The sequence below is a fragment of the Streptomyces sp. NPDC045968 genome (genome assembly GCF_056430475.1).
The window spans coordinates 7,559-63,967 of sequence record NZ_JBWKLF010000018.1 but is presented as its reverse complement, the minus strand read 5'-3'; the positions used below and the strand labels follow the sequence as shown (position 1 = coordinate 63,967).

General features: G+C 71.7%; 52 protein-coding genes (1 of these 52 running past the window's edge). 24 read left to right on the top strand and 28 right to left on the bottom strand.

The genetic code is table 11. The features are described 5' to 3' along the window. The 5 genes from AC07FA_RS33310 to pssA form a co-directional block, all read left to right on the top strand. Positions 1–484, top strand: partial view of an HpcH/HpaI aldolase/citrate lyase family protein gene (locus tag AC07FA_RS33310; protein WP_479080081.1) — the final stretch only. The gene continues 491 nt to the left of window position 1, outside the view; 484 of the gene's 975 nt are visible here — the last part of the coding sequence; its start codon lies beyond the left edge, outside the window; it ends in the stop codon at positions 482–484. A 2-nt stretch (positions 485–486) separates the two neighbouring features. Continuing rightward, a complete protein-coding gene (locus AC07FA_RS33305; protein ID WP_328906772.1) occupies positions 487–990 on the top strand; it encodes a MaoC family dehydratase in 504 nt (167 codons plus the stop codon). Positions 991–1,017: 27 nt separating this feature from the next. Beyond that, a complete protein-coding gene (locus tag AC07FA_RS33300) occupies positions 1,018–2,223 on the top strand; it encodes an acyl-CoA dehydrogenase family protein (RefSeq protein ID WP_479080080.1) in 1,206 nt (401 codons plus the stop codon). Positions 2,224–2,402: 179 nt separating this feature from the next. Beyond that, a complete protein-coding gene (locus tag AC07FA_RS33295; RefSeq protein ID WP_479080079.1) occupies positions 2,403–3,050 on the top strand; it encodes a phosphatidylserine decarboxylase in 648 nt (215 codons plus the stop codon). Continuing rightward, a complete protein-coding gene (gene pssA / locus AC07FA_RS33290; protein ID WP_479080078.1) occupies positions 3,037–3,900 on the top strand; it encodes a CDP-diacylglycerol--serine O-phosphatidyltransferase in 864 nt (287 codons plus the stop codon). The genes AC07FA_RS33295 and pssA overlap by 14 nt, the downstream gene beginning before the upstream one ends. 83 nt (positions 3,901–3,983) lie before the next feature. On the opposite strand, the gene AC07FA_RS33285 is transcribed toward pssA, so the two are convergent. Further along, positions 3,984–4,451 carry a MarR family winged helix-turn-helix transcriptional regulator gene (locus AC07FA_RS33285; RefSeq protein ID WP_479080085.1) on the bottom strand — a complete coding sequence of 156 codons (468 nt, stop codon included), beginning with the start codon at positions 4,449–4,451 and terminating at the stop codon, positions 3,984–3,986. Between the two features lie 10 nt (positions 4,452–4,461). Between AC07FA_RS33285 and AC07FA_RS33280 the strand changes: the two genes are divergently transcribed. Continuing rightward, a complete protein-coding gene (locus AC07FA_RS33280) occupies positions 4,462–6,054 on the top strand; it encodes an MFS transporter (RefSeq protein ID WP_479080077.1) in 1,593 nt (530 codons plus the stop codon). A 51-nt stretch (positions 6,055–6,105) separates the two neighbouring features. Here the strand turns inward: AC07FA_RS33280 and AC07FA_RS33275 are convergent, their stop codons facing one another. Genes AC07FA_RS33275 through AC07FA_RS33255 form a run of 5 tightly spaced genes read right to left on the bottom strand, consistent with a single transcriptional unit; the run spans position 6,106 to position 10,960 of the window. Beyond that, a complete protein-coding gene (locus tag AC07FA_RS33275) occupies positions 6,106–7,359 on the bottom strand; it encodes an ABC transporter substrate-binding protein (protein ID WP_479080076.1) in 1,254 nt (417 codons plus the stop codon). Continuing rightward, on the bottom strand, positions 7,356–8,483 hold the full coding sequence (locus AC07FA_RS33270) for a branched-chain amino acid ABC transporter permease (protein WP_479080075.1): 1,128 nt from the start codon (positions 8,481–8,483) through the stop codon (positions 7,356–7,358). Before AC07FA_RS33270 ends, AC07FA_RS33275 begins: the two co-directional genes overlap by 4 nt. Continuing rightward, positions 8,476–9,366, bottom strand: a complete 891-nt coding sequence (locus AC07FA_RS33265) for a branched-chain amino acid ABC transporter permease (protein ID WP_479080074.1) — start codon at positions 9,364–9,366, stop codon at positions 8,476–8,478. The genes AC07FA_RS33270 and AC07FA_RS33265 overlap by 8 nt, the downstream gene beginning before the upstream one ends. Next, positions 9,363–10,175, bottom strand: coding sequence for an ABC transporter ATP-binding protein (locus AC07FA_RS33260; RefSeq protein WP_479080073.1), 813 nt, complete (start codon positions 10,173–10,175; stop codon positions 9,363–9,365). Before AC07FA_RS33260 ends, AC07FA_RS33265 begins: the two co-directional genes overlap by 4 nt. Continuing rightward, positions 10,163–10,960: an ABC transporter ATP-binding protein gene (locus tag AC07FA_RS33255; RefSeq protein ID WP_479080072.1), complete on the bottom strand. Its 798-nt coding sequence runs from the start codon at positions 10,958–10,960 to the stop codon at positions 10,163–10,165. Before AC07FA_RS33255 ends, AC07FA_RS33260 begins: the two co-directional genes overlap by 13 nt. Positions 10,961–11,208: 248 nt before the next feature. Here AC07FA_RS33255 and AC07FA_RS33250 point away from each other — a divergent pair, with 248 nt between their 5' ends. Further along, entirely contained in the window at positions 11,209–11,928 is a 720-nt protein-coding gene (locus AC07FA_RS33250) for a PucR family transcriptional regulator (RefSeq protein WP_479080071.1), read from the top strand. A 131-nt stretch (positions 11,929–12,059) separates the two neighbouring features. Here the strand turns inward: AC07FA_RS33250 and AC07FA_RS33245 are convergent, their stop codons facing one another. The 3 genes from AC07FA_RS33245 to AC07FA_RS33235 all read right to left on the bottom strand — a co-directional run bounded on the left by AC07FA_RS33245 (position 12,060) and on the right by AC07FA_RS33235 (position 15,205). Further along, positions 12,060–13,175 carry a glycerate kinase gene (locus AC07FA_RS33245; RefSeq protein WP_479080084.1) on the bottom strand — a complete coding sequence of 372 codons (1,116 nt, stop codon included), beginning with the start codon at positions 13,173–13,175 and terminating at the stop codon, positions 12,060–12,062. A gap of 150 nt (positions 13,176–13,325) precedes the next feature. Then, the gene (locus AC07FA_RS33240; RefSeq protein WP_479080070.1) at positions 13,326–14,549 is read right to left on the bottom strand and encodes an outer membrane protein assembly factor BamB family protein; all 1,224 of its coding nucleotides are present in this window, start codon (positions 14,547–14,549) and stop codon (positions 13,326–13,328) included. Positions 14,550–14,791: 242 nt separating this feature from the next. Then, positions 14,792–15,205, bottom strand: a complete 414-nt coding sequence (locus AC07FA_RS33235) for a (2Fe-2S) ferredoxin domain-containing protein (RefSeq protein WP_479080069.1) — start codon at positions 15,203–15,205, stop codon at positions 14,792–14,794. Between the two features lie 335 nt (positions 15,206–15,540). Between AC07FA_RS33235 and AC07FA_RS33230 the strand changes: the two genes are divergently transcribed. Then, a complete protein-coding gene (locus AC07FA_RS33230) occupies positions 15,541–16,125 on the top strand; it encodes a TMEM165/GDT1 family protein (protein WP_479080068.1) in 585 nt (194 codons plus the stop codon). Positions 16,126–16,202: 77 nt separating this feature from the next. On the opposite strand, the gene AC07FA_RS33225 is transcribed toward AC07FA_RS33230, so the two are convergent. The 10 genes from AC07FA_RS33225 to AC07FA_RS33180 all read right to left on the bottom strand — a co-directional run bounded on the left by AC07FA_RS33225 (position 16,203) and on the right by AC07FA_RS33180 (position 28,205). Beyond that, a complete protein-coding gene (locus AC07FA_RS33225) occupies positions 16,203–16,724 on the bottom strand; it encodes a methylated-DNA--[protein]-cysteine S-methyltransferase (RefSeq protein ID WP_479080067.1) in 522 nt (173 codons plus the stop codon). An 11-nt stretch (positions 16,725–16,735) separates the two neighbouring features. Next, on the bottom strand, positions 16,736–18,208 hold the full coding sequence (locus AC07FA_RS33220; RefSeq protein WP_479080066.1) for an AlkA N-terminal domain-containing protein: 1,473 nt from the start codon (positions 18,206–18,208) through the stop codon (positions 16,736–16,738). A 123-nt stretch (positions 18,209–18,331) separates the two neighbouring features. Beyond that, the gene (locus tag AC07FA_RS33215) at positions 18,332–19,747 is read right to left on the bottom strand and encodes a phytoene desaturase family protein (RefSeq protein WP_479080065.1); all 1,416 of its coding nucleotides are present in this window, start codon (positions 19,745–19,747) and stop codon (positions 18,332–18,334) included. Between the two features lie 108 nt (positions 19,748–19,855). Then, on the bottom strand, positions 19,856–20,701 hold the full coding sequence (locus AC07FA_RS33210; RefSeq protein ID WP_479080064.1) for an inositol monophosphatase family protein: 846 nt from the start codon (positions 20,699–20,701) through the stop codon (positions 19,856–19,858). Between the two features lie 45 nt (positions 20,702–20,746). Then, the gene (locus AC07FA_RS33205) at positions 20,747–22,552 is read right to left on the bottom strand and encodes a gamma-glutamyltransferase family protein (RefSeq protein WP_479080063.1); all 1,806 of its coding nucleotides are present in this window, start codon (positions 22,550–22,552) and stop codon (positions 20,747–20,749) included. 63 nt (positions 22,553–22,615) lie between these two features. Next, complete coding sequence (locus AC07FA_RS33200) at positions 22,616–23,572, bottom strand: ABC transporter ATP-binding protein (protein ID WP_479080083.1); 957 nt, start codon at positions 23,570–23,572, stop codon at positions 22,616–22,618. 83 nt (positions 23,573–23,655) lie between these two features. Further along, on the bottom strand, positions 23,656–24,726 hold the full coding sequence (locus AC07FA_RS33195; RefSeq protein WP_479080062.1) for an ABC transporter ATP-binding protein: 1,071 nt from the start codon (positions 24,724–24,726) through the stop codon (positions 23,656–23,658). Between the two features lie 34 nt (positions 24,727–24,760). Beyond that, positions 24,761–25,651 (bottom strand): ABC transporter permease, encoded by an 891-nt coding sequence (locus AC07FA_RS33190; RefSeq protein WP_479080061.1) that lies wholly within the window; start codon positions 25,649–25,651, stop codon positions 24,761–24,763. Then, positions 25,648–26,601 carry an ABC transporter permease gene (locus AC07FA_RS33185; protein WP_479080060.1) on the bottom strand — a complete coding sequence of 318 codons (954 nt, stop codon included), beginning with the start codon at positions 26,599–26,601 and terminating at the stop codon, positions 25,648–25,650. Before AC07FA_RS33185 ends, AC07FA_RS33190 begins: the two co-directional genes overlap by 4 nt. Then, positions 26,598–28,205, bottom strand: a complete 1,608-nt coding sequence (locus AC07FA_RS33180; protein WP_479080059.1) for an ABC transporter substrate-binding protein — start codon at positions 28,203–28,205, stop codon at positions 26,598–26,600. The genes AC07FA_RS33185 and AC07FA_RS33180 overlap by 4 nt, the downstream gene beginning before the upstream one ends. A gap of 220 nt (positions 28,206–28,425) precedes the next feature. On the opposite strand from AC07FA_RS33180, the gene AC07FA_RS33175 reads away from it, so the two are divergent. Continuing rightward, positions 28,426–28,974, top strand: a complete 549-nt coding sequence (locus AC07FA_RS33175) for a GNAT family N-acetyltransferase (protein ID WP_479080058.1) — start codon at positions 28,426–28,428, stop codon at positions 28,972–28,974. Here AC07FA_RS33175 and AC07FA_RS33170 read toward each other — a convergent pair. After that, positions 28,971–30,971, bottom strand: coding sequence for a heavy metal translocating P-type ATPase (locus tag AC07FA_RS33170; RefSeq protein WP_479080057.1), 2,001 nt, complete (start codon positions 30,969–30,971; stop codon positions 28,971–28,973). The two genes, AC07FA_RS33175 and AC07FA_RS33170, sit on opposite strands and share 4 nt — an antisense overlap. Before the next feature lie 96 nt (positions 30,972–31,067). Between AC07FA_RS33170 and AC07FA_RS33165 the strand changes: the two genes are divergently transcribed. Both AC07FA_RS33165 and AC07FA_RS33160 read left to right on the top strand, forming a co-directional pair. After that, positions 31,068–31,442, top strand: a complete 375-nt coding sequence (locus AC07FA_RS33165) for an ArsR/SmtB family transcription factor (protein ID WP_479080056.1) — start codon at positions 31,068–31,070, stop codon at positions 31,440–31,442. 129 nt (positions 31,443–31,571) lie between these two features. After that, positions 31,572–32,066, top strand: coding sequence for a lamin tail domain-containing protein (locus AC07FA_RS33160; protein ID WP_479080055.1), 495 nt, complete (start codon positions 31,572–31,574; stop codon positions 32,064–32,066). 87 nt (positions 32,067–32,153) lie between these two features. Here the strand turns inward: AC07FA_RS33160 and AC07FA_RS33155 are convergent, their stop codons facing one another. Next, complete coding sequence (locus tag AC07FA_RS33155; RefSeq protein ID WP_479080054.1) at positions 32,154–33,071, bottom strand: LysR family transcriptional regulator; 918 nt, start codon at positions 33,069–33,071, stop codon at positions 32,154–32,156. Positions 33,072–33,199: 128 nt separating this feature from the next. Here AC07FA_RS33155 and AC07FA_RS33150 point away from each other — a divergent pair, with 128 nt between their 5' ends. The 9 genes from AC07FA_RS33150 to AC07FA_RS33110 all read left to right on the top strand — a co-directional run bounded on the left by AC07FA_RS33150 (position 33,200) and on the right by AC07FA_RS33110 (position 42,703). After that, a complete protein-coding gene (locus tag AC07FA_RS33150) occupies positions 33,200–34,198 on the top strand; it encodes a fumarylacetoacetate hydrolase family protein (protein ID WP_479080053.1) in 999 nt (332 codons plus the stop codon). Beyond that, positions 34,195–35,157 (top strand): cyclase family protein, encoded by a 963-nt coding sequence (locus AC07FA_RS33145; protein WP_479080052.1) that lies wholly within the window; start codon positions 34,195–34,197, stop codon positions 35,155–35,157. The genes AC07FA_RS33150 and AC07FA_RS33145 overlap by 4 nt, the downstream gene beginning before the upstream one ends. 23 nt (positions 35,158–35,180) lie before the next feature. Next, the gene (locus tag AC07FA_RS33140; RefSeq protein WP_479080051.1) at positions 35,181–36,311 is read left to right on the top strand and encodes an FAD-dependent oxidoreductase; all 1,131 of its coding nucleotides are present in this window, start codon (positions 35,181–35,183) and stop codon (positions 36,309–36,311) included. Continuing rightward, complete coding sequence (locus AC07FA_RS33135) at positions 36,308–37,309, top strand: amidohydrolase family protein (protein WP_479080050.1); 1,002 nt, start codon at positions 36,308–36,310, stop codon at positions 37,307–37,309. Before AC07FA_RS33140 ends, AC07FA_RS33135 begins: the two co-directional genes overlap by 4 nt. A 4-nt stretch (positions 37,310–37,313) precedes the next feature. Further along, on the top strand, positions 37,314–38,246 hold the full coding sequence (locus tag AC07FA_RS33130) for a VOC family protein (protein ID WP_479080049.1): 933 nt from the start codon (positions 37,314–37,316) through the stop codon (positions 38,244–38,246). 9 nt (positions 38,247–38,255) lie between these two features. After that, positions 38,256–39,233, top strand: coding sequence for a fumarylacetoacetate hydrolase family protein (locus AC07FA_RS33125; protein WP_479080048.1), 978 nt, complete (start codon positions 38,256–38,258; stop codon positions 39,231–39,233). Positions 39,234–39,399: 166 nt separating this feature from the next. Next, positions 39,400–40,464, top strand: a complete 1,065-nt coding sequence (locus AC07FA_RS33120) for a lipoate--protein ligase family protein (RefSeq protein WP_479080047.1) — start codon at positions 39,400–39,402, stop codon at positions 40,462–40,464. A 61-nt stretch (positions 40,465–40,525) separates the two neighbouring features. Beyond that, positions 40,526–41,224, top strand: a complete 699-nt coding sequence (locus tag AC07FA_RS33115; RefSeq protein ID WP_479080046.1) for a GntR family transcriptional regulator — start codon at positions 40,526–40,528, stop codon at positions 41,222–41,224. A 141-nt stretch (positions 41,225–41,365) separates the two neighbouring features. Further along, complete coding sequence (locus AC07FA_RS33110; protein ID WP_479080045.1) at positions 41,366–42,703, top strand: amidohydrolase family protein; 1,338 nt, start codon at positions 41,366–41,368, stop codon at positions 42,701–42,703. 107 nt (positions 42,704–42,810) lie between these two features. On the opposite strand, the gene AC07FA_RS33105 is transcribed toward AC07FA_RS33110, so the two are convergent. The 3 genes from AC07FA_RS33105 to AC07FA_RS33095 form a co-directional block, all read right to left on the bottom strand. Next, positions 42,811–45,033, bottom strand: a complete 2,223-nt coding sequence (locus tag AC07FA_RS33105) for an NADP-dependent isocitrate dehydrogenase (protein WP_479080044.1) — start codon at positions 45,031–45,033, stop codon at positions 42,811–42,813. Positions 45,034–45,133: 100 nt separating this feature from the next. Beyond that, the gene (locus AC07FA_RS33100) at positions 45,134–45,808 is read right to left on the bottom strand and encodes a response regulator (RefSeq protein WP_479080043.1); all 675 of its coding nucleotides are present in this window, start codon (positions 45,806–45,808) and stop codon (positions 45,134–45,136) included. Continuing rightward, positions 45,805–46,959 (bottom strand): sensor histidine kinase, encoded by a 1,155-nt coding sequence (locus AC07FA_RS33095; protein ID WP_479080042.1) that lies wholly within the window; start codon positions 46,957–46,959, stop codon positions 45,805–45,807. The genes AC07FA_RS33100 and AC07FA_RS33095 overlap by 4 nt, the downstream gene beginning before the upstream one ends. Before the next feature lie 168 nt (positions 46,960–47,127). Between AC07FA_RS33095 and AC07FA_RS33090 the strand changes: the two genes are divergently transcribed. After that, positions 47,128–48,108, top strand: a complete 981-nt coding sequence (locus AC07FA_RS33090) for a carboxymuconolactone decarboxylase family protein (RefSeq protein ID WP_479080041.1) — start codon at positions 47,128–47,130, stop codon at positions 48,106–48,108. Between the two features lie 50 nt (positions 48,109–48,158). Here AC07FA_RS33090 and AC07FA_RS33085 read toward each other — a convergent pair whose 3' ends face one another. Next, positions 48,159–49,598: an amidase gene (locus tag AC07FA_RS33085; RefSeq protein ID WP_479080040.1), complete on the bottom strand. Its 1,440-nt coding sequence runs from the start codon at positions 49,596–49,598 to the stop codon at positions 48,159–48,161. Positions 49,599–49,706: 108 nt separating this feature from the next. Here AC07FA_RS33085 and AC07FA_RS33080 point away from each other — a divergent pair, with 108 nt between their 5' ends. From AC07FA_RS33080 to AC07FA_RS33070, 3 genes are all read left to right on the top strand, one after another. Further along, positions 49,707–50,402, top strand: a complete 696-nt coding sequence (locus tag AC07FA_RS33080; RefSeq protein ID WP_479080039.1) for a hypothetical protein — start codon at positions 49,707–49,709, stop codon at positions 50,400–50,402. Beyond that, a complete protein-coding gene (locus tag AC07FA_RS33075) occupies positions 50,399–51,274 on the top strand; it encodes a nucleotidyl transferase AbiEii/AbiGii toxin family protein (RefSeq protein ID WP_479080038.1) in 876 nt (291 codons plus the stop codon). The genes AC07FA_RS33080 and AC07FA_RS33075 overlap by 4 nt, the downstream gene beginning before the upstream one ends. A gap of 97 nt (positions 51,275–51,371) precedes the next feature. After that, positions 51,372–52,136, top strand: a complete 765-nt coding sequence (locus tag AC07FA_RS33070) for a hypothetical protein (RefSeq protein ID WP_479080037.1) — start codon at positions 51,372–51,374, stop codon at positions 52,134–52,136. Here the strand turns inward: AC07FA_RS33070 and AC07FA_RS33065 are convergent. The 3 genes from AC07FA_RS33065 to hydA form a co-directional block, all read right to left on the bottom strand. After that, on the bottom strand, positions 52,099–53,655 hold the full coding sequence (locus AC07FA_RS33065) for an NCS1 family nucleobase:cation symporter-1 (protein WP_479080036.1): 1,557 nt from the start codon (positions 53,653–53,655) through the stop codon (positions 52,099–52,101). The two genes, AC07FA_RS33070 and AC07FA_RS33065, sit on opposite strands and share 38 nt — an antisense overlap. 81 nt (positions 53,656–53,736) lie before the next feature. Further along, positions 53,737–54,738, bottom strand: a complete 1,002-nt coding sequence (locus tag AC07FA_RS33060) for a TIGR03842 family LLM class F420-dependent oxidoreductase (RefSeq protein ID WP_479080035.1) — start codon at positions 54,736–54,738, stop codon at positions 53,737–53,739. Positions 54,739–54,749: 11 nt separating this feature from the next. After that, positions 54,750–56,150, bottom strand: coding sequence for a dihydropyrimidinase (gene hydA / locus AC07FA_RS33055; RefSeq protein WP_479080034.1), 1,401 nt, complete (start codon positions 56,148–56,150; stop codon positions 54,750–54,752). Between the last annotated feature and the right edge of the window lie 259 nt (positions 56,151–56,409).

Sequence of the window (56,409 nt, the reverse complement as noted above, 5' to 3'; positions counted from 1 at the left end):
CTTCGGCCCGGCCGACTTCATGGCCTCGATCAACATGAAGACCCTGGTCGTCGGTCAGCAGCCGCCCGGCTACGGCGCGGACGCGTACCACTACATCCTGATGCGCATTCTGATGGCGGCCCGCACGCACGACCTCCAGGCGATCGACGGTCCCTTCCTCCAGATCCGTGACGTCGACGCGTACCGCGAGGTCGCGGGCCGTGCGGCGGCGCTGGGCTTCGACGGCAAGTGGGTGCTGCACCCCGGTCAGGTCGACGCGGCCAACGAGGTGTTCTCGCCCGCGCAGGAGGACTACGATCACGCCGAGCTGATCCTCGACGCCTACGACTGGTGCACCTCCGAGGAGGGCGGCAAGAAGGGCTCGGCGATGCTCGGCGACGAGATGATCGACGAGGCCAGCCGCAAGATGGCGCTCGTCATCGCGGGCAAGGGCCGCGCGGCCGGTATGCAGCGCACCTCCAAGTTCGAAGCCCCGGAGGCCTGATCATGCAGTTCGGACGCACCTATGAGGAGTTCGAAGTCGGTGCTGTCTACAAGCACTGGCCCGGAAAGACGGTCACGGAGTACGACGACCACCTCTTCTGTCTGCTGACCATGAATCACCACCCGCTCCACATGGACAGCAACTACGCCGAGAAGACGACCGACTTCGGCAAGAACGTCGTCGTCGGCAACTACATCTACTCGCTGCTGCTCGGCATGTCGGTGCCGGACGTGTCCGGCAAGGCGATCGCGAACCTGGAGGTCGAGTCGCTCAAGCACATCGCGCCGACCTTCCACGGGGACACGATCTACGGCGAGACGACGGTCCTCGACAAGACGCCGTCCAAGTCCAAGAGCGACCGCGGGATCGTGTACGTCGAGACCAAGGGCTACAAGCAGGACGGCACCGTCGTCTGCGTGTTCCGCCGCAAGGTGATGGTCCCCACCGAGACGTACATCAAGGAGCGCGGCGGAGAGCAGCCCGGCCGCCCCGTCCCCTCCAACTAACCGCGTGAAGTCACAGGAGAAGCAGTCATGACGCGACTCGCCCAGACCGCCGGTCTGACCGACATCCAGCAGGAAATCCTCGCCACGGTCCGGGATTTCGTCGACAAGGAGATCATTCCGGTCGCGACCCAGCTGGAGCACCGCGACGAGTACCCGACCGAGATCGTCGAGGGACTCAAGGAACTCGGCCTGTTCGGGCTGATGATCCCCGAGGAGTACGGGGGTCTGGGTGAGTCGCTTCTCACATACGCCCTCTGCGTGGAGGAGATCGCCCGCGGCTGGATGAGCGTGTCGGGAATCATCAACACGCATTTCATCGTGGCGTACATGCTCAAGCAGCACGGAACGCAGGAGCAGAAGAACACGTTCCTGCCGCGCATGGCGCTGGGCGAGGTGCGGGGCGCGTTCTCGATGTCCGAGCCGGCGCTCGGCTCGGACGTCTCCGCGATCACGTCCAAGGGTGTGCGGGACGGCGATGAGTACGTGCTCAACGGCCAGAAGATGTGGCTGACGAACGGCGGCACGTCCAACCTGGTCGCGGTCCTGTGCCGCAGTGACGAAGGCCACCCCGAGGGCACGGCCCCGCACAAGTCGATGACGACCTTCCTGGTGGAGAAGGAGCCGGGCTTCGGCGAGGTCCGCCCCGGTCTCACCATCCCCGGGAAGATCGACAAGATGGGGTACAAGGGCGTCGACACGACCGAACTCATCATGGACGGACTACGCATTCCGGCCAATCGTGTACTCGGCGGCACGACCGGCCGAGGGTTTTACCAAATGATGGACGGCGTGGAGGTCGGCCGGGTCAATGTGGCCGCACGTGGCTGCGGTGTAGCTCAGCGTGCATTCGAGCTGGGTGTTTCGTACGCCCAGCAGCGCCACACCTTCGGAAAGCCGATCGCTCAGCACCAGGCCATCCAGTTCAAGCTGGCTGAAATGGCCACCAAGGTCGAAGCCGCTCATGCGATGATGGTGAATGCGGCACGCAAAAAGGACTCCGGGGAACGAAACGACCTGGAGGCAGGGATGGCGAAGTACCTCGCCTCCGAGTACTGCAAGGAAGTCGTCGAGGACGCCTTCCGCATCCACGGCGGTTACGGCTTCTCCAAGGAGTACGAGATCGAGCGCCTCTACCGGGAGGCACCGATGCTGCTGATCGGTGAAGGTACCGCCGAGATCCAGAAAATGATCATTGGGCGCCGACTCCTTGAGGAGTACCGGTTCCAGGGGTGATGTCCCTTTCGGGGTGATTTGACCGCGAAGAACATCACATCCTGTGATCCTCGGCCGGTGCCCGCCGACGCTTCGACTCGGCTGCTGGCTTGCCCAGTTGTGGCCCGCAACCGATAGCATCGCCCGAAAGCCGCCGTCCCCCGTTGCCTGCGCGGCATCATCCGCTACGAAGGTCATTCATGCCCGACAGCCATACCTCTGCACCCCGCGGCGGGGTCCGCCTCGCACGCGGAGCTTCGCCGTGGCTCCTGCCGACCGTCGCCACTGCGGCCCTCAGCCTCTCCCGGGCACGCAAGTCCGGGCGCTGGGCCGCAGTGGCCGTGCCCACCACCGCGCTCGCGGCGGGCATGCTCTGGTTCTTCCGCGACCCCGAGCGCGAGATCACCGAGGGCCGGGTCATCTCGCCGGCCGACGGCGTGGTGCAGAGCATCATGCCGTGGAAGGACGGACGCACCCGCGTCGCGATCTTCATGAGCCCGCTGAACGTGCACGTCAACCGTGCACCGCTGGCCGGCACGGTGACCTCGGTCGAACACATCCCCGGTGGGTTCGTTCCGGCGTTCAACAAGGAGAGCGAGAACAACGAGCGCGTTGTCTGGCACTTCGACACCGAGCTCGGCGACATCGAGATGGTGCAGATCGCGGGAGCGGTCGCGCGTCGCATCGTCCCGTACCTCCCGCAGGGTACGAAGGTCGAGCAGGGCGAACGCATCGGTCTGATCCGCTTCGGCTCGCGCGTGGACATCTACCTTCCGGAAGGTATCGATGTCGCGGTCGAGGTCGGCCAGGCCACCACCGCGGGGGTGACTCGAATTGACCGTGATTGATCCTGATACACAGGCCGGCTGGGTCCCCGAGGCCGACGCCGACGGGGACTCCGACGGCACGGAGGACATGCCGCTGTCGATGCGGCTGTCGATAGCGGACACCCTCACCCTCGGTAACGCCACGTGCGGATTCATGGCGGTGTACTTCACCACCACGGGGATCCTCATCCCGCACCTCACGGGCAGCGACGAGACGGGCATGGCCCGGCACTCCGCCGCCACCGCGGTGATCCTCATGCTCATGGCGGCGGTCTTCGACCTCTTCGACGGGCTCGTGGCCCGCAAGCTGCGCTCCTCGCCGATGGGCGCGGAGCTGGACAACCTCTCCGACCTGATCAGCTTCGGACTCGCCCCGGCGTACTTCGTGCTGGTGTACGGCATGGTCGCGGACGACGCACACCAGCGGGTGTCGGCGCTCGCGGCGATCGTGGTGCTGCTGGCGGTGGTCCTGCGGCTTGCGAGATTCTCCTGCGTGACGCTGAAGGACGGCATGTTCCAGGGCATGCCGAGCCCCTTCGGCGCGCTCACGGTCGTCTCGATCGTGCTCCTGGAGCTGCCCTTCCCGCCCACCCTGCTCGCGATCGTGGGCGTGGCGTGGCTGATGGTCAGCCGGGTCGAGTACCCCAAGCCGCGGGGCGTTCTCGCGGTGGCGATGCTCGGCTGGATCGTGGCCGCGATGGGCCTCCTCGCCGCGTGGGCGTTCGACGCCCCTGGCGGTCAGCTGCTCCTCCAGACGGGCTGCGCACTGCAGGTCGTGCTGGGAGCGGTGATCCCGCTCTTCGCGACGGCGCGACGGGTGAACACCTTCCGCGACAACCGGCGCGAGGCGCGAGCGGCTCAGCTGCCGTAGCGCGCGACGCACCACGTACGACGTACACGAGGGCCCGGATACTCCCCAGTATCCGGGCCCTCGTGCGTGTGACCGCGTGTCGGTCAGGTCTGTTCCAGCTCCGTCAGGTGCTCGCTCATGGCGCCCGCCATCCCCGCCAGAAACGTCTCGAACTCCTGGAGCTGTGCGGGCGTGTACTGCGCCATCACCCCGCCCAGTCGTTCCGCGAGGGGGGCGAAGAACTCCTCGGAGCGTTCCTGGACGTGCGGGAGGCTGTGCAGCGTGACGATCCGCCGGTCCGTGTGCTCGCGAGTGCGGACGATGTGCCCGGCCCCTTCGAGGCGGTTCAGGAGCGCCGTGGTGGCCCCGGAGGAGAGCAGGATGCGCTCACTGAGGCGGGCCGGCGACAGCGGGACACCGCGCTCCTCGGCGGTCACGATCTCCAGCAGGGCTTCCGCGTCGGTGGAGTGCAGACCGAGCCAGACGGCGAAGCGGCGGCTCACCTCGGTGTATCGCTCCCCGTAGGCCCTGAGCCCGTCCACCACCCGCCGCTGGCTCGGCCTGATCGCCATCGCCCTGGGCGTGGCACTGATCGTGGTCGACACCACGATCGTCAACGTGATCGTCCCCTCGGTCATCGAGGACCTGGACGTCGACTCGGCCCAGGCCCAGTGGATCCAGGAGTCGTACGCCATCGTCTTCGCGGCGCTGCTCCTGCTCGTCGGCCGCTTCGCGGACATCCTCGGTGCCCGGAAGATCTTCGTCACGGGCGTCGTGGTGTTCGGCGCGACCAGCGTGCTGGCCGGGCTCGCTCCCACGGGCGAGCTGCTCGTCCTGGCGCGGTTCCTTCAGGGAGCGGGCGCGGCGATGATCCTGCCGACCTCGCTGTCCCTGCTGAACGCGAGCTTCACCGGCAAGGCGCGCGGCCAGGCGTTCGCGGTATGGGGTTCGACGATCGGTGCCGCCTCCGCGCTGGGGCCGCTGCTCGGCGGCTGGCTGGCCGAGCACGCCACCTGGCGCTGGGCCTTCGGCATCAACGTGCCGCTGTCCGTCCTGATCGCGGTCGGCGCCATGATGTACCTGGCACCCTCGCCCCGCACCAGGGGACGCGTCGACGGGACCGGTGCCGCCCTGTCCGTCCTCGGTCTGGGACTCCTGGCCTTCGGCCTCGTCGAGGGGCGTACGTACGGGTGGCTCGTCACGGTCGAGCCGCTGAACGTCCTCGGCTTCCGCTGGGACAGCGGGCCCTCCCCGGTCCTGGTCGCACTGGTGATCGCCGCGGTGGCCCTGGCCGCGTTCGTCCGGCGCCAGTGGGCCCTCACCCGGAGCGGCGATCCGTCACGGGCCCTGATGGACGTCCGGCTGTTCTCCATCGCCTCCTTCCGCAACGGCAACATCGCCACGCTCATCATCGGCCTCGGTGAGTTCGGCATCATCGCGGTGCTCCCGCTGTGGCTGCAGTTCACACTCGGCTACAGCGCCCTGCAGGCGGGGCTCGCCCTGGTCCCGGTGGCCGTGGGCAGCTTCGTCGCGAGCGGTGCGAGTTTCGGCATGGCCACCAGGATCACGGCTCTCGGCCAGGTCCGGATCGGTCTGGCCCTGGAGGTCGCAGGACTGGCCGGACTCGGGCTCGTCGCGGCCACGGACAGCCCCTGGTGGACGGTGGCCCTGGTCCTCTTCCTGTACGGAATCGGCGTCGGGTTCGCCACCGCCCAGGTCACCAATGTCGTACTCGCCGAGGTCCCCGGCCGGAGCGCCGGGCAGGGCTCCGGTATCCAGAGCGCCTTCCGACAGCTCGGCTCGGCCCTCGGTATCGCGGTGATGACCACGGTGTTCTTCTCCGCCCTGAGCTCCAGGCTGCACGACCGTCTGGCCTCGGGCGGGCTGCCCGCGGCCGGGGCCGACAGGCTCACGCAGGCGGTCACGGACAGTGCGGGAGCGGCGATCGGCCCCCTGGCCGCGCATCCGCGGACGGCCTCCGTCGCCGACGCGGCGCGCTCCGCGATGACGGAGGGCCTCGCGCTGGGCAGCTACATCGCGGCGGGCTTCGTGGTGCTGGGCCTCGTTGCCACGGCCCTCGTTCCGAGGAGCCCGGCCGCGGCGAAGGCCGGCGGCGAGGCGGAACCCGGTCCGGGCCCGTACGCGGAGAGGGCGGGGGAACCCGCGCGGTCCTGATACGGGAACGGGCCCGGCCGTCAGGCCGGGCCCGTTCAGCGCTTCACCGGGTCAGGGCTTCATCGTGAAGGACTCGGCGGCCGGGGCGACCGATGCCGGACGGACCACCTTCAGGCCGCCGGGGGCCGTGGCGTCCGGCTTCATGATGGTGCTCTCGCGGGTGGAGGGCGCCGCCGGGTCCGAGAAGTCGTGCGTGATCCCGAATCCGTTGTCGTACGAGGTGAGGGTGAGCAGCGCCTTGTCGACGCCCTCGCGGGTGAGGTCCTTGGCCTCGCAGGCCTTCTTCAATGCCTCGCCGTAGACGGACGCCGCCGTGTATCCGGCGACGACGCCGTTGTCGAGGCCGTCCTTCGGGTACTGGGCCGCGTACTCCTTGGCCAGCTTCGCCGGGCCGGCGCCGGGGTCGCCGATCGGCAGCGTGGAGGAGGCGATGTAGTAGTCCTTGAGCAGGGCCGGGCCCGCCTGGGTCTTGAGGAGCTGCGGGGCGTACGCCGAGTTGTTGCCGACGACCGGGACGTTGAATCCGGTGGCCGCCGCGACACCGACCAGAGAGGCGGCCTGGCGGGGGCCGGCGCTGATGACGACGGCCTTGACGCCCGCCTGCTTGAGCGCGGAGACCTGCGCGGTCATGTCGTTGTCCGTCGGCTTGATCTTCTGCTCGACGACGGTGAGGCCCGCCTGCTCCGCCGCGTACTTCGAGCCGGCGAGGGCGTTCTCGCCGTAGTCGCCCTCGAAGTACACGTGACCGACCTTGTCGCCCTTGGCGATGCGCTTCTCCGTGAGCAGGTAGTCGAGCAGGTTGATCGTCTCGATGTCGTACGTGGCCCCGAGGACCCGGACGTACTTGGAGCCGAGCAGGTTCGCCGACCATGCCTGCGGCAGGACGAGGCCCTTGTCCTGCGTGTCGATGCGCTGCTCGACGGCCGCGACGAACGGGGAGCCGATGAACTGGGTGAAGCCCAGCACCTCCGGTTCCAGCTCGGTGTAGGCGGCGATGGCCTTCTGCGGGTCGTAACCGTGGTCGCGGACCGTCAGTTCGATCTTCCGGTCGCAGATGCCGCCCGCGGCGTTGGTCTGCTTCACCCACAGCTGCTGGGCCTGGGTGACGCTCTTGCCCAGCGAGGCGTACACGCCGGTCATATCGGTCAGGGAGCCGAGGGTGATCTTCGAGGAGGTGACTCCCTCGCCGGTCTTCACTCCGCTCTTGTCCTGCTTGTCGCCGCCGTTGTCGGTGGCCTTTCCGCTGCATCCCACGAGCGTGAGGGTGAGGGCCGCGCATACGGCCGGGATCACTCGCAGTTTCATTTCTTCTCCCCTGGTTTCTTCAGACGCGTCAGGCCGCCGGGCAGGAACAGGACCACCGCGACGACCGCGGCGCCGTACAGATAGCGCGACGCCTCACCCGGTGCGAGACCGCCCGTGCCCGGGGCGGATACCAGGGGGAGGGAGTCGCTGTAGTGGGTGAGCACCTGGGGCAGCAGCGAGACGAAGGCGGCGCCGACGACGGCTCCCGCGACGCTGCCGAGCCCGCCGATGACGATCATGGCGAGGTACTCGAGGGACAGGATCATGCCGAAGTACTCCGGCACGGTCCGCTGGAAGACCAGGGCGAGCAGGACGCCGGCCAGGCCCGCGTACATCGAGGACAGGACGAAGACCCCGGCCCGGTAGCGGGCCACCGGGACGCCCATCACGCCTGCGGCGATCCGGTGGTCACGGATGGCGTTGAGCGCCCGGCCCGGCCTGCCGCGCAGCACCCCGCGGGCGAAGAGCCCGCTGAGAAGGAGGGCGAGCAGCGCCACGTACCAGAGCTTCTCGGAGGACTGGAACGGGACGGCGGCGACGACCACTTCGGTGTCGTCGAAGGTGAACCCGAACACCGAGAGCGGGGGCACGGGGCGGCCGTTGAAGCCGCCGGTGAGCGAGCCCGCGTTGAACAGCACGTGCTGGCCGATGAAGATCAGGGCGAGCGTGGCGATACCGAGGTAGGCACCGCGCAGCCGGCCGGCGATGGGGCTGAAGACCCCGCCCGCCACGCCCGCCAGGAGCACGGCGAGGATCGCCGCGAGCCAGGTGGGCAGTCCGAGACCGGTGAGCGCATGCCCGTTCTCGGTGCTGCTCTCCCCCGCCAGGACGCAGTAGCTGTACGCGCCCACGGCGAGGAAGAAGGCATGGCCCATGGAGAGCTGGCCGGTGGCGCCGGTGAGGAGGTTGATGCCGATGGCCCCGATCGCGGCGGCCATCGCGAACAGTCCCGCCTGGAGCCAGAAGCGGTCCAGGTAGAAGGGGAACACCAGGAGCAGGACCGACCCGACGAGCCAGAGGTACGTACGGGGGCGGCGCAGCCGTCGCAGGGCACCGGCCGGCGCGGACGCCGTGTCCGGCCGGGCCCCGGGGGCCGCCGTGACGGTTTCGACGGTGTCAGACACGGGCGAGCTCCTTCGTGCCGAAGAGTCCCGCGGGCCGGACGAGCAGGACGATCACCATCACCAGGTAGGGCGCGAGGTCCCCGATACCGCGTCCGAGGAAGGACAGGTCGCTCTGGTAGCCGGTGGCCAGTGATTCGGTGACGCCGACGATGAGTCCTCCGGCGAGCGCGCCCGTCGTCGAGTCGAGGCCGCCGAGGATCGCGGCGGGGAACGCCTTGAGGGCGGCGAGCGAGGTGGCCCGTTCGAGTCCCGGGGTCGGGAACACCGTGAGGAACAGCGCGGCGACGGCGGCGAGGGCTCCGGCGACCGCCCAGGCGGCGAGCGAGACCCTGCCGAGCTTGATGCCCATCAGCGCCGCGGTCTGCGGGTTCTCGGCGGCGGCCCGCATGGAGACACCCCAGGAGGTGAACCGGAACGCGAGCAGGAACGCCGTGATGAGGAGTCCCGCCGCGAGGAACGCGGCGATGCGGGTGTGGGCGAGGGTGACGCCCCCGATGGTGACGACGTCATCGCCCCACGGATCGCCGAGCGCCATGACATCGGTGCCCATGCGGCGGGTGAGTTCGGTGACGAGGAGGATGTCCACGCCGATGGTGACGATGGCCAGGACGCTGTGGTCGCTGCCCCGGTAGCGGCGCATCACGAAGAACTCGACCCCGGCTCCGACGGCCGCGGCGCCCGCGATGCCGACGCCGAGCGCCGGCCAGAAGCCGATGTCGTCGTGGAGCACGGCGGTGACGTATCCGCCCGCCAGCAGCAGGGAGGCGTGGGCGAAGTTGACGACCTCGGTGGCCTTGAAGATGACGACGAAGCCGAGCGCGATCAGCGCGTAGACCGAGCCGATGGAGAGGCCGCCGAGGAGGAGTTCGATGAAGGTGGTCATTCCTGTGCCCCCAAGTAGGCCCGGACGACGGCCGGGTCGTTCTGGACCTCGGCGGGTGTGCCGCCCGCGATCCTGCGTCCGAAGTCGAGTACGGTCACCGCGTCCGCGAGCCGCATCACCACCCCCATGTCGTGCTCGACCAGCACGATGGAGATGCCGAGGCTGTCGCGTACACCGGCGACCACGGCCGCCACCCGGCGCCGTTCGTCGGCGGTCATTCCGGCGACGGGTTCGTCCAGGAGCAGGACCCGCGGTTCCATGCACAGGGCGCGGCCGAGCTCGACGAGCTTCTGCTTCCCGTACGGGAGAGCGCCCGCCGGGTGGTCCAGCTCCTTCTCCAGGCCGATGAACTCGGCGATCTCCCGGACCCGTTCGAGGTGGCGCCGGGCCTCGCGGGCCGCGGAGGGCAGCCACAGGCCGGTGGCCAGGAACCCCGAGCGGGTGAGGCGGTGCCGGCCCAGCAGCATGCTCTCGGCGACCGTGGCGTGCGGGGGCAGCGCGAGGTTCTGGAAGGTACGGGCGACTCCGAGCGCGGCGATCCGGTGCGGGGCGAGGCCGGTCAGTTCGGTGTCACCGAGGTGCACCGTCCCCGAGGTCGCCCGGTAGACGCCGGAGAGCACGTTGAAGCAGGTCGACTTGCCTGCCCCGTTGGGGCCGATGACGGCGTGGACACTGCCCGGTTCGACGGTGAACGAGATGGCGTCGAGGGCGGTGAGTCCGGCGAACCGGACGGTCACGTCACGGACGGCCAGTGCGGCCGGCGCCGTCGTGGCCGTGGTGGTGGCCGGTGCGGTCTTCACGCGGACCACCTGCTCAGCGTGCGGGGGGCCCGGCCGGCCCGTTCCGCGTCCTCGGCGGCCGTCTCGTCGACGACGCCCAGGTAGCGGCGGCGTACCTCGTCGGACGCGGCGAGTTCGTCGGCCGGTCCTTCGAGTGCGACCTCGCCGACGTCCAGGACGTACGCCGTGGTGGCGAGCCGCAGGGCGATGGACGCGTTCTGCTCGACGAGCATCACGGAGGTGCCGGACGCGTTGATCTCCTGCACGGTCTCGGCGATCTTCTGCGCCATCAGCGGGGCGAGCCCGAGCGACGGTTCGTCGAGCAGCAGCAGCCGGGGGCCGGCCATCAGCGCCCGTCCCATGGCCAGCATCTGCTGCTCGCCGCCGGACAGCAGCCCGGCCCGCTGGTGCGCGCGCTGGGCGAGCACCGGGAACAGTTCGTGCACGCGGGTCAGTGCGGCGGTCACGGACCTGCGCCCGCCGCGGGCCCCGAGGGCGCCCGCCCGCAGATTGTCGGCCACCGTCATCCGGGCGAACACCTGCCGCCCCTCCGGCACCTGGACCACTCCCGCGGCCACCACCTGGGCGGGCCGCAGCCCGTCCAGGGCCTGGCCGTCGAAGCAGATGGTGCCCGTGCCCGTCCCGCGGTGGAAGCCGAGGGTCCGCGATACGGCCCGCAGCAGCGTGGTCTTGCCGGCGCCGTTGCCACCGAGTACGGCGGTGATCGCGCCGGCCGGCACGTCGACGGAGACGTCGCGCAGGGCCCGTACCGGGCCGTAGCCCACGGACAGTGCGCGGATCTCTAGCGTTGCCATGCGTCCTCCTCCTTCCGCCTTGTCGTTGTGGTGCGTTGTGGTGCGTGTGGTGCCACAGACCAGCACCGGGCGGGCCGTGCGTCCACGGCGTACGGCCGAGACGATGCGGGTGACCAGCGAGCGAAGGGTGCGGTTGTGCACGCGCACAGAGGGGCGCGATGCGCTGGTGCCCCTCCCGCGCCGGTGGCATCCTCACCAGCCATGAGCGGCCGCAGAGCCCGACGCGTCCGCGGAACGGGGAGCAGACGATGCAGCGGCGCGGTGACGAGCGGGTCCGGGCACTGCTCGACGCGCTGCTGGAGGGCCGGCCCTCGCCGGACCTCGTGGAGCGGGCGGCCGCGGGGCTGGGGCTGCCGGAGCGGGGGCGGTACGCGGTGGCGGTGCTGCGCGTGGAGCGGCCCGGGCCGGTACGCGGGGTGGAGGACGTGGACGGCATGCGGTTCTGGTGGCGGGCGCGGGCGGGCCGGGAGATCGCCGTCGTCGGTCTCGGTGACCGGGGGCCGGCCGAACTGAGCGCGGTCCTGGTGGCCGGGTGTGCCGGCCCGGGCGGGATCAGCCCGGTGGTGGAGGGTCTGGCCGAGCTGGACCTGGCCCGGCGGCTGGCCGAGGCGGCGCTGCTGACGTGCGCCGCGGGCTCGACGAGGATCGTACGTCTGGAGGAGCGGCTGACGACGGCGCTGCTGGTGAGTCAGCCCGAGCTCTCGGCGAGGCTGGTCACGGACGTCTTCGGGCCGCTGCTGACGCTGGCACCGGCGGAGCGGGCGCTGCTGGTGGAGACGCTGGACGCGTGGCTGGAGTGCGGGGGGTCGGCGGGGCGGGCCGCGGGGCGGCTGTTCTGCCACCGGAACACGGTGTTCAACCGCTTGCGGCGGCTGGAGGCGCTGACGTCGCGGTCGTTGTCGCGGCCGCGGGAGCTGATCGAGATGACGTTGGCGCTGGACGCGTTCCGCCTGACGGCGGTGCGGTGAGGGTGCGCACGTCCCGCCCCTCCGGCGCTTGAGGAGCGGGGCGGGGCCCCTGCCCCGGGGCTCGGCCCCGGACCCGGTCCCCAAGCGCCGGACGGGCTTGAGGACCGGGCACCGGGGCCTTCAGGGAGGCGTCAGGCCAGGAAGTCCCGGCCGATCGACTCCGCCACCCGTTCCAGCAGGGGGCCCGCCTGCGCCATGCACACCGCCGGGTCCGGTTCCAGTTCCGTCAGGGCGTACGCGCGGCGGATGCCCGCCCGGCCCAGGACCTCCGGGGGGAGGGCCAGGCGGCCGCACACGGCGACCACCTCCACGCCCGCCGCGCGGGCGGCCGCGGCGACGCCCGCCGGGGCCTTGCCGTGCAGGGTCTGCTCGTCGAGCGAGCCCTCACCGGTGATGACCAGCGTCGCCCGGGCCAGCGCGGGTGCGAAGCCGAGGACGTCGAGCATGACCTCGATGCCGGGGCGGAACCGGGCCCCGAGCGCCACCAGCGCGCCGTAGCCGATGCCGCCGGCCGCCCCCGCACCGGGAAGCCCCGCGTGGTCGGGGCCGAGGACCGACGCGTAGTGGGTGAGGGCGGCGTCGAGGACCACGATGTCGTCCTCGGTCGCGCCCTTCTGCCGCCCGTACACCTCGGGCGCGCCCTTGGGCCCGGTCAGCGGGTTGTCCACGTCGCTGGCCAGGATCAGGTCGACGTCCGCGAGCCGGGGGTCGAGCCCGGAGAGGTCCGCCTCGGCCAGCTCCGCGAGGGCGCCGCCGCCGGGACCGACGGGCTTGCCGTCCGCGTCCAGGAAGCGCGCTCCGAGCGCGGCGAGCATGCCCGCGCCGCCGTCCGTGGTGGCGCTGCCGCCGACCCCGAACACGATGGTCCGGGCGCCCGCGTCGAGCGCGGCCCGCAGCAGTTCGCCGGAGCCGTACGTGGTCGCCGTGAGCGGCGCGAACACCCCCTCGGGCAGGTGCTGGAGGCCCGAGGCCTCCGCCATCTCCACCACCGCGGTGGACTCGCGCAGCGCGTACGCCGCGGTGACCGTCTCCCCGAGGGGCCCGGTCACCCGCGCCTCGCGGCGCTCGAATCCGGCGGCCACCGCCGCCGCCACCGTGCCGTCGCCGCCGTCCGCGACGGGCAGGGTCTCGACCCGCACACCGGGAACGGCGCGCCGCAGCCCGGCCGTCACCCGCTCCGCGACCTGTACGGCCGTGAGCGAGCCTTTGAACTTGTCCGCCGCGACGAGCACGCGGGCGGTCTCGATCACTGCTCCGTCCGTCACCTTGCATCCCTTGCTTTCGAACAGGCAGTCGCGCCGCCCCGACCCTATCCGGACCACCTGTGATCTGCCCATGGGTGTCCAGAACCGGGCGCGGGGCACCTGGCGCCGCCCCGCGCCACGACGACGGACGTGCTACGCGGCGGGCAGGGCGTGCAGCTTCTCGCCGTGCAGGGCGAAGACGTGCTTGCCGTCCGTGGCCACCAGCCATGCGTGGTAGTCGCCGGACTTGTCGTTGAACGTCCACCGCAGGGCGCCGGTCTTCGCGTCGAAGGCGTGAACCCCGCCCTGTTCGTCGAGGTCGGTGGCTCCGTAGAGGGTGCCGCCGGCCTTGACGAACTGCCGGGGCGCCATGGCGTTCTTCTCCGCGAGGTCCTTGGTCTGCCAGATCTTCTTGCCGGTCCGCGGCTCGACGGCCCAGAGGGTCCTGCCGCTGTCCGCGACGTAGAGCACGTCCTCCAGGACGGCCGGCTCGCGGAAGGTGGTGAACTCCTCGGCCTGCGCGGACCACTTCTCGGAGCCGTCGGACAGGTCGAAGGCCTGGAGCTTCTGCCCCTGCGGGACGATCACCAGATCCTGGTGGACGGCGAAGACGCCGTAGTTCACCTTGGCAGTCTTGTGGGTCCACACCTGCTTGCCGGTGGCGGTGTCGCGAACCGTGAGGTTGTTCTTGAAGTCGGTGTAGACGAGGTAGCGGCCCTGTACGGCGGCGTGGATGCCGTTCTCCTCGGTGCCGACGTCCCGCTGTTCCTTCCAGGCCAACGTGCCCGTGGCGCTGTTCAGCGCGGCGATCACGTTGGTGCGGGACGAGCCGTCGGCCTCCAGGATCTCGGCGACGACGTACACCTGCTTCTCGTCCACCGCGATCGGCCTCGGCTGCCGGTACTCCTTGCCGAGGTGGCTGCGCCAGGTCTCCTTGCCGGAAGCCGGGTCGTATCCGCCGACCGTGCCGTCGTACGCGCCGCTGGCCAGGTACAGGGTGCCGTTGCCGAGCAGCAGCGGCGCACCGGGCACCGCGCCGTCCGGCGGCGACCACCGCTTCGCGCCCGTCGCCCCGTCGAGGACGACGAGCGGATCACCGCTCGCGATGACCACTCCGTCCACGGTCACGAGCTCGTCGTTGTCCCCGTAGGTCTCCGCCGAGGTCGACTTCGTCCACACCGGCTCGGGCGCCTGTCCGTCCTTGGGAACGGCGCCCTCGGCCGGCTTGCCGCTGGCGGCGTCCGCGCCGTCGGTCACGCCCCCGCGGCAGCCGGTCATTGCGGCCCCCAGGACCGCCAGCGTGAGGCCGCCCCCGGCCAGCCGCAGTACCCGCCGCCGGGAAGATCCGCCGCTCGTTGTGCTGTGTCCCTCGGACATGTCGTCGTACCCCCGCGCAATCGCATGAAAATAAATGGAGCAGGTTGCCATCGCAAAGGCGTGCGCTCCTGCGGCCAACAAGTTAGCCGCAGCTCGGTGGCGTGGACGGCGCCGGGGTTCGACCGGGACGACACCGTGAACCAACCGGGACGCTTCTCGTACACGAACCCCGGACGGCACGCGCCGAGCTGCGCACCTGGACGGGGGCGACGCCTTCGCCGTTCGCGCCGGCGGGCCGAGGTTCAGCGGCCGGGGCGTTCCAGTTCCGCCTGTACGCGGCGGGAGGGCTGGAACACGTACAGGCCGAGGATGTCGGGGACGTCCGCGAGGCCGGGGCCGCCCTCGGCGACCCAGGCGGCGATGTCGGCCACCGCGTCCGGATCGTTGACCAGGCCGAGCCAGACGGGCCGGCCGCCCGCTCTGCGGCCGTCGGCGGAGGGCTGTACGACGATGACGTTGCCGTGCTCGCACGCGTCCAGGCACTCCACGGCCCGCACCGTGGCGGCTGGACCGGCCGTCTCCTTCAGCCGGCGCAGCTGAGCGGCGTGGTCGACGCCGGGAATCTTCTCGGTGCCGCAGCAGCAGCCCCGGCAGACGCTGACGGTGGGGCGCGGCGTGCCCGGTTCGGGGGCGGCTTTACGGGTGCGGCGGCTCATGCGGGGACGCTTCCGGTCGAGGCGCGGATGATCACTGTGGGACTGTACCGAGCCCGTCCCGTATCGAACAGCTGATCCCTGCTTCCCGTCGGATCGGGTATCGTTGACGGCTGCGAAGGGGAGTAGCCCCGCAAACCGGTCGTCGACACACTGGAGCCTTCGGGTTCCCGGTGGCCGGGCTCGTAGATCCTTACGGGTGGGCGAGACCTTCGGTCAGGTATGACGCGCCCGCGCCCTGCGGGCGCTGACGTCATGCCGGGCCGAGTGGTCCTCCGGAAGCCCCCGTGGCGCTTCGCGAAGATCCGGGGCCCGGCTCCTACAGAAAGCCACCCGGCATGCATCTCGACCCTCTGGCGATCCTCACCGCCTTCGGGCTGATCTTCCTCGCGGAACTCCCCGACAAGACGATGTTCGCTTCGCTGGCCATGGGCACCCGTATGCGCCCGCTCTATGTCTGGTTCGGCACGTCCTCCGCGTTCGTCGTGCACGTCGCCATCGCCGTCGGCGCGGGCGGGCTGATCGGTCTGCTGCCCGACTGGACGGTCAAGCTGGTCTCGGCCCTGCTCTTCGCGTTCGGCGCGTTCATGCTGCTGCGCGGCGGGGGCGACGACGGGGACGAGGACACCGAGGTCAGGACCGTCACCGGTTTCTGGCCGGTCTACTCGACGGCCTTCATGGCCGTCTTCATCAGTGAGTGGGGCGACCTCACCCAGATCACCACCGCCAACCTCGCCGCGAGCAACGGCGCCTGGTCCACCGCGATCGGCTCGGCCGCCGCGCTGATGTCCGTATCGGCGCTGGCGCTGCTGGCGGGGCGCTTCATCGCCAAGCGGGTGCCGCTGAAGACGGTGCAGCGCATCGGTGGGATCTGCATGCTGGGGCTCGCGGTCTGGTCGGCCGTGGAGATCTTCACCGGCTGACCGGCGGCTTCGTACGCCCGCCACTCCAGAGGCTTCGTACTCCCCAGCACTTCAGAGGCTTCGTACGCCCCGGCGCTTCAGAAGAGCGCCGGGACGTCGGCCTGCGTACCGCCCTCGAAGGCCAGCAGCCGCTGCTTGCGGTCGAGGCCGCCGCCGTAGCCGGTGAGGCTGCCCGACGCTCCGATGACCCGGTGGCACGGGATGATGATGCCGATGGGGTTCTTCCCGTTGGCCAGGCCCACGGCCCGGGATGCGGTGGGGTTGCCGAGGAGGTCGGCCAGCTCTCCGTAGGACCGGGTCTCGCCGTACGGGATGCGGGTCAGCTCCGCCCAGACGCTGCGCTGGAACGGGGTGCCGGCCAGGTGCATCGGCAGGTCGAACGCGCGCAGCTCGCCCGCGAAGTAGGCGTCCAGCTGCTGGATCACCGCCCCGAAGGGACGGGGGTCGGGCGCGCCGAAGGTCTCCTCGGGCGGGCGGTGGCGCTGGCCGGTCATGTAGAGGCCGGCCAGGACCCCGTCCGTGGCGACCAGGGTGAGCGGGCCGTAGGGGCTGTCGACGACCGTGTGGCGCCGTCCGGTCGAGGCGTGTGTCGCTGTCATGGTGAACATCCTTACGCGGGCAGGTGGTTGATCGGGTGGTCGTCGACGGTCCACAGGTATTGCACGGCGTACGCCCGCCAGGGGCGCCATTGGGTCGCGCGTGCGGTGAGCGCGGCGGGGGTCGCCGGGAGGCCGAGCTGCTGGGCCGCCCGTCGGATGCCCAGGTCGGTGGGGAGGAAGGCGTCCGGGTCGCCGAGCGCCCGCATGGCGATCACCTCGACCGTCCACGGCCCGAAGCCGGGCAGTGCGCCCAGCTCCACGCGGGCCCGCTCCCAGTCGGTGTCCGTGCCGAGCCGCAGGGAGTCGTCGGCGAGGGCCGCTACGAGGGTGGTGAGGGTTTTGCGCCGGGTGCGCGGCAGGGCGAGCGCCTCCGGGTCGAGTGCGGCCAGCGCCTGCGGCGTGGGAAAGAGGTGGGTCAGTCCGCCCTCGGGGTCCTCGACGGGTGTGCCGTGCGCGGTGACGAGCCGGGCCGCGTGGGTGCGGGCCGCGGCCGTCGACACCTGCTGGCCCAGCACCGCCCGTACGGCGAACTCCGCGCCGTCGACGGTGCGTGGCACCCGGCGTCCGGGGGCCCGGTCGACGAGCGGGGCCAGCAGTGGATCGGCGCGCAACTGTTCGTCGACGGCGACCGGGTCGGCGTCCAGGTCCAGCAGCCACCGGCAGCGGCTGATCGCCTGGGTGAGGTCGCGCGGGTCGGTGAGCAGCAGCCGGCAGGCGATGTGGCCGGGGCGCGGGGCGAGGGAGACGATGCCGTGCCCGTGCGGGAGGGTGAGCGTGCGGCGGTAGGCGCCGTCGCGCCACTCCTCGACGCCGGGCACCGCGGTGGCGGCGAGGTGGCCGAAGAGGTTGCTGGGGTTGAGCGGGGCGCGGTACGGGAGGCGCAGAGAGATGACGCCGGGCGTCGTGGCCGGTCCGGCACCCCGGGAGGCGCGGGCCCGTAGTTCGCCGGGCGCGAGCGCGAAGACCTCGCGGACCGTGTCGTTGAAGGTACGGATCGAGGAGAAGCCGGCGGCGAACGCCACCTCGGCCATGGGGAGTCCGGTGGTCTCGATGAGCAGCCGGGCCGTCTGGGCCCGTTGCGAGCGGGCCAGCGCGAGCGGGCCCGCCCCCAGCTCGGCGAGCAGTTGGCGCTCGATCTGGCGGGCGGAGTAGCCGAGCCGTGCGGCGAGCCCCGGCACGCCCTCCCGGTCGACGACCCCGTCCGCGATGAGGCGCATGGCGCGGGCGACCGAGTCGCCCCGCGCGTTCCATTCCGGGGAACCGGGGCTGGTGTCGGGACGGCACCGCTTGCAGGCCCGGAACCCGGCCTGCTGACAGGCGGCCGCGCTGGGCAGGAAGGTCATGTTCTCGACCTTCGGCGGCACGACGGGGCAGCTGGGACGGCAGTAGATCCGGGTGGTCAGGACCGCGGTGAAGAACCATCCGTCGAAGCGGGCGTCCTTGGACTGGACGGCCCGTACGCAGCGCTCGGTGTCGGTGTGCATGGTTCAAGGATGGTGCACGGCGAAGGGCACGGCTGGCGGAAATCCGACATCAGCCTTCGCCTGCCAGGGCCTTCCCGTGCGGCCCTCCCCGCTCAGGCCGCCGGGTCGGCACGCGGCGCCGGCTCAGGCTTCCCGGAGCCGTCGCCAGACCGCCTTCGCCGCGTGGTGGCCGGACATGCCGTGCACCCCGGGTCCGGGTGGTGTGGCCGATGAGCAGAGGAAGACCGCGGGATGCGCGGTGGCGTACGGTACGCGGGCCAGTTTGGGGCGGATCAGTGTCTGGAGGCCGGAGAAGGCGCCGCACGCGATGTCACCGCCCACGTAGTTCGCGTTGCGGGCGGCGAGTTCCGGTGGTCCCGCGACGGCCCTGGCCAGGACCAGGTCGCGGAAGCCGGGTGCGAAGCGTTCCAGCTGCCGCTCGATGACCTCGGTGGCGTCGCCCGTCCAGCCCGCCGGGACATGCCCGTACACCCAGAAGACATGGCGGCCCTCGGGGGCCCTGGACGGGTCGGCGAGGGTCGGCTGAGCGGTGATCAGGAACGGGACGCTCGGATCGCGGCCGTCGACGGCGGCGCGCAGGGCACGGTCGATCTCGCCCTCGGTGGGCCCGATATGGACGGTACCGGCCCGCCGGGCGTCCTTCGCGGTCCACGGGACGGGTCCCGAGAGCGCGTAATCGATCTTGAAGGTGGAGGCTCCGTACCGATAGCCGCGGTACGCGTTGCCGAGGCCCGCGATCCGGGCGAGGGCGGTCGGCGAGGTGTCGAAGACGTAGGCGCGGGCGGGCGGCAGCTCGTCCAGGCGCTTGACCTCGGTGCCGGTACGGATGGTGCCGCCCAGTTCCCGCAGGTACGAGGCGAGGGCGTCGGAGATGGCCTGCGAGCCGCCGCGCGGCACCGGCCAGCCGTTCTCGTGGGCGGCGAGCGCGAAGACGAGGGCGATGGCGCCGGTGGCGAATCCGCTGGTGGGAGCGATGGCGTGGGCGGCGAGCCCGGCGAGGAGACCACGCGCCTTGGGGTCCCGGAACCGCCGGGCGATCCAGCTGGCCGGCTGGAGCCCGACCAGGCCGAAGCGGGCGAGGCGGTACGGATCGCTGGGCAGCCCGTCCCAGGGGGTGCGCAGGAAGTCGGCGGCGAGGGTGTCCCAGTGCCCGAGGTGGGGCGTGACGAGGCGGCGGTAGGCGCCCGCGTCCCGCACCCCGAGCGACATCGCGCTCTCCCCCACCGACTGGGTGAGCACGGCGGCGGACCCGTCGGGGAAGGGGTGGGCGAGCGACAGTTCGGGCTGGAGCCACTCCAGACCGTGGCGGTCCAGCGGCATGCCCTGGAAGGCGGGTGACCCTATGCCCAGCGGATGCACGGCCGAGCACGGGTCGTGGCGGAAGCCGGGGAGGGTGAGCTCTTCGGTACGGGCCCCGCCGCCGATGGTGTCAGCGGCCTCGAACACCTCCACCGAGAAGCCGCGGCGGGCCAACTCGGCCGCGGCGGTCAGTCCGTTGGGCCCCGCCCCCACGACGACTGCATCGAGCATCGACGGCACCTTGGGACTCCTTGTCAGCCGGTGGCCAGGACGCCCAGGATATTCGGGGCCGCCGACGGCGTGGGCCTGGGTGGCCATCCGCCGGGCCGCGAGATGCCGCGGCGCCGGTCAGACCCCGGTGCGCAGCGCGGCGAGGACGCGGTCCTTCGTGGTCTCGTCGCGGGCCGCCGTGAAGGGCAGGTCGTTGCCGCCGGTGATCCGGAAGGTGGCTCCGGAGAGCGTGGCCTGCACGCCGCCCGCCTCGGTGACCAGGAGGAGGCCCGCCGCGTGGTCCCAGGCGAACTCCCAGTTGAACGCGACCGCGTCCTGGGCGCCGCAGGCGACCGCGAGGTATTCGAGCCCCGCGGACCCGCAGGGGCGGGCGTCGATGCCTTCGGTGCGCAGCCCCAGCAGGGCGCGCTTCTGGGCGTCTGACGTGTAGTCGGGGTGGGACATCGCCACCTTCAGGACGGCGCCGGGCGCGGGCGAGCCCGCGTGCAGCGGCTTGCCGTTGAGGGTGGCGCCCCGGCCGCGTACCGCGATCGCCATCTCCCCCAGGGCCGCGGCGTACGTCCACGAGGCGAGGACCTGTCCGTGGTGGGCCAGGGCCACCAGGGTGCAGAAGCCGGGTTCGCCGTGGACGAACTGCCGGGTCCCGTCGACCGGGTCGACGATCCATACGGGTGCTTCGCCGCCCAGGGCGTCGTACACCCGGGGGTCGGCGTGGACGGCCTCCTCGCCGACGACGACCGAGCCGGGGAGCAGCCGGGTCAGGGACTCGGTCAGGTGCTCCTCGGCGAGGCGGTCGGCGGTCGTGACCAGGTCGTGCGGGCCGCTCTTCTCGATGATCTCGTGGCTGGCGAGCTGCTGGTAGCGCGGCATGATCTCGGCGGCGGCCGCTGCGCGGACCGCCGCCTCGACCTGGTTCAGGTGCCCGGCGTTCCCGGCGTTCTCGGCGAGAAAGTCATCGATCATGACTCCAGCTAAGCACGGTCCGCCGGGGACGGGTCGGGCGGGCGGTCAGCGGCCGACCGCGTACCCCTGCATGCCGCGCGGGTTGGCCGCGGCCGACAGCACTCCGGTCCGCGGGTCGCGGGCGACGGCGCACATCCGGCCCTCGGACCACGGGTCACCGACCGTGACGTCGTGGCCCCGGCGGCGCAGCTCCGCGACGGTCTCCGGGTCCATGCCCGCCTCGACGGTGACGCTGCCGGGGCGCATGCCGCGGGGGAAGAAGGAGCCGGGGAAGCTGTCGTTGTGCCAGTTCGGGGCGTCGATGGCGCCCTGGAGGTCGAGGCCGCCCCGGACCTCGGCGCGCAGGGCGACGGCGAGGAAGAAGTGCACCTGCCACTGGTCCTGCTGGTCGCCGCCGGGCGTGCCGAACGCCATGACGGGTACGCCGTAGCGCAGGGCGAGGGACGGGGTGAGGGTGGTGCGGGGGCGGCGGCCGGGGGTGAGGGAGTTCGGCAGGCCCTCGTCGAGCCAGGCCATCTGGAGGCGGGTGCCGAGCGGGAAGCCCAGCTCGGGCACGACCGGGTTGGACTGGAGCCAGCCGCCGCTGGGAGTGGCGGAGACCATGTTGCCCCAGCGGTCGACGACGTCGACGTGGCAGGTGTCGCCGCGGGTCGCGCCGTCCTTCGCGACGGTCGGTTCGCCGGCACCGGCCGCCGGGATGCCCATGGCGTCGAAGCCGGATTCGCCGGAGGCGACTGCGTGGGCGTGCGCGCTGAGGACGGGGGTGCGGCCGCCGGGGCTGCCGGGCCGCAGCTCGTGCGAGGCGGTTCCGGTGATGAGGGCACGGCGCGCGGCGTTGTAGGGCTCGGAGAGCAGGGTGTCCAGGGGGACGTCGGCGGCGTCGCCGTACCACGCCTCCCGGTCGGCCATGGCGAGCTTGCAGCCCTCGATGAGCAGGTGCACGTAGTCGGCGGAGCCGTAGGCGGGCAGTTCGGCGGGGAGCAGGGCGAGTTGCTGGAGGAAGGCGGGGCCCTGGCTCCAGCCGCCCGCCTTGGCGAGCGTCCAGCCGTTCCAGTCGTACGTGGCGGGGGCTTCGTAGGAGGCGGACCAGCCGGCCAGGTCGGCGGCGGTGAGGGTGCCGGTGTGGTGCTTGCCGCTGGTGTCCATGGTGGGGACGGCGGCCTGGCGGACGAGGGCCTCGGCGATGAAGCCCTCGCGCCAGATGGTCCGGGCCGCCTCGATCTGCGCGACGCGGTCCTCGCCACCCGCCTCCCGGGCCTCGGCCGTGAGGCGGCGCCAGGTGGCGGCGAGAGCGGGGTTGCGGAAGAGCTCGCCCGGCTTCGGTGCGGCGCCGCCGGGAAGGTAGACCTCGGCGGATGACGGCCATTGGGTCTCGAAGAGTTCGCGGACCGTCTCGACGGTCTGGCCGACCCGCTCGACGGGTGCGTGGCCGTCCTCGGCGTACCCGATCGCGTACCGCAGGACCTGCTCGACGGTCTTGGTGCCGTGGTCGCGCAGCAGCAGCATCCAGGCGTCGAACGCGCCGGGGACGGCGGCGGCGAGCGGTCCCGTGCCGGGGACGAGGTCGAGGCCGAGGGAGCGGTAGTGGGCGACGGTGGCGCCCGCCGGGGCGGGGCCCTGGCCGCACAGCACCTGTACGTCGCCGTCCCGCGGCGCCAGGATCACCGGGACCTCGCCGGCCGGGCCGTTGAGGTGCGGTTCGACGACGTGGAGGACGAATCCGGCGGCGACGGCCGCGTCGAAGGCGTTTCCGCCGTCCTCCAGGACGGCCATCGCGGACTGCGAGGCGAGCCAGTGGGTGGAGGACACCATGCCGAAGGTGCCCTGGAGGGTCGGCCGGGTGGTGAACACGGATACGGCTCCTAGGTGCGGCGTACGGGGTTCTGGCGGTCTGGGCGGATCGTGGGCGCGGGCTCAGGCAGCCGCGTCGGGGGCGGTGCCGTCGTCCGCGACGAGGTGGCAGGAGACCTGGCGTCCGCCGGGGATCTCGCGGAGGGCTGGGACCTCGGTGCGGCACCGGTCGGTGGCGAGCGGACAGCGGGTGTGGAAGCGGCAGCCCGGAGGGGGGTCGAGGGGGCTGGGCAGCTCGCCGTGCAGCACGATGCGCCGGCGGGAGCGCTGCCGGACCGGGTCGGGGACGGGTGCGGCGGAGAGCAGGGCCTGGGTGTACGGGTGCTTGGGTGCGGCGAACAGCTCGGCGGTGGGGGCCTGTTCGACGATCTGCCCGAGATACATCACGGCGATCCGGTCGGCGAGGAATTCGACGGCGGCCAGGTCATGGGTGATGAACAGGCAGCCGAAGCCGCGGTCGCGCTGGAGGTCGGCGAGGAGGTTGAGGACGGCGGCCTGGACGGAGACGTCGAGGGCCGAGGTCGGTTCGTCCGCGACGACCAGATCGGGGTCGCAGGACAGGGCGCGGGCGATGGAGATGCGCTGGCGCTGCCCGCCCGAGAGTTCGTGCGGGTGCCGGTCGGCGTGCTCGGGGCGCAGCCCGACCTGGCCGAGGAGCCTCTCGACCCGGGCCCGTACCTCTGCGCCGCGGGCCTGCCGGTTCAGCCTGATCGGCTCGGCGATGATCTGCCCGATGGTCATGCGCGGGTCCAGGGAGGACGACGGGTCCTGGAAGACCAGGTGGAAGTCCTTGCGCAGAGGGCGCAGGGCCCGGCGGGAGAGGTGCGTGATGTCGGTGCCGTTGATGCGGACGGTGCCGCCGGTGGGTTCGTCGAGGCGGACGGCGCAGCGGCCGACGGTCGTCTTGCCGCTGCCGGACTCGCCGACGAGTCCGACGACCTCGCCGCGCCCGACGGTGATCGACACCCCGTCGACGGCCCGTACGGTGGCGCCGCCGGAGGCCGCGAAGTGCCGTTCCATGGAGGCGATTTCGAGGACAGGGGGCAGAGGCTCCGTGGCGTCCCCGTCGTTCTCGCGCGGTGCGGGAACAGTCTGTGCGGTGGTCACTTTCCGGCCTCCTGGTCGGGTCGCGCGGGTGCGGTGGCTTCGTCCGCTCCGTACGGGTGCCAGCAGGCGGCCCGGTGCGAGGCGTCGGCGCCGGCCCGCCGGTCGACGGCCTTGAAGCCGGGGCGGCGGCCGGTGCAGGTGTCGTCGGCGCGGGCGCAGCGCGGGGCGAAGGTGCAGGCGTCGGGCCTGCTGTCGAGGCTCGGCACCAGGCCGGGGATCTCGGGCAGCCGTCGTTTGCCCTCGCCGCCGGGGCGCAGTACGGCGCCGAGCAGGCCCCGGGTGTACGGGTGCCTGCCGGCCGCGAACAGGTCGTGGACCGGGGCCTGTTCGACGGGACGGCCCGCGTACATCACGAGCACCCGGTCGGCGGCGTCGGCGACCACGCCGAGGTCGTGGGTGACCAGGACGATGGCGGTGCCGAGGCGTTCGCGCAGCTCCTGGAGCACTTCCAGGATGCCGGCCTGCACCGTGACGTCGAGTGCCGTCGTCGGCTCGTCGGCGATCAGGACGGCGGGGTCGCAGGCCACGGCGATGGCGATCATCACGCGCTGGCGCATGCCGCCGGAGAGCTGGTGCGGGTACTCCTCGACGCGGCGTGCGGGGGCCGGGATGCCGACGAGTGCGAGGAGTTCCACGGCGCGCGCCATGGCCTCCTTCCTGCTCAGCCCCTGGTGCCTGCGCAGCACCTCACCGATCTGCCGGCCGATGGTGAGGACCGGATTCAGTGAGGTCATCGGCTCCTGGAAGATCATCGCGATGTCCTTGCCGCGGACCTTCTGGAGCTCCTTCTCGGGCGCGCCGACGAGTTCGCGGCCACCGAGCCTGATGGACCCGCCGATGCGGGCGGCCGGCGGGAGCAGACCCATGACGGCCATCGAGGTGACGGACTTGCCGCAGCCCGACTCCCCCACCACGGCGAGCACTTCGCCGGGCGCCAGGTCGAAGGAGACGCCGTCGACGGCGTGCACGGTGCGGGTGTCGGAGCGGAAGGACACCGACAGGTCGCGCACACTCAGGACGGGCTCGCCCGCCGGACTCCGTACGGGTTCCAGGACGGTCTCGGTCATCGGGTGCCTCCGCGGGGGGCCTGCGCGGTCGTGGTCATCGGGTGCCTCCGCGGGGGTCGAGGACGTCACGCAGTCCGTCGCCGAGCAGGTTGAAGGCCAGCGTCGCCGCGACGATCGCGAGGCCGGGGAAGACGGCCAGCCAGGGTGCGGGCGCCAGGAAGGACTGGGCCCCGGAGAGCATCACGCCGAGCGAGGGGTCGGGCGGCTGGACGCCGAGGCCGAGGAAGCTGAGGAGCGCCTCGCCGATGATGGCCGCGGGGATGCCCACGGTCGCCTGGACGATCAGCGCGGAGGTGGCGTTGGGCAGGATGTGCCGGAAGAGCAGGGTGCCGTCGCCGCCGCCGTTGGCGATGGCCGCCGCGACGTAGTCGGCGTGGCGCAGTCGCAGGGTCTCGGCCCGGGTGATGCGGATGACGGCGGGGATCTGCGAGATGCCGATGGCGATGGTCGCGTTGGTGAGCGAGGGGCCGAGGATCGCGGCGAGCCCGACGGCGAGCACCAGGAACGGGAAGGCGAGCATGGTGTCGGTGAGCCGTGAGACGGCGCTGTCCGCGATCTTGCCGTAGTACCCGCCGGCCAGCCCCAGCGGTACGCCGACGAGGAAGGCCAGCACGACGGCGACGAGGCCGACCTGCATGGAGGCCCGTGCTCCGTACACGATCCGGGAGAGCTGGTCGCGGCCGAGGTCGTCGGTGCCGAGCCAGTGCGTCCGGCCCGGTTCCGCCAGGACGTTGCCGAAGTCCGGCTGGGCGGGATCGTACGGTGCGAGCAGCGGGGCGAGGAGCGCCGCGAGGACGAAGACCGCGGCGATGATCCCGCCGGTGAGGGCGAGCCGGTTACCGCGCAGGGCGCGGAGCCTTCCGCCTCCCGTGCGCCGTGGGGTGGCGGCGGGCTTGCCGGGAAGGGACGTGGTCGCTGTGGTCACCGGGCACCTCCGAGCCGGATGCGCGGGTCGATGACCGAATAGACCACGTCGACCAGCAGGTTGATGAGGATGTACGCGGCGGAGGTGCAGAGCACGACCGCCTGGAGCGTGGCGTAGTCACGGGTGAAGACGGCGTCGATCGTGAGCTTGCCGAAGCCGGGCAGGACGAAGATCTGCTCGGTGACGACCGCACCCGAGATGAGGTGGCCGAGCTGGAGGCCGAGGACGGTCACGACGGTCACGAGCGAGTTGCGCAGGGCGTGTCCGCCGATGACGGACCGCCGCGACAGGCCCTTGGCGCGTGCCGTACGGACGTAGTCGGCGGAGAGCGAGTCGAGCATCGCCGCCCGGGTCTGGCGCATCACGACGGCGGCCAGTCCGGAACCGAGCACGATCGCGGGGAGCACCATACGGCGCAGGTTGTCGACCGGGTCGGTGGCGAAGGGGACGTAACCGGAAGCGGCGAACACCGGTACGGCGATGGCGAGTCCGAGGACCAGGACGATGCCGAGCCAGAAGGTCGGAACGGAGAGGCCGATCAGCGCGATCGCGTTGGCGAGCCACTCCTCCGGCCTGCCGCGCCGTACGGCGGCGACGACTCCCGCTCCGATGCCGACGACGACCGCGAGGAGGAGGGAGAGCGCGGCGAGTTCCAGGGTGACGGGCAGGGCCTGGGCGATGGCGTCGGCGACGGGGAGCCCGGTACGGGAGGAGGTGCCCAGGTCGCCGGTGAGCGCGTGCCCGATGAACCGTCCGTACTGGACGACGACGGTGTCGTCGAGGCCGTAGCTCTCGCGGATCGCGGCGAGCGCTTCGGGGCTGCGTTCCTCGCCCGCGAGGGCGAGTGCCGGGTCGCCGGGCAGGGCCCGGATTCCGGCGAAGACGACGATGCTGACGAGGAAGAGGGTGATGAGGGACTGACGCAGCCGCGTCAGCAGGTACTTCGTCATCGGGTGTACCCCGCAGTCGTGACCCGGACCAGTCCGTCGCCGTAGACGCGGATGCCCGCGACGTCCTTCGTGGCGACGACGTAGTTCTTCTGCCGGTAGAGGTAGATCATGGCGTGCGCGTCCTGGACCCGGCGGGTGAGTTCGTCGTAGATCCCGGTGCGCCGGGCCGGGTCCGCGACGGTGCGGCCCTCGGCGATCAGCCGGTCGATCTCGGGGTCGCCGAGGCCGTACGCGTTCATGGCGCCCGCCGTCTTGAGGAAGTTGGAGACGTTGCCGTCGGGGTCGAGCCGGCCGGACCAGCCGCTGGTGAAGATGTCGTAGTTCCCGGCGTCGGTCTCCGCGAGCATGGTGGCGTACTCGGTGGGCCGCAGCGAGAGGTCGAACCCGGCCTCCTTGACCATGGCCTGGAGGACCTGGCCGACGCGCCCCTGTTCCGGGGTGGTGGAGGTCTTCAGCTCGATCTTCAGCGGGGTCTTCACCCCGGCCTCCTTCAGGAGCTTCCTCGCCTCGGCGACATCGCGCTCGGGACAGTCCCGCGGCCGCACGCCGGGGGCGATGGCGGACTGCGGGGAGATCGGTCCGCAGGCCGGTTCGTACATGCCCTGGAAGACGACCTTGTTGATCAGGTCGCGGTCGATGGCCAGCTCGAACGCCTCGCGGACCCGGACGTCCCGGGCGAGCGGCGTGTCGATCTTCCCGGGCGGCTGTCCGAGGCCCTTCACATTGCCGACGTTGATGCCGATGCCCTGGTAGCCGAGCGAGGGCGAGTTGAAGAGCTGGAGCCCCGGTTCGGTGAGGGCGCTGCGGACGTCGACGGGGCCCATCTGGTCACCGACCTGGAGGTCGCCGGAGCGCAGGTTGGCGAGGCGGACGTTGCCGTCGGGGATGGGCTTGTAGACGACTTCGTCGAGGTGGACCCGGTCGGCGTCGTAGTAGTGGGGGTCCTTCCTGAGGACGATCCGGTCGCCGCCGACCCGCTCGACGAAGGCGAAGGGGCCGACGCAGGAGGGGTGGTTGGTGAAGTTCTTCCCGTACTTCCTGAGCGCGGTCGGCGACATCACCATCCCGGCCCGGTCGGCGAGCACGCCGGTGAGCGGCACGTAGGGGTGGTCGAGCTCCATCCGCACGGTGTACGGGCCGGTGGCCCGCGCCGTGCGGACGGAGGCCAGTTCGGTGCCGCGCGCGGAGCCGGGGAGATCGCGGTGGCGCAGCAGGGAGGTGACGACCGCCCGCGCGTCCAGGGCTGTCCCGTCGCTGAAGGTCAGACCGTGCCGGATCCGCACCGTGACCGTGCGGCCGTCGGCCGAGGTGGTGGGGAGCGCGGCGGCGAGCTGCGGCACGACGGTGCCGTCCTCGTCGATGTCGTACAGCTTCTCGCACATGCCCGCGAAGACCGTGCGGCCCACGAGGGTCTGGGCGAGCGTGGGATCGAGCTTGTCGGGGTCGGAGTTGAGAGCGACGGTGAGCGTCCCGCCGTCGCGTACGGGCCGGTCGTCGGACTTCCGTACACCTCCGACCTCGGTCGCGGAGGACTGCAGCGACGCGCAGCCCGAGGTGAGGGACACCAGGGCAACCGCCGCCAGGGCAACCGCTTTTCGGCGCACGAGGGCCTACCTCCCGCAGGGGGTGATCAAGGAATATCGCAGACCGTATTTCGCATACAGTCCGCAGTGCAAGGGGGTTGCTCACATACCGGACAGGAATTTTGCTGACGATCGGACAACGGGCGCGGCGGCCCTGGGCGGCGGGGCCGGAGCCGTCCCTCAAACACGTTGAGCGCACTGCCCGCCCCGTGTTAGGACTGCGCGGGTACGCACACTGATCATGAAGACGTGGAGGCTGCCCGACATGGCGCTCGGAGAACTGGTGAAGCTGCGAGCCATGGGACCGCCTGACGCCGAGGCCCTGTGGCGGTGGAACCACGACCCGGAGGTCATGCGCTGGATGGGCGACGGCTACCCGCAGCAGCCCGAACTGACGCGCAAGTGGCTGGAGGACCGGCCCAGGAACACGTACACCGATCTGCTCTTCGGCATCGAGGTGCTGGAGAGCGGGCAGCTCATCGGCCTGATCGCCCTGCACGGCGCCGAGCCCGAGACGGGGTGCGCCGAACTCGACATCTACCTCGGCGAGAAGGAGTTTTGGGGCCGGGGCTACGCCACCGACGCCCTGCGGACGGCGTGCCGGTACGGCTTCGACAAGATGCGGCTGCACCGGATCAAGCTGACCGTGGTCACCGAGAACGAGGCGGCCCACCACATCTACCGCAAGGTGGGCTTCGTGGACGAGGGCACCCTGCGCCAGAGCTTCCGCCGCGACGGCCGGTGGTACGACCAGTACACGATGGCGATGCTGGAGGGCGAGCTCCGCTAGGGCCTGTCCTCATCCGCCGGAGCCGCCGCCCGGTCCCAGGCGGCGTCGCGGAGCAGGCGCAGGCCGTTGAGACCGACGATGACCGTTGAGCCCTCGTGGCCGAGTACGCCGAGCGGCAGGGGCAGGTGGCCGGCCAGGTCCCAGACGACCAGGCCGGAGATGAACACTCCGGCGATGACCAGGTTCTGGACGACCAGCCGGCGCGCCGCGCGGGACAGGGCCATGACGGCGGGGACGGTGGCCAGTTCGTCGCGGACGATGACGGCGTCGGCCGTCTCCAGGGCCAGGTCGGAGCCGGCACGGCCCATGGCGACACCGGTGTGGGCGGCGGCCAGGGCGGGGGCGTCGTTGACGCCGTCGCCGATGACGAGCACCTTGCGTCCGGCCGCCTCCTGTTCCCGTACGGCGGTGACCTTGTCCTGCGGCAGCAGTCCCGCGCGGATGTCGGTGATGCCGACGTCGGCGCCGAGGCGGGCCGCGGCACGCGGGTTGTCGCCGGTCAGCAGCATCGGCGTACGGCCGGTCAGGGCGGTCAGAGCCGTTACGGTGGCCGCCGCGTCCGGGCGGAGCCGGTCGGCGACGGCCAGGACGCCGACCGGGATCCCGTCGCGCCGGACGAGGACGGCGGTGCGTCCGTCGCTCTCCAGCGCGGCCGTCAGCGCGGCGGCGGACCGGGCCGGGGCGGTGTCCGGGGCGGCGGCCAGGAGGCGGGCCGGGGAGCCGACCGCCACCGTGCGGCCCTGGACGGTGGCCGTCACGCCCGCCCCGGGGGCCGAGGTGAAGTCCTCGGCCGCGGGTACGCGCAGGCGGCGGTCGCGGGCGGCCTCGACGACCGCGCGCGCCAAGGGGTGTTCGCTGGGGTGCTCGGCGGCGGCGGCCAGCGCGAGCAGGCCGTCCTCGTCGAGGCCGCTGCCGTCCAGGGGGCGGATCGCGGTGACCCGGGGGGCGCCCTCGGTCAGGGTGCCGGTCTTGTCCAGGGCGACCGCGTCCACCTGGCCCAGGCGCTCCATGACCACCGCGGATTTCACGAGCACACCATGGCGCCCCGCGTTGGCGATCGCGGACAGCAGGGGCGGCATCGTGGCCAGCACCACCGCACACGGCGAGGCGACGATCATGAAGGTCATCGCCCGCAGCAGCGCACTCGTGAGGTCGGAGCCGAAGGCCATGGGGACGAGGAATACGGCGAGGGTCGCTGCCACCATGCCGAGCGAGTAGCGCTGTTCGACCTTCTCGATGAACAGCTGGGTGGGCGCCTTCGTCCCGGACGCTTCGGCCACCATGGCCACGATCCGGGCGATCACGGAGTCGGAGGCGTCCCGCTCGACGGTGACGCGCAGCGCGCCCGTTCCGTTCAGGGTGCCGGCGAACACCTCGTCCCCGGCCTCCTTCGCGACCGGCAGGGGCTCTCCGGTGATGGTCGCCTGGTCGACCTCACCGGCACCCTCCACCACCCGTCCGTCGGCGCCGACGCGCTCACCGGGGCGGATGAGGATCGTGTCGCCGACCCGGAGGCTCCCGGTGGCGACCGTCTCCTCGCCGCCGCCCGGGATCAGCCGGGTGGCGGTGGCCGGGGCGAGGTCGAGCAGCCCGCGCACGGCGTCCTGCGTACGGGCGGTGGCCAGCGCCTCCAGAGCGCCGGAGGTCGCGAAGATGACGATCAGGAGGGCGCCGTCCATCACCTGACCGATCGACGCCGCCCCGACCGCCGCGACGATCATGAGCAGGTCGACGTCGAGGGTCCTGCTCCGGAGCGCCCGCAGCCCCTCCCAGGCCGGTTCCCAGCCCCCGGTGAGGTAGGAGAGGGCGTACAGCGGTCCCCAGATCCAGGCAGCGGCACCCGTCAGCTGCAAGGGAAGCGCGGCCAGGAACAGGACCAGAGCGGCACCCGCCCAGCGAGCCTCCGCCAGCGCGAGGACCCGTGTGCGGCGCCGCGGCGCCGTCGCGGAACCGGCCGACGCCGCCCGTTCCGGACGCTGAAGCAGGAGAGAAGGCATGACAAATCAACCCTTCACGGGCAGGGGGCCGGCGACGAGCCCACCATACAGGAACATCTGAACAGGTCTTCATGTGTTATCAGTAGGATGGACTCCATGGGTCACGGAGCCGACGACACGAACGCCGCCACCACACGCGAACGCCTGGACGCCGTAGGGACCGCCGATGTCGCCGCAACCCTCCAGGCCCTGGCCACCCCGTCCCGGCTGCGCATCCTCGCCCGCCTCCAGGAAGGCCCCTGCGCGGTCGGCGATCTGGCACAGGCCGTCGACATGGAGCCCTCCGCCTGCTCCCACCAGCTGCGACTGCTGCGCAACCTCGGCCTGGTGACGGGCGAACGCCGGGGCCGCTCGATCGTCTACGCCCTGTACGACCATCACGTGGCCGAACTCCTCGACCAGGCCCTCTTCCACGTGGAGCACCTCCGCCTGGGCCTCCAGGACGCGCCCGTGGCAGCGGAATCGGACTGATCACCGGCCACCGGACCCGGCGACGAACGTGTTTTCGAATGCCCTCGGCAAAGCCCTTTCGCATATGCGGAGTTGGGTCAGTCGGTAGGCTTCGGCCCTCATCAGCACCAACGAGGGGGGAACCTCAACGTGCGTAAGCACCTCGTCGTCGCCACTGCCATATCCACCGGCATCCTGGCCACGCTCGCCGCCGCCCCGGCGCAGGCCACCGAGTACACCTCGGCCCTGAAGATCCGCGCGGCCCAGTACGACGCGCCCGGGCGCGATTCCAACAGCTGCTCCTCGGGCAACACCCGCGCGGAATACCTGACGCTCAAGAACTACTCGTCCCGGACGACCGTCAATCTCAAGGGATACGTCGTCAAGGACGCCGCGGGCAACACGTTCACGTTCACCGCCAACCACTACCTCCAGCCCGGTGACTACATCAAGCTGCGCGGCGGGAACGGCACCGACTCCGACGCCGACAACGTCGTCTACCGCGACAACTGCAACTTCATGTGGAACAACGACAAGGACACGATCTACCTCTACAAGCCCTCCGGCAGCCGCTCGGACGTGCACGCCTACTCCAAGTCGGCGAACGACCGCGACGGCAACGGATACATCGCCTTCCACAGCTGAGCCGTCCAACGGCTCCACCGGACCCGGCCGCACACAGGCCGGGTCCGGCAGCCCGTCGCAGAAGTACGAGGACCCTCGCGGTGCGCTCTACGCGCCCGCGCCTCCCGCGAGGCCTTCGCCGACGCGGGCCGCGGTCTCCCGCAGCCAGATGTGCGCGGCGTCGTAGGGGTGCACGGGATGCCACCACAGCGCCTGGCGCAGCGGGACCGCCTCGTACGGCGGGCGCATGACGCGGACGGGGAAGACCCCGAGCAGCATCTCCGCCAGGCGCTGCTGCATCATGGCGATGCGGCGGGTGCCGGCCACCAGGTGCGGCAGCAGCTGGAAACTGTCCACGGAGACCTCGACGCGCGGCTCGATCCCGAGCATGCCCAACTGCCGTACGGCGGGGGCGTCGTAGGTGCGCTGGTACGTCACCCAGGGCAGCCGGGCCAGGTCCTCCCGGGTGAGCCGGTCACCGACCTCGGGGTGGTCGTCGGCCACCAGGAAGACCCACTCGTCCTGGTAGAGCTCCACCGCGGGCATGTCGCTGATCACCCCGTGCGGCATCAGGAGCCCGTCCGTGGTGCTGAGCAGGGTGGCGGTGTCCTCGACGACGGTGTCCGGGGTGTGGGTGAAGCGGAGCCGGATGCCGGGGGCCTCGTCGTGCACGACGCGGGCGAGTTCCGCGCCGAAGACGGCGACCGCGTAGTCGGAGGCGAGGAGCCCGAACTCGCGGTTCTCGGTGGCGGGGTCGAAGTCCGCCTGGCTGCTGAACAGGCGTTCCAGCAGGTCGCAGGCGTTGGATGTGCGGTCCAGCAGAACCTGTCCCAGCGCGGTGAGCTCGTAGTGGCCGCCGACCCGGGCGAGCAGCTCGTCGTCGAAGTGGCGGCGCAGCCGCGCGAGGGACGCGCTCATGGCGGGCTGGCTGAGACCGAGGCGCTGCCCGGCACGGGTGACGTTGCGCTCCTCCAGCAGGGCGCGGAGCGCGACGACGAGGTTGAGGTCCAGGCGGGCCAGGTTCATGCGCGGCTTCCTCCGGTCGTGCGACTCACGAACACGCCATAAACGGTATGGATGATGTGCATCCACACAATCGATTTCCCTGATCAGGTGGCGCGGGTCCAGATTAGTCACACCGCACTCAGGAGGTCATGTTCGTGAAACCCGCATCCGTACCGGCCCTGTTCGCGGGGCCCTTCGCACTCGGTACGCTCTCGGCCGCCGAGGGGCCCGCCTTCCCCGCCCTGGTCACGCCCGACGGTCAGGTGCTGGACCTGCGCGCCGTCCTGAGCGATCCGGCACCGGACGTCCGCGGTCTGCTGGAGCGCTGGGACGACGTACTGCCCCGGCTGCACGAGCTGGCCGCCGAGCGGACGGTGGTCCGGTGGCCGCTGTCGGAGTTCCGGGTCCACGCGCCCGTCGAGCCGCGCCAGGTGTTCCAGTCCGGGGCCAACTACCGCCAGCACGTCATCGACCTGCACGTCGCCCACCGGGACACGTCCGACGGGCGTTCCGACGAGGAGGCCCGGGCCGAGGCCGCGGAGATCATGGACCGGCGGGCGGCCGAGGACCTGCCGTACGTGTTCACCGGCCTGCCGAGCGCGATCACCGGGCCGTACGACGACGTGGTCCTGCCCTCGTGGGCCGGGAAGCCGGACTGGGAACTCGAACTCGCGGCGGTGATCAGCAGGCCCGCGTACCGCGTGACGGCCGAGGAGGCGCTGGATCACGTCGCCGGGTACACGATCGCCAACGACCTGACCGACCGGGCCACGGTCTTCCGCGGTGACATGCCCCGGATCGGCACCGACTGGCTGCGGTCGAAGAACGCCCCGGGGTTCACTCCGCTGGGCCCCTGGATCGTCCCCACCGCCTCCGTCGGCGACACCGGCGACCTGCGGATCACCCTCGAACTCAACGGTGAGGCCAAGCAGGACGAGTCGGCCTCGGACATGATCTTCTCGGTGGCCCGCCTGGTCTCGTACGTCTCGCAGAGCGCCCGTCTCCTCCCCGGCGACCTGGTGCTGACGGGTTCGCCGGCCGGCAACGGCATCCACTGGGGGCGGCTGCTGCGCGACGGCGACGTCATGGACGCCTCCATCACCGGTCTCGGCGCCCAGCGCACCCGCTGCGTGGCGGAGGCGAAGTGACGCCGGACCGCACCGATCCCGAGGGCGCGATCGCCCGGTCGGCCGCGCTCCACTCGAACTGGGGGCGCTGGGGCGAGGACGACGTGCTGGGCACGCTGAACTTCCTCGACGAGGAGAAACGACGCGAGGCCGCGGCGCTCGTGCGGCGGGGCGTCAGCTTCTCGCTGGCCCAGAGCTTCGACATGAACGGCCCGCAGAAGGGCTGGCGGCGGCGCACCAACCCGGTGCACACCATGCTGGACACCGGTTCCGACGCGGCACTCGGCCTCCAGGGCTTTCCGCACGGCCTCGGCGGCGCCGACGACGTGATCACCATGCCGCTCCAGTGCTCGACCCAGTGGGACGGCCTCGGCCACATCTTCGACCACGGCAGGGCGTGGAACGGACGCGACGCGGCGAGGACCGTCACCTCCGAGGGCGACCTGGTCACCGGCATCGAGCACATGGCCCCTTACGTCGCCGGGCGCGGAGTCCTCCTCGACGTCGGCCGCGTCCTCGGCACCGGGGGCGAGCTGCCCGACGGATTCGCCGTCACCGGGGAGCACCTGACCACCACGGCCGCGGCGCACGGGGTGACCGTCGGGCGCGGCGACCTCGTCCTCGTACGCACCGGACAGCTCACCCGGGCCCGCCGCGAAGGCTGGGGGGAGTACGCCGGAGGGCCGGCGCCCGGCCTGTCGTTCACCAGCGCCGGCTGGATGCACGCCGCCGAGATCGCCGCGATCGCCACCGACACCTGGGGTTTCGAGGTCCGGCCCAACGAGTTCGACCACGCCTTCCAGCCCCTGCACCAGGTCGCCATCCCCCACATGGGTCTGCTCATCGGTGAGATGTGGGACCTGGACGCGCTGGCCGCCGACTGCGCGGCCGATGGCGCGTACGCGTTCTGGCTGACCGCCGCACCCCTGCCCATCACGGGGGCCGTCGGTTCCCCGGTCAACCCGATAGCCGTCAAGTGACAAGCGGAACAAGGGAGTTCCCCGTGACCGGTCTCAGAACCGTATTGGTGGTCGGCGGCGGCGCAGCGGGCAACGCCGTCACGATCCAGCTCCGCAGGGCCGGCATCGCCGTGGAGCTGATCGAGGCCAGGGACGACTGGAACGCCACCGCGGGTTCCGGCATCACCCTCCAGGGCAACGCCCTGCGCGTCCTGCGCACGCTGGGCGTCTGGGACGCGGTGCGGGCGTCCGGCTTCGGCTTCGGATCGGTCGGCATCACCGCCCCGGACGGCACCGTCGTCCATGAGCAGCGCGACATCCGCAGTGGTGGTGACGATCTGCCCGCCACCGTCGGTATGCAGCGCCCCCAGTTGCAGCACATCCTCATCGACGCCGTCAGGGCGAGCGGCGCGACGGTCCGGCTCGGTGTCACCGCCGAATCGCTGGAGCAGGACGCCGACGGCGTGTCCGTACGGTTCAGCGACGGCAGTGAGGGCCGGTACGGCCTGGTGATCGCCGCCGACGGCGTCGGTTCCGCCACCCGCGCCGCCATCGGAATCCGGGAGAAGCCCGAGCCGACCGGCATGGCGATCTGGCGGATCACCGCCCCGCGCCCCGCGGGTGTGGTCCGCACCGATCTCACCTATGGGGGCCGCGCCTACATCGCCGGCTACTGCCCGACGAGTGACTCGACCCTGTACGCGTACGTCGTCGAGGCCAACCGGGACCGTGCCGCGATCGCCCCGGAGTCCTTCGCGGACGAGATGCGCGCGCTCACCGAGGAGTACGGCGGCTTCTGGCGTGAGATCACCGCGCACATCACCGACCCGGAGAAGGTCAACTACACCTGGTTCGACCGGATGCTGGTGGAGGGCTCCTGGCATCGCGGCCGGGTGATCCTGGCCGGTGACGCGGCGCACTGCTGTCCGCCCACGATCGCCCAGGGCGCCGCGATGTCCCTGGAGGACGCCGTGGTCCTGGCCGAGCTGCTGACCGGCTCCGGCACCTGGGACGACGCCCTCCTCCAGGCGTACTACGAGCGGCGCGTACCGCGCGTACGGGCCGTCGTCGAGGCGTCCGTGCGGATCGGGCAGTGGCAGCTCGACGGTGTCCGCGACGCGGACGTACCCGGCCTGATGGGCCGCACCATGACGATGCTCAGGGAACTGCCGTGACCACCATCCCCACCGTGGACGTGCACGCGCACGTCCTGCTGCCCGAGATCGACGAGCTGGTCGCGGGGCTGCCGGGCCTGGCCGGAGCGAGGGCGCTGGACGCCCGCCGCAACGGTCCGGCGGCGCTGGCCGTCAACGGCCCGATGATCGGTGAACGCGTCCCCCGCCTGACCGACCCCGCCGTCCGGCTGGCCGCCATGGACGCCCAGGGCGTGGACGTACAACTGGTCAGCCCCTCCCCCTCCCACTACCACTACTGGGCGGACGAACAGACCGCCGAGAAGGTGTACCGGCTGGCCAACGAGGCGACGGCGGCGCACCGCGCCACCGCGCCCGACCGGCTGCGGGGTCTGGGGCTCGTCCCGCTCCAGCATCCCGCGCTCGCCGTCGAGGCGCTCGGACACGCCCTGGAATGCGGGCTCCTGGGGGTCGAGATCTCCAGTCACGCCCCGGGGCGCGAACTGTCCGACCCGGCGTACGAGCCCTTCTGGTCCCGGGCCGAGGAGACCGGTGCGCTCCTCTTCCTGCACCCCTTCGGGTGCACGCTCGACGAGCGCCTCGACCGGTGGTACCTGTCCAACACCGTGGGCCAGCCCACCGAGAACGCCGTCGCGCTGTCGCACCTCATCTTCTCCGGCGTCCTGGACCGGCACCCCGGTCTGACGATCGTCGCCGCGCACGGCGGGGGCTATCTGCCCACCCACATCGGCCGCAGCGACCACGCCTGGAGCACGCGCTCCGACGCGGGCGCGGGCTGCGCCCACCTGCCCAGCAGCTATCTGAAGCGGCTGTACTTCGACTCGCTCGTCCACGACCCGGCCGTCCTGCGGGAGCTGGTCCGGGCCGCCGGGGCCGACCGGGTGCTGCTCGGTTCCGACTTCCCCTTCGACATGGGCAGCGCGGACCCGGTCGCCGCGCTGCGGGCCGCCCGGCTCGCCGAGGCCGACTTCCACGCCGTCCGAGGCGGCAACGCCGCCGCACTCCTCCGGAAGGACTGACACCATGCGCCTGCTCACCCACCTGCGGCACGTCGACCTGGCGGTGCCCGACTACGACAAGCAACTCGACTTCTACGCCGGCGTCTGGGGACTGACCAAGGTCTGCGAGGACTCGGGGATCTCGTTCCTGGCCGCCGAGGGCTCCCCCGAGCAGTACGTCGTACGGCTGCGCAGGGCCGAGGAGAAGCGCCTCGACCTCGTCTCGTACGGGGCCGCGAACGCCGCCGACGTGGACACCCTCGCCGAGCGGCTCCTCGCCGGGGGCGTGCGGCTGGTCTCGCGGCCGGGCGGCGTCGACACCCCAGGTGGCGGCTACGGCTTCCGCTTCTTCGACGTCGACGGCCGCACCATCGAGGTCTCCGCCGACGTCGAGGTGCGCCGGCACCGGAAGATCGAGGAGAAGGAGGCCATCCCGGTCAAGCTCTCCCACGTCGTCCTCAACTCCCCCGATCTGAACCGCACCCGACAGTGGTACGAGCAGCACCTCGGCTTCGCACTGTCCGACACCCTCAGCTCACCGCACATGGGCGAGGTCATGCACTTCATGCGGATCAGCAACCAGCACCACTCGATGGCCATCGCCCAGGGGCCGCACACGGCGCTGCACCACGTCTCCTTCGAGATGCGCGGCATCGACGAGTACATGCGCGGCTCGGGCCGGGTGATGCGGGCCGGCTTCCGCAAGATCTGGGGCCCCGGACGCCACATGGCGGGCGACAACACCTTCACGTACTTCCTCGACCCGCACGGCAACACCGTCGAATACACCACCGAGCTCGAAGAGCTCGACGAGGACACCTGGCACCCGCACGTCTACGACTTCTCCCGGCCCGAGGTCACCGACCAGTGGGGCACCGCCAACGCGATGAACGAGATCGTCGCGAAGGAATCGTTCAACGACCCCGACCGCGGCTGCTTCGTCGCGCCGCCCGTCTGAGGAGTCCTCATGCGCTTCGCCGCCTACGAGTACCGCGGTCAGCACCATGCGGCCGTCGTCGAGGACGACGGCACGCTCCATCCCGTTCCCGGCGTCCGTTCACCGGGTGAGCTGGTCCGTTCCGGTGACGGTCTGCGCGCCCTGCTCGACCTCGGGAGCGCCACCCTGGACGCCCCCGCGGGACCGCATGTGTCCGAGGTGCGTCTCCTGCCGCCGCTGCGGCCGGCGACCATCCGGGACTTCGTCACCTTCGAGGAACACGTGGAAGGGGTACGCCGGTCGGTCAGCGGCGAATCCGGTGTTCCCGACGAGTGGTACGCGGCTCCGACGTTCTACTTCACCAGCCCCCACACGATCTACGGGCCGCACGACGACATCCCCGTGCCGCCCGGTTCGGCCGCGCTCGACTTCGAACTGGAGGTCGCCGCCGTCATCGGCCGCGAGGGCCGTGATCTCACCCCCGAGCGCGCACGTGACCACATCATCGGTTACACCGTCTTCAACGACTGGTCCGCCCGCGACATCCAGTCCGCGGAGATGCGGGTGGGTCTCGGCCCGTGCAAGGGCAAGGACACCGCCTCGACGCTCGGCCCCTGCCTGGTGACCGCCGACGAGCTGGAGCCGTACCGCGACCCGGAGGGCTTCCTGCGCCTCGCCCTGACCGCCGAGGTCAACGGGGAGGTCGTCGGCAGCGACCTGCTCTCCCACATGAGCTGGACCTTCGAGGAGATGACCGCCTACGCCTCCCGGGGCAGCCGGGTCGTCCCCGGTGACGTCCTCGGTTCCGGAACCTGCGGCAACGGCGGGTGCCTGGCCGAGCTGTGGGGCCGGCGGGGGGAACGTACGCCGCCGCCGCTCGTGTGCGGGGACACGGTCACCCTCACCGTCGAAGGCATCGGCACCGTCTCCAACAGGATCGTGGCGGGCAGCGAACCCGTACACATCCCCGCCGCCCGTCGCCGCCCCCGGGGCGGCCGACCGCGGTGACGCCTCGCCCGGTCGTACGGTCCAGCACCGCCGGGCCGCGGGCCTGAACCGGTCCGGGTCGCCCCGGTCGGCTGCCATATGTGCGGATTAAACCGCACGGCGGCGAGGTTATGCCTGGTCGGAACCGATTCGCGGAGATGGATCGGGCGGACGTGGAGGCACGGCTGTGCACGGTGAGTACAAGGTTCCCGGCGGCAAGCTCGTCGTGGTCGATCTGGACGTCGAGGGCGGCGCGTTGCGCGACGTGCGCGTGGCGGGGGACTTCTTCCTCGAACCCGACGAGGCCATCCTCGCCATCGACGCCGCCCTGGAGGGCGCCCCGGCGAACACCGGCACCGCCGGGCTCGCCGCCCGCATCGAGGCGGCGCTGCCCCCGTCCACGGTGATGTTCGGGCTGTCGGCCGAGGGCGTGGCCGTCGCCGTGCGCCGGGCGCTCGCGCAGGCCACCGAGTGGAGCGACTACGACTGGCAGCTCGTCCACGACGCCCCGCAGTCCCCGGCCCTGCACATGGCGCTCGACGAGGTCATCACCGCCGAGGTCGCCGCGGGCCGCCGTCCGCCGACCCTCCGGGTCTGGGAGTGGGACTCCCCCGCCGTGATCATCGGCAGCTTCCAGTCGCTGCGCAACGAGGTCGACCCCGCCGGCACCGACCGGCACGGGGTCTCCGTCGTCCGTCGCATCTCCGGCGGCGGCGCCATGTTCGCCGAGCCGAGCAGCACCATCACCTACTCCCTCGCCGTACCGCAGTCCCTCGTCTCCGGCCTCTCGTTCGCCGACAGTTACGCGTATCTCGACGACTGGGTCCTCGAAGCGCTCGGAGACATGGGCATCAAGGCCTGGTACCAGCCCCTCAACGACATCGCGACCGACATCGGGAAGATCGCGGGAGCTGCCCAGAAGCGCGTCGTGGGCCCGGACGGCGGCCCCGGCGCCGTGCTGCACCACGTGACGATGTCCTACGACATCGACGTCGACAAGATGCTCGACGTCCTGCGCATCGGCAAAGAAAAGATGTCCGACAAGGGCACCCGGAGCGCGAAGAAGCGCGTCGATCCGCTGCGCCGGCAGACGGGGCTCCCGCGTCAGGCCGTCATCGAGAACATGATCGAGTCGTTCCGCAGGCGCCACGGTCTCACCCGGGGCGCGGTGACCGCCGGGGAACTGACGCGGGCGGAGGAGCTCGTACGCACCAAGTTCGGTACGGCGGAGTGGACGGCCCGGGTGCCGTAGCGTGCGCGGCACATATCCTCGCCCGGGCACGCCGAACGCAGGACGGAAGAGGACGGGAACCGTGGCGGACAGAAGCAGGACCGGCTCAGCGGCCACGGACAGCGGTTCGGGTACGCCCGCCCCGGTCCCGCTCAGTGCGCAGGCGCGCGAGGCGATCCTCCGTCGCATCGTCGACCGGCGGTACGCGCAGGGCGCCCGCCTCGTCGAACGGGAGATCGCCGAGGAGCTGAGCATGTCCCGCGTCCCGGTGCGCGAGGCGTTGCGCGCACTGGTCACCGAGGGGCTCCTCGAACTGCTCCCGCACAGCGGCGTACGCGTACGCCGCCTGGACCGCGGCGATGTGGAGCACCTGTACGAGGTGTGGGAGCCCCTCGCCGTCCAGGCGTCGCGGCTCGCGGCGCGGGCATCGGCGGCGGGCGACACCGAGGGGGCCGCCGCGCTGGCGGCGGCCCTCCGGCAGGCCGAGTCGGCGGCAGCGGCGGATGAGGGGGCCCGCGAGGTGGCCGCCCACACGGCGTTCCACGAGGGCGTCGTGGCCATGTCGGGCAACCCGCTGCTCGCCCGCACCATGGAGCAGCTGAGCTGGCAGCTGCGGCTGCTGTTCGGCATGCGCGAGGAGCCGGCGCACATGCGGGCCCAGCACGCCGAGATGTACCGGCACATCACCAACGGAGACGCGGAGGCCGCTGCCGCGAGCACGCTGCTGCATGTGCGGGACAGCAGGACGGTCGCCCTGCGCTCCCTCTTCGGCACCGACTGACTTCTTCGTATACCAAGGACGTGAAAAGTTCGCTCCCGTCCACCCTCGCTGGCCTTTTCCTTGCCTGTGACGGGTGCTTGGTATACAAAATGGCGGAGGCGTCGCCGCGCCCTCGACCCCCGCCCCGCCGAAGGAGTCCTCATGCAGCCTTCCTCGCACTCCCCCAGCGCGCTCTCCCGCCGCACGATGCTGGCCGGAGCCGCCGCGCTCGCCGGCAGCACGGCCGCGATGACCGCCACCCCCGCCCACGCCCACTCCCCGGCCGCGCCCGCCGCGTCCGGAGCGTCGGAGCGCGGCGCCAGGACCGTGGTCTTCCGCAATGTGCGCCCGTTCGGCGCGGCGAAGCCCACGGACCTCGTGGTCGTCGACGGCCGCGTGGCCGACGGCCCGGCGCCCCGTGGCGCGAAGGCCGTCGACGGCGGCGGCCGGATCGCGCTCCCGTCCCTCGTCGACGCGCACATCCACCCCGACAAGACGACCTGGGGCGGCTCCTGGGTGTCGCGGCGCCCGGCGAACGGCATCGCCGACTACGTCGAACAGGACGTGGAGCTGTTCCGCGGCCAGCGCCGCCCTGTCGCGGAACGCGCGTACGGCCTGATGGCCCACGCCGTCACCCGTGGCACGCGGGCGATGCGCGCCCACGCCGACGTGGCCCCGGCCTACGGACTGGCCGGGGTGGAGGGCGTGGCGCAGGCCCGTGAGCGGCTGCGCCACGCCCTCGACGTCCAGATCGTGGCCTTCCCGCAGCACGGCGTCATCCGTACACCGGGCACGGCGGCGCTGCTGGAGGAGGCCGCGCGCAAGGGCACCATCGACATGATCGGCGGCATCGACCCGATCGGCTTCGACCAGGCACTCGACGAGCAGCTCGACCTCGTCTTCGGCATCGCGGACCGCCACGGCATCGGCGTGGACATCCATCTGCACGACCGCGGAGAGAAGGGGATGAAGGCGATGCGGGGCATCATCGACCGTACGCGCGCCCTGTCCCTCACCGGCAAGGTCACCGTCAGCCACGTCTTCTGCCTGCCGGAACTGACGGACCGTGAACTGGGCTCGATAGCAGCCGACTTGGGCGATCTGGACATCTCACTCACCACGGTGGCGCCGTCCGACTCGCTGGTGCTGCCGATCGCCAGGCTGCGCGAGTACGGCGTACGGGTCGGACTCGGTTCCGACGGGGTGCGCGACTCCTGGAGCCCGTTCGGCAACGCCGACATGCTGCACCGTGCGCATCTGCTCGGCTGGGTGACGGACGTACGTCTCGACGAGGAGCTGACGGACTGCTATCGCGTCGCGGCCCACGGCGGCGCGGAGGTCATGGGCCTCGGCCACGCGGATCTCGCACCCGGCGCACCCGCCGACTTCGTCCTCGTCCGGGGCGAGTGCCTGCCCCAGGTCGTCGTCGACATGCCCCGGCGCGACCTGGTCGTGCACGGCGGGGTCGTCGTGGCGCGCGACGGCGTGTTCCTCGACTGAGACCGACGCACGCCGCAGGACACGTACGTCGGCCGCAGAACGCACGACCGCCCCGGCCGGGCAGAAAGCCGGCCGGGGCGGAACGCTGTGCGGGGACCGGTGCCGGGTCAGCCCAGCGTGGCGATCGCCTGGTTGAACGTGGCCGACGGGCGCATCACGGCCGCGGCCTTGGCCGGGTCGGGCTGGTAGTAGCCGCCGATGTCGACCGGCGAGCCCTGCACCGCGATCAGCTCGTCGACGATGGTCTGCTCCTGCTCGGTCAGCGTCTTGGCGAGCGGCGCGAACGCCTCGGCGAGCTTGGCGTCATCGGTCTGCCGCGCCAGCTCCTGGGCCCAGTAGAGGGCCAGGTAGAAGTGGCTGCCGCGGTTGTCGATGCCACCGAGCTTGCGGCTCGGCGACTTGTCCTCGTTGAGGAAGGTGCCGGTCGCACGGTCCAGCGTGTCGGCGAGGACCTGGGCGCGCGCGTTGCCCGTGCTCGTCGCCAGGAACTCGAAGCTGGCCGCGAGGGCGAAGAACTCGCCGAGGCTGTCCCAGCGCAGGTAGTTCTCCTTGACGAGCTGCTGGACGTGCTTGGGGGCGGAGCCGCCGGCACCCGTCTCGAACAGACCGCCGCCGTTCATGAGCGGGACGACGGAGAGCATCTTCGCGCTCGTGCCCAGCTCAAGGATCGGGAACAGGTCCGTGAGGTAGTCACGGAGCACGTTGCCCGTGACGGAGATGGTGTCCTCGCCGCGGCGGATGCGCTCCAGGGAGAAGGCGGTGGCCTTCACCGGGGACATGATCTCGATCTGCAGACCGTCGGTGTCGTGGTCGGCCAGGTACGTCCTGACCTTCTCGATGAGCTTCGCGTCGTGTGCGCGGTCCTCGTCGAGCCAGAACACGGCCGGGTTGCCGGTCGCGCGGGCGCGGGTGACGGCGAGCTTGACCCAGTCCTGGATCGGCAGGTCCTTGGCCTGGCACATCCGGAAGATGTCACCGGCGCCCACGGCCTGCTCCAGCACGGCGTTGCCGTCGGCGTCGACGACCCGCACGGTGCCCGTGGCGGGGACCTCGAAGGTCTTGTCGTGGCTGCCGTACTCCTCGGCCTTCTGCGCCATGAGACCGACGTTGGACACCGAGCCCATCGTGGACGGGTCGAAGGCGCCGTTGGCACGGCAGTCGTCGATCACGACCTGGTAGACGCCCGCGTAGCTGCTGTCCGGCAGAACGGCGAGGGTGTCGGCCTCCTGGCCGTCCGGGCCCCACATGTGACCGGAGGTGCGGATCATGGCCGGCATGGAGGCGTCGACGATGACGTCGCTGGGGACGTGCAGGTTGGTGATGCCCTTGTCGGAGTCGACCATCGCCAGGGCGGGGCCCTCGGCGAGCTCGGCCTCGAAGGACGCCTTGATCTCGTCGCCCAGGTGGGGCACCGAGTCCAGGCCCTTGAGGATGCCGCCGAGCCCGTCGTTCGGGGTCAGGCCGGCCGCGACGAGCACCTCGCCGTACTTGGCGAACGTCTTCGGGAAGAACGCGCGGACGACGTGACCGAAGATGATCGGGTCGGAGACCTTCATCATCGTGGCCTTGAGGTGCACCGAGAAGAGGATGCCCTCCGCCTTGGCGCGGGCGATCTGCGCGGTGAAGAACTCGCGCAGCGCCGCCTCGCGCATCACGGCGGCGTCGATGATCTCGCCGGCGAGCACGGGGACCGACTCGCGCAGGACGGTGGTCTTGCCGTCGTCACCCACGAGCTCGATGCGCAGGGTGCCGGGCTCGGTGACGACGACGGACTTCTCGGTGGACCGGAAGTCGTCGACACCCATGGTGGCCACGTTCGTCTTCGAGTCGGCCGACCAGGCGCCCATGCGGTGCGGGTGCGCCTTGGCGTAGTTCTTGACCGAGGCGGGGGCACGACGGTCGGAGTTGCCCTCGCGCAGGACGGGGTTGACCGCGCTGCCCTTGATCTTGTCGTAGCGCGCGCGGACGTCCTTGTCCTCGTCGCTCTTCGCGTCGTCCGGGTAGTCCGGAAGCGCGTAGCCCTGCGCCTGCAGCTCGGCGATCGCGGCCTTCAGCTGCGGGATCGAAGCCGAGACGTTCGGCAGCTTGATGATGTTGGCGCCGGGAGTCTTGGCCAGCTCGCCGAGCTCGGCGAGTGCGTCATCGATACGCTGACCGGCTTCGAGGCGCTCCGGGAAACTGGCGATGATCCGGCCCGCCAGGGAGATGTCACGGCTTTCCACCGCGACACCGGCCGTCGAGGCGTACGCCTCGATGACGGGCAGGAACGAGTACGTCGCCAGGGCAGGGGCCTCGTCGGTGTGCGTATAGATGATGGTCGAGTCAGTCACCGGGTGCTCCGCTCCACGTCTGCAACATTGCTTGACATCAAGATATCTCCTAGCCGGTCCCCTCTCCACAGGGCCCCGCCCCCGTTCTCGCGCGGGGCCGTCACCTGCGACGGGGTTCGACCAGTCCGGCCTCGTACGCGAAGACGACCAGCTGCGCCCGGTCCCGGGCGCCGAGCTTGATCATGGCGCGGCTGATGTGGGTCTTGGCCGTGAAGGGACTGACCACCATATGGGCGGCGATCTCCTCGTTGCTCAGTCCACGGGCGGCCAGCGCGGTGACCTCGCGCTCCCGGCGCGTGAGGATCTCCAGGCCGGGGGCGGTCGCACGGTCGGGGGGCCTGGCGACGAACTCGCCGATCAGCCGGCGGGTGATGGCGGGCGAGAGCAGGGCGTCGCCGCGCGCGGCGACCTTGATGGCGTGGAGGAGCTCCGCGGGCTCGGTGTCCTTCAGGAGGAATCCGGCGGCGCCCGCGCGCAGCGCGTCGAAGACGTACTCGTCGAGCCCGTAGTTGGTGAGGATCACGACGTGCACCGCGGCGAGCCGGGGATCGGCGGCGATCTCGCGGGTGGCTTCGATGCCGGTCATCACCGGCATCTGTACGTCGACCAGGGCGACGTCGGGGATGTGGCGACGGGCGAGCTCCACGCCCTGGCGGCCGTCCGCGGCCTCTCCGACGACCTCGATGCCCTCCTCCGCGTCCAGCAGCGCCCGGAATCCGGCCCGCATCAGGGCCTGGTCGTCGACGATCACCACCCGGACCGGGTCCCTGCTCATCCGGTGACCACCCGCCCGGCCGGTTCCGCGCCGGTCAGGGGAAGCTCGGCACGGACCGAGAAGCCTCCGGCGGCCCGGGGCGCGGCGACGAGGGTGCCGCCGAGCGCGGTGACACGTTCGCGCATGCCGGTCAGCCCCGTGCCCGGGGTGATGGTGTCGCCGGGCCGGCACGGCCCCTGGTCGTCCACCGAGACGACGAGACTGCTGTCCGTGTAGCGGAGCCGGACGGTCGTGCCGGCCCGGTCGGCGTGGCGGGCGACATTGGTGAGGGCCTCCTGCACGATGCGGTAGGCGGCCCGGTCCACGTCCGCGGGCAGCGGCCGTGCGTCGCCGTCGGCCGTGACGGCGAGCGCGATGCCCGCCGCGCGGGCCCGCTCGGCCAGCTCGCCCATCCGGTCGAGGCCGGAGCCCGGCTCCGCCACGTCCGTACGCAGGACCTCCAGCGTCGCGCGCAGCTCCCGCATCGCCTCGCCGCCGGCCTCCTGGATGGCGAGGAGTGCGGGCTCCACCTCGTCGCCCCGCTTCCGGGCGAGATGGACGGCAACTGTGGCCTGGAGCTTCACGATCGAGATGGAGTGGGTGAGGGAGTCGTGCAGCTCCCGGGCGATGCGCAGCCGCTCCTCGCCGGCCCGGCGCAGCGCGGTCTCCTCCCGCGTGCGTTCGGCGTCCAGGGCACGCTGTTCGGTCTGGCGCAGGTAGGCCTGCCAGTTCTTGTCGATGAGGCCGGTGACCCCGGCGCACAGGAACCAGCCGAGCAGGAGCACGCTCCGCTCCACGGTGTCCTGGAGGCCGGGCGCGGTGGCGAGGAGGACGAGGACGTAGCCGAGGAGGAAGAGACCGCCCGCCGCGACGGCCTGCGCGCGGTACCCGCTGCGCGCCGCCGCGTGCACGGCGACCAGCACGGGGAAGACCGCCCAGGTGCCGGGGTGCGCGTGGAGGACGTACGCGAACACGCAGAGGGTGGTGACGGCGAGCACGGCGCGCGGGGCTGTGCGGTGCCCCGCCAGCGCGAGTGAGCCGACAGCGACGAGCAGCAGGTCCAGGGCGCCGGGCGTGGACGCGGCGACGGCCGCGAGAACGACCGCCGTAGCGATCGCCGCGGCCAGTGCCGCGTCCAGCAGGTGCGTCCGCAGGCCGATGTCCCCGTGCATGAGCCGCACCCTAACTCCCTTACGGCGCACGGCGCGTCATCCTGGGAGACCGGTCCGGCGCTACTCCCCGCGGAGTAGTCGCCGCCCCGGGACGTCGGTCCGGCGCAGCGCCGAATGCCTTCCGGTGTACGACGACCGGGGCCGGGTCCGGGAGCGAGCATCGTCGCCATGACCGGACACTTCCGATACACCTCGCCCCGCCCGCCGAAGTCCGCGACCGGAGTGGTCGCGGACGTCTACGCCCAGCTGGCCACCGACTTCGGGATCGAACGCGCCTCCACCTTCGTCGTCCTGTCGGCCTCGCCGCCCCTGCTCACCGCGACCTGGGCGCTCGTCCGCGAATCCCTGCTGGCCGGACACGTCTCCCGTACGGACAAGGAGGTGGTGGCGGCCGGGGTGTCGCTGGCCAACCGGTGCCCGTTCTGCGTGGTCGCGCACACCGTGCTGCTGCACGCCACGGGTGACCACCGGCTGGCCGAGACGATCGGCCGGGGCGGGCTGCCCGACGATCCCGGTCACCGTGAACTGCTCGCCTGGGGCAAGGACATGAGCCTTCCGCGGCCGTTCCCGGCGGGGCACGCGCCGGAGCAGATCGGGACGGCGCTCGCGTTCCACTTCGTCAACCGCGTCGTGTCGTCGCTGCTGACCGAGGACATGCTGCCCGGAGGCGCCCAGAAGTACCGGCTGGTACGGAGCGCCGCGGGCCGGTCCCTGGCCCGCACCGTCCGCCGGGAGCTGCGGCCGGGCGCGAGCCTCGTGCTGCTCGAAACGGAGGGTGCGCAGCCCGCCTGGGCCGCGGGCACCGCCGTCGGTACGGCCTTCGGGGCGCTGCGTACGGCCGCTCACCAGGGGGCCGGCCTGCTGAGCGCCGAGGACGCCGCGTTCGTACGGGAATCGCTGGCCGGCTGGGACGGCTTCACGCCCCTTCCGCTCTCCGGCGCGGAACTGCCGGACCGGGCGGAGCGGCCCGGCGCCCGGCTCGCGCTGCTCGCGGCCCGGGCTCCCTACCGGATCACGGACGAGGACGTGGCGGCCTGGCACGTGCCGCCGTTCACCGATCACTGTCTCGTCCATCTGATCGCCTTCGGCGCGTTCTGTGCCGTCGAGCGCGTCGAAGCGGGGCTGGCGGCCCACGCGCGACCGCTGTGACGCGATGCGGGCCGGGTCCGGGGTGTGCTGCCGCGGGCGGGCGTGGGTGGTCAGCGCCCGTCGCCCTTCCTGAGCCCGGGCCCGCCCTGGACCGGCGGCCGGTGCTCGAACCAGCGGCGGTCGGCCTCCAGTTGGGCGGCCAGCGAGATGAGCTTCTCCTCGCTGCGGGAGGGGCCCAGCAGCTGGGCGCCGATCGGCAGGCCGTCGCCGGTGAAACCGGCCGGCACGCTGATCCCGGGCCAGCCGAGGACGTTCCACGGCCAGGCGTACGGACAGGCCGCCGCCATCGCGACATCGGTGCGCCACGCGCTCAGGCGGTCGAACGCGCCGATGCGGGGCGGCGGCGCCGCGGTGGTCGGGGTGAGCAGTACGTCGAATCCTGACGCGTCGAAGAGGGCGCCGATCCGCCGGTGCTGGCGCACTTCGCGGGCCCGGGCCGCCCGCACCACCCGTCCGCCGAGGCGGGTACCGGTGCGCAGGGCGCTGCGGGTGCGCGGGTCGAGGAGCGCGGGTTCGGGGTGGAGTGCGGCGAGTTCGGCGATCCCGGCGGTGGCGCGGGGGACGAAGGAGAGGCCGATCAGCCCGTAGCGGGGGCGGGCCTCCTCCACGTGGTGGCCCAGGCGTGCCAGGGTCTCGGCCAGCGCGGAGACGGCCCGGTGGATCTCGGGGTGGGGCGCCGTGCGCGTGAGGGTGAGCGGGGGCCGGAAGGCGACGGCGATGCGCAGGATGCCGGGGTCGCGGTGGGCGGCGGCCGACGCGCCGACGGTGGGCGGGCGGTGCGGGTCGTCGGGGTGCGCTCCGGCGACGGCGTCCAGCAGGAGAGCGGCGTCGGCGACGGTACGCGCGAGGGGGCCGTTGACCGTGAGTCCCTGGAACGCGTCGCTCTGCGGGTGTACGGAGATCCGGCCGCGCTGCGGTTTGATGCCGACGAGGTGGGTCCAGGCGGCGGGGATACGGACCGAGCCCGCGCCGTCCGAGCCGAGCGCGGCGGGGACCAGACCGGCGGCGACGGCGGCCGCGGACCCGCCGGACGAACCGCCGGGCGTGTGGGCGGTGTTCCACGGGTTACGGGTGACGCCGAACGCCGGCCCCTCGGTGAACGCCCACTGCCCCAGCTCGCAGGAGTTCGTCTTGCCGACGACGACGGCCCCGGCGGCGCGCAGTCTGCGCACCGCCTCGCTGTCGGAGGCAGCCGGGGCCCGGTCGCCTTCGCAGCCGAAGTAGGTGGGCATGCCCGCGACATCGGTGTCGTCCTTGACCGCGACCGGCACACCGAGCAGCGGCAGCCGCTCCCCCGCCGCGAGACGGCGGTCGGCCGCGGCGGCCTCGGCGTGCGCGGCTTCGGGGCGCAGCTGGCGGAAGGCGTTGAGGGTGGGCTGCGCCGCCTCGATACGGGCGAGCGCCGCGGCGACCAGCTCGGCCGATGTGGTCAGTCCGTCCGCCAGACGGCGTGCGCTCTCCGCCAGGCCGCTCGTGTCTGCTGAGGGCATGGGCCGACGCCTCCTCGTATTGGCTTACTGGAGGGTAACCACGGCGGGGCGGCGCGCTCAAGCATGCGGCCGGACTGTCAGTGCGCGTTGCTACCTTCGGCAGCACACATGATCGAGAGGACGGTGGAGTCGGTGGGACCGGAGTTCGAGGGGGAGTTCGAGACGCACCTGACGGTGCGCCCGGTGCCTGGGCCCGACAGCGCGGAGGGGAACGGGGACCGGCTGGACCGCTGGGCTCTGCGCAGAGGGCTGAAACTCACCCGCATCGTCCTGGACCGCGGCGCCGTCCCCGACCAGCCGATGCTGACGGAGCGCGGCACGGGCACGCTGTCCGATCAGCGGGAGGCCGCGGGCCGTCGCAGGGCCGAGCTGGAGGCGGCGGGCTTCCCGGTGATCCGGGTGAAGATCGAGGCGGCTCCGTGGAACGAGGACGTGCCGGGCACGCCCGCCGCGGCACGGGAGCTGGACGGCATGCTTCCCGGCTGCCACTTCGAACACCACGTCAAGCTGGTGCTGTCCGGCGGGGATCAGCTCGTGGCGGCCCGGGCGGTGGCAGAGCTGCACGGGGCGCATCTCTCGCGCAACGCCCGTCGCGCGTACGAGGGGCGGCACGAGCGGTTCGTGACGCAGCGCTGCCGGGCGGTGGGGCGCCCGGAGGCGCGGGCCCGTCTCGACGCGCTGCTGGCCGGGCTGTCGGCCGCCGCGCTGGAGGCGGTGGAGGCCGAGGAGGAGTTCGTGGTGTACGACGACTGCCCCGCGGTGGACGCGGGCTGGATCAACGAGCGCGAAGAGGTGACCGTATGAACGCGTCGGGGGAGAACACCTCCACCGCGGGGCCGGCGGCGAAGAGCCCGTTCGACCGTGCCGCTCCCGGCGAACCGGTCTTCGCGGACCCGGCGCTCGCCCCCCGCTGGCAGGCCGCCCACAGGGCGGTGCGGGACCACGCGCTGCGGCTGGTCGCCGGGGCGCCGTGGGGAGCGGGGCTGGTGCTCCGAGGCAGCCTCCCGGTCCAGGTGTGGGTGGGCGAGGCCGCGCGGGAGCCCGGCGATCTGGACTGGGTGGTGCTGGGCGCACCCGTGGACGTCCACGAGGAGGTCGTGGAGGCGCTGCGGACCGGCCCCGCACTGCCCGCCGGCATCCGGATCGACCCCTCCGCGGTGACCGAGGACGCGGAGTGGACGGTCCGGGAGTACCAGACGGACGGCATACGCCTCCTGATCCCGTGGGAGGCCGAGGGGCTGCCGCCCGGCGTGCTGCGCATGGACTTCGCGTACGACGAGGACATGCCCGAGGCCCCGGTGCGGCTCGACTGCCCGCGCGGCGACGGGGGTCCGCCCACGGCGATATCCGCCGCGAGTCCCGGGCTGTCGCTCGTCTGGAAGCTGATGTGGCTCGCCGAGGACTGGGACACCGAGGGGAAGGGCGCGGGGAAGGATCTGTACGACGCGATGCTGCTGGCCGAGCACCCGCCGACGTCCCTCACCCCGGCCCACCTCCAGATCCTGGAGAGCGAGGTCGGGCGCTGGTTCACGCCCGACTCGGTGCGTCACCTCGAGGTGGAGTGGGACGCGTTCCACACCGCTCACCCCTGGGTGGACGGCGACGCGGCGCAGACGGCCGGGCGGCTGGAGCGGGCGCTCACCCGGCTCTTCGAGAAGGCCCGGGCCCCGCGCTGATGCCCGCCGCGCGTCCGGCCCCGGGCCGACGTACCCTCGAAGGCACGGATCGCACGCCTGAGCACGGCCCTGACCAGGGCTTTCCTAAGGAGGCGACGTGACCGGACAGCGCATGGCGGCCCGGCTGGCGGCAGGCTCGGCCATCGTCGTCCTCGCCGTCACGACGGGCGGCGCCGGGGCCCGGGCGGACGACGACATCGAGTCGCTCCCCGCCCAGCAGATCGCCGACCGCTCCCGTGACGCCCTGCTCGACGTCGACTCCCTGCGGCTGACCTCCAAGGGCGACCTCGGCGAGGGCAAGCCCCCCATGACCGTGGATCTCACCCTGGACCGGGACGGGAACTGCCGGGGCGGCGTGGACCTCGGCGACGACAAGGGCGCGGTCGAGATCGTCAAGCGGGGCGGCACGGTGTGGCTGAAACCGGATTCGGCCTTCTGGAAGAACCAGGTTCCGGTCGGCGGGACGACCTTCGAGGCGATTCTCGACGGCCGGTACATGAAAGGCGAGGCGGACGACCCGCGTCTGCGGAGCGTCACGGAAGCCTGTGACCTGGACACCTTGCGGGAGCTGATCACCGACAACGCGGACGGGGGCGGGGGGACACTCACCAAGGGCAAGAAGACGACGATCGGCACCACTCCCGTCATCCCGGTCACCAGGACCGGGGGCGGCGAGAAGCTGACGCTGTACGTGGCCACGGAGGGCAAGCACTATCCGGTGCGCCTGACCGTCCGGAGTTCGTCGGCGGACGCGGTCGTGGGCTTCTCCGGCTTCGACAGGCCGGTGCCCACGGCCACGCCGTCCGAGGACGAGACCGTCGACGTCACCGCCCTGCTGGGGCGGACTCCCGCTCCGGTCTGAGACCGAGGCCGAGGAGGGTGTAGAGCACCAGCGAGGACGCCAGCCCGACCGCCCAGCCGTAGTCCGCGAGCGGCTTCAGGAACGGGATCAGTCCGTCGGCGGGGAACGGCCCCTTGCCGGGCGCCGAGTGGGAGCCGCCCACCGCCAGGACGCCACCGAGGGCGAAGGCGGCGACGGCCCGCCAGTTCCAGCCGTTGGTGTACCAGTAGCGGCCGCCGGGGCGGTACAGGTCGGCCAGGTCCAGGACGGTGCGGCGGATGATCCAGTAGTCGGCGATCAGGATGCCCGCCACCGTACCGAGCAGCCCGCCGACCAGGCCGAGCCACGTGAAGATGTACAGCTCGGGGGTCTCGGTCAGCTTCCACGGCATGATCAGGACACCGATGATTCCGGTGATCAGCGCGCCGGTACGGAAGCTGATGAACTTCGGCGCCAGATTCGCCAGGTCGTACGCGGGTGACACCACGTTCGCCGCGATGTTCACGGAGATCGTCGCGACCAGGACGGTGATCAGTCCGAAGAGCAGCCCGAAGACGTTGTCGGTCCTGGCGACGAGCTGGACCGGGTCCCAGACGGGCGCCCCGTAGACCGCCTGCGAGCCCGAGGTCACGAAGACGGAGAGCAGCGCGAAGAACGTCATGGTCGTCGGCAGTCCGAGCGACTGCCCCCAGAGCTGGGCGCGCTGGCCCGCGCCGAAGCGGGTGAAGTCGGGGATGTTCAGCGAGAGCGTGGACCAGAACGCGATCATGCCCATCAGTGAGGGGAAGAAGACCGGCCAGAACTCCTTGCCCCAGCCGAGCGCGGACGGCTGGTCCAGGAGCGGGCCGAAGCCGCCCGCCTTGACGGCGATCCAGACCAGCAGGACCACGGCGCCGACGATGACGAAGGGCGCCGCCCAGTTCTCGAAGCGCCGCAGGGTGTCCATCCCCCGGTAGATGATGGCGAGTTCGAGAGCCCAGAACAGCGCGAAGCAGAGCCAGAGCGTCCATGGCTGGCCGCCGATCCCGGAGGCGTTCGCCCATCCACCGAAGATCTTTCCGAGCAGCGTGAAGATGCCGACGCCGCCGATCCAGGTCTGGATGCCGAACCAGGCGCAGGCGACGGCGGCCCGGATCAGGGCGGGCAGATTGGCGCCGCGCAGGCCGAACGAGGCGCGCGCCAGGACCGGGAAGGGAATGCCGTACTTGGGCCCGGCGTGACCGGTGAGCAGCATCGGGGCGAGGACGATCACATTGGCCAGCGCGATCGTCAGGACGGCCTGTTTCCAGTCCATCCCGAGGGCGACGAGCCCCGAAGCGAGCAGCCAGGACGGGATGTTGTGCGCCATGCCGACCCAGAGGGCGGCGAAGTTGTACGTCGTCCAGCGGCGCCGTTCGAGCGGGACGGGCAGCAGGTCCTGGTTGACGAAGCGGGGATCGTCGGGGACGGCGCCGGGGGCCAGCTCGACCCGGCCCGACGGGTCGGGTGCCTGGTCGGGTATCCGGTCGTGCTCCGGTGCGGGTGGGACGGTCGATGTCATGGCGGCTGGACCCTTCGCTCGGGGACGGTGCCGTGCGGGGCGGGGGGTTGTGTGTGCAGCCGGGGCGGGGGCGTGCTCGGGTCAGCCGGACAGGGCGGGGATGATCTCGGAGCCGTACGCGTCGATGGTCGCTTCGCGCGCGTCGTGCATGTTGTAGACGGCGAACTGGTCGACGCCCAGGTCACGCAGGACCCGCAGCTTCTCGATGTGCGCCTCGGCCGGGCCCAGCAGACAGAACCGGTCGACGATCTCGTCGGGCACGAAGGCGGTGTCCGGGTTCCCGGTGCGGCCGTGGTGGCTGTAGTCGTAACCCGACCGCCCCGCGATGTACGCGGTGAGCGCCTCCGGTACGAGCCCCGAGTGCTCGCCGTACCGCGAGACGAGGTCGGCCACGTGGTTGCCGACCATGCCGCCGAACCAGCGGCACTGCTCGCGCGCGTGGTCCAGGTCGTCGCTCACATAGGCCGGGGCGGCCACGCAGATGGTGACGGCGTCCGGGTCCCGGCCGGCTTCGGCCGCCGCCTCCCGTACCGCTTTGACCATCCACTCGGTGAGGTACGGGTCGGCGAGCTGGAGGATGAAGCCGTCGGCCTTCTGCCCGGCCAGGGCGAGCGCCTTGGGGCCGTACGCCCCCATCCAGACCGGCAGCCGGCCGTCCTTGACCCAGGGGATCTGCACGGGCTGGCCGTCGACGGTCGCCTCGCGCCCCTCGGCCAGGTCGCGGATGACGCCGATCGACTCACCGAGGCGGGCCAGGGTGTTGGGTTTACGGCCGGCGACCCGCATCGCCGAGTCGCCCCGCCCGATGCCGCACACCGTCCGGTTGCCATACATCTCGTTGAGGGTGGCGAAGGTGGAGGCGGTGACCTCCCAGGTACGGGTGGAGGGGTTGGTGACCATCGGGCCGACGATCAGCCGCTCGGTGTGCTCCAGAATCCGGCTGTAGATGACGAAGGGTTCCTGCCAGAGGACCGTCGAGTCGAAGGTCCAGCCGTAGCGGAAGCCGTTGCGTTCGGCACGGCGCATGAGTCCGACGACGGCCGACGCGGGCGGGTCGGTCTGGAGGACGAGTCCGAAGTCCATGACAGGTGCTCCTAGTCCAGGTACTGACACGTGGCGCGGGGGGTGTACATGCCGTGCCCGGCGTGGCCGGTGAACTTCCGTCCCTCGATGACGGGTTCGCCGCGCGAGAGCACGGTCTCGACCTGGCCGGTGAGCCGCTTGCCCTCGTACGCCGAGTAGTCGACGTTCATGTGGTGGGTCTCGGCGGAGATGGTCTGGGTGGCGTGCGGGTCGTAGATGACGACGTCCGCGTCGGCTCCCGGGGCGATCGTGCCCTTCTTCGGGTAGAGGCCGAACATCCTGGCCGGTGACGCGCAGGCGATCTCGATCCAGCGGCGGCGGGTGAGGTGACCGTCCACGACCGCCTGATGGAGGAGGTCCATCCGGTTCTCCACGCCCGGCATGCCGTTGGGGATCTTCGAGAAGTCGCCGCGGCCCATCTCCTTCTGGCCGGAGAAGCAGAAGGGGCAGTGGTCGGTGGAGACGACCTGGAGTTCGTTGTTCCGGAGACCGCGCCAGAGGGCTTCCTGGTGCTCCCTGGGCCGCAGGGGGGTCGAGCAGACGTACTTGGCGCCCTCGAAGCCGGGCTCGGCGAGGTTGTCGGTGGAGAGGAACAGGTACTGCGGGCAGGTCTCGCCGAAGACGGGAAGTCCCTTGTGGCGGGCGGCGGCGATCTCGGCGACGGCCTCGTCGGCGGAGACGTGGACGATGTACAGCGGCGCTCCGGCGACCCGGGCGAGCTGGACGGCCCGGTGGGTGGCCTCGGCCTCCAGCGCGACCTTGCGTACGTCGCCGTGGTAGCGCGGGTCGGTGCGGCCCCCGGCCAGCGCCTGTTCGACGAGGACGTCGATCGCGATGCCGTTCTCGGCGTGCATCATGATCAGGCCGCCGTTGTTCTCGGCCCGCTGCATGGCGCGCAGGATCTGGCCGTCGTCACTGTAGAAGACGCCCGGATAGGCCATGAACAGTTTGAACGAGGTGATGCCTTCCGCTACGAGAAGGTCCATCTCCTTGAGCGAGGACTCGTTCACATCGGAGAGGATCATGTGGAAGGCGTAGTCGATGGCGCAGTTGCCGTCGGCCTTCGCGTACCAGGCGTCGAGTCCGCCCCGCAGACTGCCGCCCACGCTCTGGATGGCGAAGTCGACGATCGTGGTGGTGCCGCCCCAGGCGGCGGCCCGGGTGCCGGTCTCGAAGGTGTCGGCGGCGAAGGTGCCGCCGAACGGCATCTCCATGTGCGTGTGCGCGTCGACTCCGCCCGGAATGACGTACTTCCCGGTGGCGTCGATGGTCCGGTCCGCGGTCCAGCCGGCGGCGGCTTCGGTGCCGTGGGCGGCGAGGGCCGCGATGCGCCCGCCCTCGATGAGCACGTCGGCGTGGATTTCGTCGGACGCGGTGATGACGAGGCCGCCGTGGATGACGGTGCGGCTCATGTGCCCCTCCTCGCGGTGGCGGAATGGGTCTACGCACGTAGACAGGGTGCGTGGTGAAGAACGTAGAAGTGGGTTGCCCACTGTGGCAATACCGCTGCTGCCAACGGCTGAAGACGTTTCTGTTTCCGGTACGGCGTACCCCACCGGCCCAACGCGCCCCAGGGCACGCGGGCGCGGGGGGGGGGGGGGGGGGGGGGGGGGGGGGGGGGGGGGGGGGGTAGGGGGGGGGGGGGGGGGGGGGAGAGATAGGGGAGGGGGA

What these genes read in the sequence shown, in the direction of transcription:
- AC07FA_RS33305 (WP_328906772.1), top strand. Translation starts at nt 487, where the DNA reads ATGCAGTTCGGACGCACCTATGAGGAGTTCGAAGTCGGTGCTGTCTAC.
- AC07FA_RS33300 (WP_479080080.1), top strand. Translation starts at nt 1,018, where the DNA reads ATGACGCGACTCGCCCAGACCGCCGGTCTGACCGACATCCAGCAGGAA.
- AC07FA_RS33295 (WP_479080079.1), top strand. Translation starts at nt 2,403, where the DNA reads ATGCCCGACAGCCATACCTCTGCACCCCGCGGCGGGGTCCGCCTCGCA.
- AC07FA_RS33285 (WP_479080085.1), bottom strand. Translation starts at nt 4,451, where the DNA reads ATGGCGATCAGGCCGAGCCAGCGGCGGGTGGTGGACGGGCTCAGGGCC.
- AC07FA_RS33275 (WP_479080076.1), bottom strand. Translation starts at nt 7,359, where the DNA reads ATGAAACTGCGAGTGATCCCGGCCGTATGCGCGGCCCTCACCCTCACG.
- AC07FA_RS33265 (WP_479080074.1), bottom strand. Translation starts at nt 9,366, where the DNA reads ATGACCACCTTCATCGAACTCCTCCTCGGCGGCCTCTCCATCGGCTCG.
- AC07FA_RS33255 (WP_479080072.1), bottom strand. Translation starts at nt 10,960, where the DNA reads ATGGCAACGCTAGAGATCCGCGCACTGTCCGTGGGCTACGGCCCGGTA.
- AC07FA_RS33250 (WP_479080071.1), top strand. Translation starts at nt 11,209, where the DNA reads ATGCAGCGGCGCGGTGACGAGCGGGTCCGGGCACTGCTCGACGCGCTG.
- AC07FA_RS33240 (WP_479080070.1), bottom strand. Translation starts at nt 14,549, where the DNA reads ATGTCCGAGGGACACAGCACAACGAGCGGCGGATCTTCCCGGCGGCGG.
- AC07FA_RS33235 (WP_479080069.1), bottom strand. Translation starts at nt 15,205, where the DNA reads ATGAGCCGCCGCACCCGTAAAGCCGCCCCCGAACCGGGCACGCCGCGC.
- AC07FA_RS33230 (WP_479080068.1), top strand. Translation starts at nt 15,541, where the DNA reads ATGCATCTCGACCCTCTGGCGATCCTCACCGCCTTCGGGCTGATCTTC.
- AC07FA_RS33225 (WP_479080067.1), bottom strand. Translation starts at nt 16,724, where the DNA reads ATGACAGCGACACACGCCTCGACCGGACGGCGCCACACGGTCGTCGAC.
- AC07FA_RS33220 (WP_479080066.1), bottom strand. Translation starts at nt 18,208, where the DNA reads ATGCACACCGACACCGAGCGCTGCGTACGGGCCGTCCAGTCCAAGGAC.
- AC07FA_RS33210 (WP_479080064.1), bottom strand. Translation starts at nt 20,701, where the DNA reads ATGATCGATGACTTTCTCGCCGAGAACGCCGGGAACGCCGGGCACCTG.
- AC07FA_RS33200 (WP_479080083.1), bottom strand. Translation starts at nt 23,572, where the DNA reads ATGGAACGGCACTTCGCGGCCTCCGGCGGCGCCACCGTACGGGCCGTC.
- AC07FA_RS33195 (WP_479080062.1), bottom strand. Translation starts at nt 24,726, where the DNA reads ATGACCGAGACCGTCCTGGAACCCGTACGGAGTCCGGCGGGCGAGCCC.
- AC07FA_RS33185 (WP_479080060.1), bottom strand. Translation starts at nt 26,601, where the DNA reads ATGACGAAGTACCTGCTGACGCGGCTGCGTCAGTCCCTCATCACCCTC.
- AC07FA_RS33175 (WP_479080058.1), top strand. Translation starts at nt 28,426, where the DNA reads ATGAAGACGTGGAGGCTGCCCGACATGGCGCTCGGAGAACTGGTGAAG.
- AC07FA_RS33170 (WP_479080057.1), bottom strand. Translation starts at nt 30,971, where the DNA reads ATGCCTTCTCTCCTGCTTCAGCGTCCGGAACGGGCGGCGTCGGCCGGT.
- AC07FA_RS33165 (WP_479080056.1), top strand. Translation starts at nt 31,068, where the DNA reads ATGGGTCACGGAGCCGACGACACGAACGCCGCCACCACACGCGAACGC.
- AC07FA_RS33155 (WP_479080054.1), bottom strand. Translation starts at nt 33,071, where the DNA reads ATGAACCTGGCCCGCCTGGACCTCAACCTCGTCGTCGCGCTCCGCGCC.
- AC07FA_RS33150 (WP_479080053.1), top strand. Translation starts at nt 33,200, where the DNA reads ATGTTCGTGAAACCCGCATCCGTACCGGCCCTGTTCGCGGGGCCCTTC.
- AC07FA_RS33130 (WP_479080049.1), top strand. Translation starts at nt 37,314, where the DNA reads ATGCGCCTGCTCACCCACCTGCGGCACGTCGACCTGGCGGTGCCCGAC.
- AC07FA_RS33125 (WP_479080048.1), top strand. Translation starts at nt 38,256, where the DNA reads ATGCGCTTCGCCGCCTACGAGTACCGCGGTCAGCACCATGCGGCCGTC.
- AC07FA_RS33110 (WP_479080045.1), top strand. Translation starts at nt 41,366, where the DNA reads ATGCAGCCTTCCTCGCACTCCCCCAGCGCGCTCTCCCGCCGCACGATG.
- AC07FA_RS33100 (WP_479080043.1), bottom strand. Translation starts at nt 45,808, where the DNA reads ATGAGCAGGGACCCGGTCCGGGTGGTGATCGTCGACGACCAGGCCCTG.
- AC07FA_RS33095 (WP_479080042.1), bottom strand. Translation starts at nt 46,959, where the DNA reads ATGCACGGGGACATCGGCCTGCGGACGCACCTGCTGGACGCGGCACTG.
- AC07FA_RS33090 (WP_479080041.1), top strand. Translation starts at nt 47,128, where the DNA reads ATGACCGGACACTTCCGATACACCTCGCCCCGCCCGCCGAAGTCCGCG.
- AC07FA_RS33085 (WP_479080040.1), bottom strand. Translation starts at nt 49,598, where the DNA reads ATGCCCTCAGCAGACACGAGCGGCCTGGCGGAGAGCGCACGCCGTCTG.
- AC07FA_RS33080 (WP_479080039.1), top strand. Translation starts at nt 49,707, where the DNA reads ATGATCGAGAGGACGGTGGAGTCGGTGGGACCGGAGTTCGAGGGGGAG.
- AC07FA_RS33075 (WP_479080038.1), top strand. Translation starts at nt 50,399, where the DNA reads ATGAACGCGTCGGGGGAGAACACCTCCACCGCGGGGCCGGCGGCGAAG.
- AC07FA_RS33065 (WP_479080036.1), bottom strand. Translation starts at nt 53,655, where the DNA reads ATGACATCGACCGTCCCACCCGCACCGGAGCACGACCGGATACCCGAC.
- AC07FA_RS33060 (WP_479080035.1), bottom strand. Translation starts at nt 54,738, where the DNA reads ATGGACTTCGGACTCGTCCTCCAGACCGACCCGCCCGCGTCGGCCGTC.
- hydA (WP_479080034.1), bottom strand. Translation starts at nt 56,150, where the DNA reads ATGAGCCGCACCGTCATCCACGGCGGCCTCGTCATCACCGCGTCCGAC.